This window comes from Mesorhizobium sp. M0028 (assembly GCF_040323855.1).
Classification (GTDB): domain Bacteria; phylum Pseudomonadota; class Alphaproteobacteria; order Rhizobiales; family Rhizobiaceae; genus Mesorhizobium.
Map to the genome: position 1 here is coordinate 335210 of NZ_JAMYVG010000003.1, position 54980 is coordinate 390189.

The window sequence follows — 54980 nt, forward strand, 5'->3', positions numbered from 1 at the left end:
CGCCGGCACCATCGAGTTCATCGTCGATGCCTCGCAAGGTCTGAAGGCCGACCGTTTCTGGTTCATGGAAATGAACACCCGCCTGCAGGTCGAGCACCCGGTCACCGAAATGGTCACCGGCATCGACCTGGTCGAGTGGCAGTTGCGGGTGGCCTCCGGCGAAAAACTGCCGAAGACGCAGAGCGAGGTCGCGCTCTCCGGCCACGCCTTCGAGGCGCGCATCTATGCCGAGGACGCAGCAAGAGGGTTTTTGCCGGCGACCGGCACCTTGCACCATTTAAAATTTCCGCAACCGGCGCCCGAAGGTGCGAGCATGCGCATCGAAACCGGTGTGCGCGCCGGCGATGCGATCTCGCCGTTTTACGATCCGATGATCGCCAAGCTGGTCATCCATGGCAAGGACAGGCGGACGGCGCTCACGGCACTCGGCGCGGCGCTGTCGCAGACCGAAATCGCCGGCTCGACGGTCAACACCGCCTTTCTTGCCGCGCTGGCCGCTGATGCGGATTTTGCGGCGGGCGATGTCGATACCGACCTGATCGCCAGGCATCAGCAGGCGCTGACGGCGGTTCCGCCGCCGAGCGGTGAGACGATTGCCGTTGCGGCACTTGCCGCGTCTGGTGCGGGCGACTTGCCGTCCTCCGACGATCCCTGGTCGTCACTGGCCGGCTATGCGCATTTCCACGCGGTGGCGCGGCGCACGCTGCTGAGATTTGGCGAGCAGGGGATCGTCGCGCGCGTATCGGTGCGGCCGGACGGGCGGTTCGAGGTGGCGCTGGATGCCCCCTATGACAGCGCCAATTCGCATGATCTCCGCGCCGCGCCTCGCCTCGCCCGCTGGCCGGGCCACGTCACGGTCTTCGAAGGCGCCATCGGCTACGGTTTTGCCGTGCCGGATCCGCTGGCGCGGGCCGACGAAGCCGCAGCCGCTTCCGGCAGCCTGCGCGCGCCAATGCCGGGACTGGTCAAATTGGTTCGTGCTGGCAAAGGCGAGGCCGTGATCAAGGGGCAGCCGCTGCTGATCCTGGAGGCGATGAAGATGGAGCACACCATTGCCGCCCCCCATGACGGGGTAATCGCCGAAATCGCTGCCGAAGGCGCGCAGGTCACCGACGGAACCGTGCTGGTTCGCTTTGCCGAGGAACCACAGCTGACTGCTGTTTCCCTATCCACGAAGTGATCTCGAACGCGTCACAAAGGCATCGCCAAGAACAACATGGCCGGGTTTGACCCCGGCCATGTTCGATTACACCAGCGCAGCTTGCGGCGCCGCGGCCATTACGGCTGGATCGGGGCGTATTTGCCGTCGTGCCACTGGTTGATGTCGTAGCTGGCGTTCTTGAGGTCGCCTTTCTCGTCGAAGGTGACCGGACCGACAACCGTGCTGATCGGCTGGCCGTTCTTCAACGCTTCAGCGACCTTGGCCGGGTCGTCGCTGCCGGCGCGCTTGATGCCTTCGGCGAAGGCCTGGATCACCGCATAGGAAAACAGCGTGAAGCCCTCCGGCACGAAGCCGCCGGCCTTGATCTTGGCGATGGCTTCCCTGGCTTCGGGCTTCGCCTGCGGATCCGATGGGAAGACGAACATGGTGCCTTCACCGGCCGGACCGGCAACCTGCCAGAATTCCGGCGAAGCGATCGAGTCCGGCATGATCAGCTGGAACTTGAGGTTCTGCTCCGCCGACTGGCGCAGGATGAGGCCCGCTTCGGGATGATAGCCGCCGAAATAGACGACATCAGTTTTCAGCTCCTTGAGCTTGGTAACAAGCGCGGAGTAGTCCTTCTCGCCGGCGTTGATGCCCTCGTAGAGGATCTCCTTGAGACCGTTCTGGTTCATCGTTGCCTTGACGGCATCGGCCACACCCTGCCCATAGGCGCTCTTGTCGTGCATGATGACGACGTTCTTGCCGGCATATTTCTTGGCGATCCATGGACCGATGAAAGCGCCCTGCGCATCGTCGCGCGTATAGAGGCGCATGATCGTCGGCCAGCCGGCCTTCGCCGCTGCGTCGGTCAGCACCGGGTTCGAGGAAGCCGGACTCATCATCAGCGCACCGGCTTCGGCGTAGACAGCGGAGGCCGGGATGCTGGAGCCCGAGCAGGCATGGCCATCGATGAACTTGACACCATTGGCGATGATGCGGTTCGCGACCGAAACTGCCTGCTTCGGATCGCACTGGTCATCCTCGATGTCGAGCTTGATCTGGCGGCCGTCGACGCCGCCCGCCGCGTTGATCGCGTCGGTGGCGGCTTGCGCGCCCTGCTTGAACTGGTCGCCGATGGTGGCAAGCTGACCGGTCATCGGTCCGACCACCGAAAAGGTGATGTCGTCGGCGAAGGCGACCGGCGCGGTCATCATCAGGCCAAATATGGCGGCGCTCAAAATACTGAATTTCTTCATGGTGACACAACTCCTCCACTCTCGCGCGACCGTCCCGGCCGCGCCTCTTCCAGAGTGGCGGGAGAATTTCATCCTTCACCGGAGCTGTCTAGGCGCATCGTCGGCACTCGATTGGGCCTGCAACACGCGGTCCCAAAGACAAAGCCGCGCCAGCCTTGTTCCGGCCGGTCGCGGCTTTTGCCATCGAGCTTCCCAACGCATCGGCGCCAGGAACCGCTCGCCTTCCCTGTCTATTGCACAGCTCGCTGCCGTGTTCTTGATCTTGTTAGCCCAGCCGTCTTGCGCGGCCTTGATTTTTCGGGCCTAACCGTCTGCGCGGCTTTGACCCGAAGCGTCCCTGTCGTGAACTCAGTACCCCGTGAAGTCGACGTTGACGAATTCAGTGCATCGTCATCCATTCGCGGGCTTCGCGGAGCGCCTTGGCGATCTCGACCTTCGACATGGCGGCCGACAATTCAGAGCGCAGTTCCGCGGCGCGGGCCGAACCCTTGATCGCGGCGATATTGAACCATTTGTGGGCGGCGACGACATCGGTCTCGCAATCGCGGCCGGTCGCATACATCATGCCCAACTCGAAAAGAATATCGGCCTGGGCAGTTGCCCCCATGGCGCCGAAGCCGGCTTCAAGCATTTCAAAACGTGCCATTTCAAATCCCCTGTTCTGGCTCCCGAGAGGTGTCTCCGTCTGTCCCTCGGTGTCCTTGACTACCTTCGGGGCGGCTCTCTTTCGATGCTTTCGAGAATGCCGCGGAGGCTTGAATCCGTCGTTAAATGGCGTGCTTAATTTGAGGAAAACAAAGCTAAAACAAGAGGTAAACGCGAAAATTCGTTAAGGATACAAAGCCAGCAATCGCGCCGGTTTGCACAAAATTTGAAGAAAACTTGCGAGGCGCGGATCAAGACTCCGCTAACCACGGAACACAAAGACGTGTGCGGCCCGTTTCATTTTTCGCCGGCGCGGCCGTTCGGGAGCGGGCAAAAACCCGCAACCCTTCCGTCGCGGCACCGCTTTTGTTTTTCCGAGAGCTGGACTAGCTTACGTTTGCGTAAGGGGCAGACGGCCGGGGCGGAGCCCGATTGACTTGCCTGAGGGAGGAGAGACATGTTTCGACAAGTGAGCCTGGCCCTCGCGGCCGCAATAATGATGACCGGCGCGGCATGGGCCGATCCGATCGAAGGCAATTGGAAAACGCAAGCCGGATCGACTGCCGCCATTTCGGGTGGCGGCGGGGCATTTTCGATTACGCTCAAATCCGGCAAATTTGCCGGCAAGAACATCGGTTCACTGAAGGTGGCCGGCGACAACAAATATGCCGGCACGATAACCGACCCGGAAACCGACAAGACCTATTCGGGCAAGGCGTCGCTTTCCGGCAGTTCGCTCAAGATGAGCGGCTGCGTGCTCGGCGGGCTGATCTGCAAGAGCCAGACCTGGCATAAGCTCTGATCGAGCCATTCCTGCCGGGATGAGCGGGGCCAGTTGGCCCCGTTTTCATGTTATCGGTCTCGCAGCCACGGCGTCGCCATCGGTCGCTGCTTTCAAGGCGGCCCGTCCAGAGATCATCAACCATTTTGAACCCCAGATGAACGCCGGCATCAGAGCTGGTTCAGCCGGGGCAAGGCATTGTCATGCGTGTTGAAGGAGACACCGCGCAATGCTTGCCCGCCGCTTCACCATCGTCTGCCTGCTGATGAGCCTGTTCGGCATGTTGTTCGCTGTCCTTGTCGCCGAAGCCGGCCGTCCGGCCCGCGCCTGGGACGTCGCCATTTCCTGCCGGCTCGGTTGCCCGAACCAGCTTCGCCACTGAACCCGACAGCGAGAATCTAGAAAACCACGCCATGACCCACCTCACCGCCAACGTCCTCAAGACCCTTCGGCTTCTGCCGCGGACGGCGCTCATCCTAATGCTTCTGGCGGCCCCGATTCTGGCCGTACCGACGATGCGCGCCGATGCCGGTTCGACCATCGAGGCGCCTGCGCTGAGGAAGTCCGGTCTCGGCTTTGTGCTGCTGGTCAGCCTGCGGCGCGGTTGAATCGCAGGAAAGAAAACGCCCAACAGCGTTCTGAGACCGCCTTACCCCCTCCCAACCGCGCGCCCAACTCTCTATATTGGGTCATGGAAAAGCGAATCTATCCCCAAGCCATTGAATCGGTCGTCACGCCGGAGCCGTTTGGCCGACAGAGCTTCAACGACGCCAAGAAGGCGGTCGCCGCCCTGCAGGTGCTTTACGACCGCAATACCAAGTTCCTGCGCGATTCATTTGCCGCGCTCGCCGCGGGCGGCGACAACAACAAACGCTACCGGGCCTTCTATCCGGAGATCGGCGTCACCACGAGTTCGTTCACCCAGATCGACTCGCGGCAGGCCTATGGCCACATGCCGACGCCGGGGCATTTCTCGACCACCGTCACCCAGCCTGCCCTTTTCGAAAGCTATCTCACCGAACAGCTTCGGCTGATCATGCGCAACCACGGCGTTCCGGTCACGGTTTCGGAATCGACCACTCCCATCCCGCTGCATTTCGCCTTTCTCGAAGGCACGCATGTCGACGGCACTGCTGCCGAGCGCATTAAACGGCCGATCCGTGACCTGTTCGACGTGCCGGATCTCGACGGCACCGACGACCAGATCGCCAACGGCACGTTCGAAGTGGCATTGGGCGAGGCACGGCCGCTGGCACCGTTCACCGCGCAACGGATCGACTATTCGCTGCATCGGATGTCGCATTACACCGCGACCAGTCCCCAGCATTTCCAGAACTTCGTGCTGTTCACCAATTACCAGTTCTATATCGACGAATTCGTCGCCCGTGCACGCGATTTGATGGCCAATGGCGGTGACGGATACGTCGAGTTCGTCGAGCCGGGCAATATTGTGACCAAAGTCGGGGACAGCGCGCCCGGTGAGGGTGCCGCGCCGCCTCGCCTGCCGCAGATGCCGGCCTATCATCTGAAGAAGCCGAACCATGGCGGCATCACCATGGTCAATATTGGCGTTGGCCCTTCCAACGCCAAGACGATCACCGACCATATCGCGGTGCTCCGGCCGCATGCCTGGGTGATGCTCGGCCATTGCGCCGGTCTGCGCAACACGCAGGCGCTGGGGGATTATGTGCTGGCGCATGCGTATGTACGGGAAGACCATGTCCTCGACGACGACCTTCCGGTCTGGGTGCCGATTCCGCCGTTGGCTGAAATCCAGGTGGCGCTGCAGGAAGCGGTCGCCGAGGTCACCGGGCTTTCCGGCTACGACCTCAAGCGCATCATGCGCACCGGCACCGTCGCCACCATCGACAACCGCAATTGGGAGTTGCGCGACCAGCGCGGGCCGGTGCAGCGGCTGTCGCAGTCGCGGGCGATCGCGCTCGATATGGAATCGGCGACGATCGCCGCCAACGGCTTTCGCTTCCGGGTGCCCTATGGCACGCTGCTTTGCGTCTCCGACAAGCCCCTGCATGGCGAATTGAAGCTGCCTGGCATGGCGACCGAATTCTACAAGCGGCAAGTCGCGCAGCATTTGACCATCGGCATCAGGGCGATGGAGAAGCTGGCCGAAATGCCGATGGAGCGGCTGCATTCGCGCAAGCTCAGGAGCTTTTCGGAAACTGCCTTCCAGTAAGTGCCGATCGCATTTGTCGGTCCAGGTCAGGACATTTCGTCATCTTGATTGAACCGCATTTCTGCCGATAGACAAAGCGATGGCACGTGTTCGAGACATGACGGTTGCGCTGGCGTTCGTCGCAATGCTTGCACTCTCGGTCGCGCTGGTGGCCGGGTTCTTCGGATCGCTGCATCCGGCCTTCGATTCCTTTGCTCATTTCCGCGTTCATTTTGCCGTCTTGATGGCGCTTTGCGCGCTGCCGCTGCTCGCCACCTCGTTTCGCCTGCAGGCCGCCGCCGCATTGCTGTTTGCGGTGGCCGCCTTTGCCACCACGTCGAATGCCTTGCCGCTTTCGCGGCTATGGCAGGTGCAGGCCGCCTACGACGCCAGGCCCGGCGGCGAGGCGGACTACCGCCTGCTGCAGATGAACCTCAGGTTCAACAATCCAACGCCTGAGAAGGTGCTGTCGCTGATCGGTCGGACCCAGCCTGATGTGATCACCCTCGATGAGGTGTCCGAAATGTGGAAGGCAAAGCTTGGGCTGCTGTCCGGCGCTTATCCCTACCGGATCCTCTGCCCGTATCCCAATGGCGTATTCGGCGTTGCGCTGCTGTCCAGACGACCGTTTGCCGTGGGCACAGAGCCGCACTGCGACAGCCGGGGCGCGATGGCGATCGCCACGGTCGATTTCGGCGGAACCGACGTCGATGTCGCCGCCATCCACCTCACCTGGCCATGGCCGCACAACCAATCACGGCAGATTGGAGGGTTGTCTGACGAAATCGCCTCGCTTGGCGAGACGTCGATCCTGGCGGGGGACTGCAACGCAGCGCCATGGAGCGCCGCCGTCCGGCGCGTCGCATCGCTTGGCAAGCTGACTGTAATGCCGTCGGTCGGGCCGACCTGGCTCTACAGAAAGCTGCCGGATTTCCTGCGCTTCGCCGGACTGCCGATCGACCAGGTTTTCAGCAAAGGTGCAATTGTCATCCGTTCGGCGTCGACCCTTGAGGACACCGGCTCAGATCATCTGCCGGTGCTGGTGGAATTTTCGCTACGCTCGGATGAACAAAAGCCGCTCGACGAGCACCAGACGGCGACCGCGCTTGCGGCGCTGCCTGGCGGGGCCCGAAGCTGAAAATCCGCAGTCCAATCTCTACCCGGGCTTATTATTGGCCCACAAAAGCGCGGATGAGGTGCTCGACGGGGCCGCCGTCGCGATGCTCGCGCGCATCGAAGGCCTTCTGCTTTGCTTCATATTCGGCATAGATGGCATTGATCCGGCGCTTTGCCTCGCGACGTGCCTCGAAACAGTGCGGGTCATCACCGACTGTCAACCCTCGAACCGACTTTTCGGTGGCCCGCATCATCTGTCTGGCGATGCGGCCATGGGTCTCTTCATGGGCGCGGACGCCAGCGAAGAACCGCTTCCACCGCTTCTGCAGTGCCGGCGACGTGGCTGAGGCTAGTTTGGGATAGGTATAGAAGAGATTGAGCGTCCCGTTGGCCTGGTGCAGGCGGCAGACGCCGTTTTCCGTATGGGCGTCGAAGGTCCAATCATCGACGCTGTAGCCGGTCTGCGCGATGGCGTGGGTCATGAAGCCGTGCTTCGGCCCACTGCGATCCATGGCCTCGATCAGGGCCGCGCCGGTGGTTCCGGCAATGTTATAAGTTCGTGTCTTGACCAATACTTTAGTGTCGGCCAAGGCTAAAGGGGTGCACAACGCCCCGATCGCCACAGCGCTCGTCAGAACTGCCAGACGCATTTTCCTTCCTCCCTGTCGTCACAGAAAGGAAACACAGGCAGGCGGTCTATTCAACAATCCTATGGTTGCGCTGCTCCTCATCTTGTTTGGTCCGGAGCAAACCTTGTGACTTACATGTTCTGGTAGACCGGGCCCTCGCCGCCCTGTGGCGGCACCCAATTTATGTTCTGGTTCGGGTCCTTGATATCGCAAGTCTTGCAGTGCACACAGTTCTGCGCGTTGATGACGAAGCGCACATCCTTGGCCGCAGGATCGGCGGCGGCATTGCCGTCCTTGTCGACCCATTCGTAGACGCTGGCCGGGCAGTAACGCGTCGAGGGCCCGGCATAGACGTCATGTTCGGAGCGCTTCTGCAGGTCCATGTCGGCGACGAGCAGATGCACCGGCTCGTTTTCCTCGTGGTTGGTGTTGGACAGGAACACCGACGACAGCCGGTCGAAGGTCAGCACCCCGTCCGGCTTCGGATAGGCGATCTTCTGGTGCGCGGCGGCCGGTTCCAGCGTGGCGTAGTCAGCCTTGCCGTGCTTCATCGTGCCGAAGGGCGAGAAGCCGAACAGCGTGTTCAGCCACATGTCGAGCCCGCCAAGGCCGACGCCGACAATGGTGCCGAAGCGCGACCATAGCGGCTTGACGTTGCGCACTTTCTTCAGGTCCTTGCCGATATCGGTGGCGCGCCAGGCGGCCTCATAGGAGGCCAGTTCGTCATTGGCGCGGCCGGCGGCTATCGCATCACAGACATGCTCGGCGGCCAGCATTCCGGAGAGCACGGCATTGTGCGAGCCCTTGATGCGCGGCACGTTGACGAAGCCGGCCGCGCAGCCGATCAGCGCACCGCCGGGGAAGGACAGTTTCGGCACCGACTGCCAGCCACCTTCGGTGATGGCGCGGGCACCATAGCCCAGCCGCTTGGCGCCCTCGAAGGTGCCGCGGATCGCCGGATGGGTCTTGAAGCGTTGGAACTCGTCAAAGGGCGACAGATAGGGGTTCTTGTAGTTCAGGTGAACGACGAAGCCGACTGCCACCTGATTGTCCTCGAGATGGTAGAGAAAGGAGCCGCCGCCGGTCTTCATATCGAGCGGCCAGCCGAAGGAATGCTGGACAAGGCCCGGCCGGTGGTTTTCCGGTTTGACCTGCCAGAGTTCCTTGAGGCCGATGCCGTATTTTCCGGGCTCACGACCGTCGGAAAGGTGATATTTGGCGATCAGTTGCTTGGCCAGCGAGCCGCGCGCGCCCTCGCCGATCAAGACATATTTGCCCATCAGCGCCATGCCCGGCGCAAAGCCCGGGCCGTGCGTGCCGTCCTTCTCGACGCCCATGTCGCCGGTGACGACGCCGGTGACCGCACCGGCCTCGTTGTAGAGCAGGCCGACCGCGGCAAAGCCCGGATAGATCTCGACGCCCAGCGCCTCGGCCTTTGTCGCCAGCCAGCGGCAGACATTGCCGAGCGAGACGACATAGTTGCCGTGATTGTTCATCAGCGGCGGCATCAGGATATTGGGCAGACGGAACGAACCGGCGGGGCCGAGAACCAAGAAATGGTCGTCGGTGACCGGTGTCCTGAAGGGATGACCCTCCTCTTCGCGCCAACCCGGCAACAGCCGGTCGATGCCGATCGGATCGACGACGGCGCCGGACAGGATGTGCGCGCCGACTTCGCCGCCCTTTTCCAGCACGACAACGGAAAGCTCGGGATTGACCTGCTTGAGACGGATCGCGGCGGCGAGGCCGGCCGGGCCGGCGCCGACGATGACCACGTCGAATTCCATGCTTTCGCGTTCGATATCGCTCATCGACCCCTCACTGGCTCGCTATTCCCGGCATCTTGCTGGCTCACGCGCTGCATAGCGCATCAAATAGCGACGGGAAACCGGCGCGGACGTGACAATACCGATTTCGTCAAAAAGTCGCGTCCTGCCGCACAGATTCGCGGTGGCGAGCACCAATCTTCAATCCTATTCCGTTTGTAGAGATATGTCGCACTGATGTTTTTAATTGTTCGACGGCTTGCTTATCGGCCATACTTCCCGCCATGCGCATATTCGGGCCGGCTGGCTTTTCATCGACGCGCTTTTTTTTCACGCCCGGCCGGATTTGCCGTGCGGCGTTCTTGGCGCTTCTGCCGCTGGCGGCCGTTGATGCCCGCGCCGACCCACGACTGGTCTGGGCGACCGGCGCCTACTCCTTTTCCGACGAGCGCGGCGGCTTCCGCATCACCGGGGCTTCGGGCGTCGGCACGAAGGAGGATCCGCTCGTCATCACCGAAGAGCTGAATTCAGCGACGCCGGTAACGCTAGCCATTCGCACGACCAAGCCGATCCAGCCGTTCGGCAAGGCTGGAGACTTCGCCAATGGGCTGATGTACATGCGCATCGACGTGCTCAACAATAGCGGCCAGGCCTGGGTCGAGTTCCAGTTCGAACTCCAGGAGATCCTCGACCAGCCGAGCGTGTTCGGCGACGGCCTGTCGTTCGACCAGCGCAACAAAACGCCCGAAAATATCTGGTCGAGCAGCTACGCCGATTTCGACCGCAATTTCGAACCGTATGACCGCCTGCTGTTCAAGAACGGCAAGATCGACCCGCTGAAGACCGCCAGCTTCTATTTCCTGATCACCGACTATACGCCGCGCTGGACGTTCTATCTGGTGCAGGATCCGCGCATACCGTCGAGCTGAACTTGCAAATTCAAGCTCCGCGGCCGAATGTGAAACCATGACTGCCGCCCCCCACAATAACCGAGCCGATCTCGCCGAGCTGCTGGCCTTCTACGCCAGCGCTGGCGTCGATGAGGCACTTGAAGAACAGCCGGTAAACAGGTTTGCAGAAGCCAGGCCGCCGGAGCGGGTACCCGCGGCGGCCGCTCTGCCGGCCGGTGAAAATGCGGCGCCGCAACGCTCGACGAGCGTGTCGCGCGCCGAAATGGGCGAGAGACCGAACACGGCACCGGTAGTGCGAACGCCTCCGGCCACCGCAACGGTGCCCGACGAGGCGCAGGCGGCGTGGGCGCGGCAACTGGCGAGGTCGGCGGCAAACCTCGACGAGCTTCGCCAGCACATGGCGGCATTCGACGGCTGCAATCTCAAATTCACGGCCAAGAACCTGGTGTTCGCCGACGGCAATCCGACTGCCGAGGTGATGCTGGTCGGCGAAGCGCCGGGCCGCGACGAGGACATAGAGGGCCTGCCGTTCGTCGGCCGCTCTGGCCGGCTGCTCGACCACATCCTGGCCGCGATCGGTCTTGATCGAAATTCAGTCTACATCGCCAATGTCATTCCCTGGCGGCCACCGGGCAATCGCACGCCGACGCCGCACGAGACCGAGATATGCCGGCCGTTCATCGAACGGCAGATCGAGTTGGTTGCTCCGAAAGTGCTGGTCAATCTCGGCGGCCCGTCGGCAAAGACCCTGCTCAACACCTCCGAAGGCATATTGCGGCTGCGCGGCAACTGGCGCGTCCACACGACCCCATCCGGCGTCGCAATTCCCGCCATGCCGACCCTGCATCCGGCCTATCTCCTGAGGACGCCGGCGCACAAGAAGCTGGCGTGGCGGGATTTCCTCGAAGTGAAGGCGAAGTTGCGGGCGCTGAGTTGAGGTTCGCGCGCCTCTTCCTTCTCTCTGTGGTGGAGAAGGGAAAGACAGTGCCGATGACTTCCCAGGTAATTGAAATCCCTCTCCCACCGGCCTAGTCATCTCGTCATGACAGCAGTCCAGATTTCCGCCGGCAGTCTCATTCGCGAATGGCGTACACGCCGGCGCATGAGCCAGCTCGACCTCGCCATGGAGGCCGAGATCTCGCAGCGGCATCTGAGCTTCGTCGAAAGCGGCCGCGCCGCACCCTCGCGCGATATGGTGCTGCATCTGGCCGAGCAGCTTTCGATCCCGCTCAGGCAGCGCAACCAGCTGCTGCTGGCCGCCGGCTTTGCCCCGAGCTTCAGTGAGCGGCCGCTTGACGATGCCTCGATGGCGCCGGCGATGGCGGCGGTCGAGACCGTGCTCAAGGCGCACGAGCCGTTCCCGGCGCTTGCCGTCGACCGGCACTGGAACCTGGTGTCGGCGAACGCCGCCATAGGCCCGTTCCTCGCCAATGTCGCCGATGCCTCATTGCTGACGCCGCCGGTCAACGTGCTGCGCCTCAGCCTGCATCCGGGCGGCATCGCGCCGCGCATCGTCAACCTTGCGGAATGGCGGACGCATCTTCTGGAGCGGCTGAAGCAGCAGAACGATGCTACCGCCGATCCGGTGCTGGTCGAGCTCGAGCGCGAGCTTCGGGCCTATCCGTCCGGCCTCAAAGGCAGCCGGCCGGCGCCGGTCGAACCGAATGCGATTGTCCATCCGCTCAAGCTTGCCCATGGCGACGCGATGCTGTCGTTCATCAGCACCATCACCGTATTCGGCACGCCGCTCGACGTGACGTTGTCGGAGCTGGCGATCGAATCCTTTTTCCCGGCCGACGAGCAGACGCGGGCGGTGCTGGTGCGGCTGGCGAAAGGGCGGGCCGACGCGGCGAAAGGCTGATCACCCCTGTGGCGCGATCGCCTTGCGCGTGCGGGTGCGTTCGAGGCCGAGCTGGCGCTCACGCCAGATGATGAAAATGCCCGCTGCGACGACGATAATGCCGCCGACCAGCATGTTGATCGTGGCGACGTCGCCAAAGACCAGATAGCCGACCACGACGCCGAGGATCATCGAGGTGTATTCGAACGGTGCCACGACCGAAGCTTCGGCATGGCGATAGGCCGAGGTCATCAGGATCTGGCCGAGCCCGCCGCAAAAACCCGCGGCAATCAGAAGCCCCGCCTGCACTGGCGTCAGCGCCTGCCAGCCGAATGGCAGCGAAAGCAGCGCCATGACGCTCGCCGTCACAGAGAACCACAGCACGATGGTCGCCGTCCGCTCGCTCTGGACGAGGTTGCGCACCAGGAGCATGGCGATGGCCGAGATCGCCGCGGCCATGAGGGCGGCGATGACGCCGAGCACCTCCTGGTCGCCAAGGGCAGCGCCCGAGCCCAGCAGCGTCAGTTCCGGCCACGAGATGATCAGCACCCCGACCAGGCCGACGGCAACCGCGCTCCAGCGATAGATGCGGATGGCTTCGCCGAGGAAGATCGAACTGAACACCACGACCAGCAGCGGCTGCGCGTAGTTCAGCGTAATCGCCTCGGGCAGCGGCAGCCGCGTTAGCGCGAAGAAGCCGAGCCCCATGGCGCAAACCCCGACAACACCGCGCGCAATGTGGTTGAGCGGGCGCTTTGTCGAAAAGGCGGTGCCGAGTTTCCCCTGGAAGGCGAGGAAGGCGATGATCGGAAAGATGGCAAAGAAGGAGCGGAAAAAGACGATCTGGCCCGCCGGCACCGTGCCTGCCGCCTTGATGCAGGACGACATGCCGACGAAGACCGCCACCGATACGATCTTGAGCACGATCCCGGTTAGCGTGCTGTGTTCGCCGGCGTGGTCGCCGGCAGCAAGCACTGGCAAGTCCCGTTCGGCTGTCACGCCCCTTTTGCTTCCTGGATCGCCGCCAAGATGCGCGCCGGCGTTGCGGGCATGTCGATATGTCTGATGCCGTAGGCGCTATAGAGAGCGTCGGTCACCTCATTGAGCGCGGCACGCGTCGACCCGATCGTACTCGCCTCCCCGGCGCCCTTGAAGGCCTCGCGACGCAGCACCGAGGCGCCCATCCCGAATTTCGGCGTGACGACGGTCATGGAAGCCTCGCGATGATGCTTGGGAAATGATCGCCTGAAATAGACGTCGCTGCAGTTTTGTCGAGGGAGTGTTTCGTGTAAAGAGCGCAGACTTCAATTTATTTGGACCAGCGGACCCGCCCGCCACTCCCGGATCGACAGGAAAAATCAAGGAATGCGCACCGATACCGGCCAGGTCTTCAAGCTCGAAGACTATCGCCCCAGCGATTATCTCATTCCGGAAACCAGCCTGACTTTCCGCCTTTCACCTGAAGCAACGCATGTCACCGCCGTGCTGGCGGTCGAACGCCGCGACGGGATTGCGGCATCAGTGCCGCTGGTGCTCGATGGCGACGGGCTGACGCTCAGCAGCATCGCCATCGACGGCCAGCAAACGAGCCCTGCGGATTTTCTCGCCACGCCCGATCAACTGACAATCGTCAGCCCCCCTGCGGCAAGGCGCTTCCAACTGAGAATCGAAACCGTGCTGGCGCCGGCGCGGAACGAAGCGCTTATGGGCCTCTATCGCTCCAGCGACGTCTATTGCACGCAGTGCGAGGCCGAAGGCTTTCGCCGCATCACTTATTTCCTCGACCGCCCCGACATCCTGTCGGTCTATACGGTGCGCATCGAAGCTCAGCGCCGTGAGGCGCCGCTGCTTTTGTCCAACGGCAACCCGGCCGGCAGCGGCGAACTTGCCGGCGGCAGGCACTATGCGGTCTGGCACGACCCGTTCCCCAAGCCGTCCTATTTGTTTGCGCTGGTGGCGGGCGACCTCGGCAAGATCTCGGACAGTTTCGTTACCCTGTCTGGCCGCAACGTCGAGCTCGGAATCTATGTCGAACCGGGCAAGGAGAGGCTCGCCGGCTACGCCATGGATGCCTTGAAACGCTCGATGAAATGGGACGAGGAGGCGTTCGGCCGCGAATACGACCTCGATGTCTTCAACATCGTCGCCGTATCCGACTTCAATATGGGCGCGATGGAGAACAAGGGTCTCAACATCTTCAACGACAAGTATGTGCTGGCCGACCAGGAAACCGCGACGGACGCCGATTTCGCCAACATCGAAGCCATCATTGCCCATGAGTATTTCCACAATTGGACAGGTAACAGAATCACTTGCCGCGACTGGTTCCAGCTTTGCCTGAAGGAAGGCCTGACCGTTTTCCGCGACCACGAATTCTCCGCCGATCAGCGCTCGCGCGCCGTCAAGCGCATCGCCGAGGTGCGTACGCTGCGCGCCCATCAGTTTCCCGAGGACCAGGGGCCGCTGGCGCATCCCGTGCGGCCGCGCCGCTACCGCGAGATCAACAATTTCTACACGGCGACGGTCTACGAAAAGGGCTCGGAAGTCGTGCGCATGATCCATACCATCCTCGGCGCCGAGACGTTCCGCGCCGGCATGGACCTGTACTTCGAACGTCACGACGGCCAGGCGGCGACGATCGAAGACTTCATCAAGGTGTTCGAAGACGTCTCCGGTCGCGACCTGTCGCAGTTTTCGCTGTGGTACCATCAGGCCGGTACGCCGAACCTGACCGTCAGTTCGGCATATAATCCGGCGGGGCGAGAATTCACGCTCGAAATCGAGCAGTCGGTGCCGCCAACACCGGCGGAAAGCCGCAAGCGGCTGATGCACATTCCGCTTGCCTTCGGCCTGGTTGGCGCCGGTGGCGAGGCGATAGCGCATAGCGGCGTCGAAGGGGCGAACGTCGAGGACAGTGTCATCCATATCCGCAAACGTCGCCATGTCGTCAGGTTTTCCGGGATTGCCGAGCGTCCGGCCATGTCGCTCAACCGTGGCTTTTCGGCGCCGGTGACGCTTTCGGTCGAGCAACGGCCCGACGACCAGTTTTTTCTGGCTGGCCATGACAGCGACGCCTTCTCGCGCTGGCAGGCGTTCAACACGCTTTTGACCGATGCCCTGATTGCAGCCTTCCGTCAGATCCTGGACCACAGGCAACCCGAGTTCAGCGCCCGGCTGACCGAGCTTGCCGGCAAGATAGCCGGCGACGAAGCACTCGAACCCGCCTATCGGGCATTGGCGCTGGCGCTGCCCGGCGAGGCCGATATCGCCCGCGACATCGGCAAGAACATCGACCCCGACGCCATTTTCGCGGCGCGCGAGGCGCTAGTGGTTGCGATCGCCGAGACCAACAGCGAGATATTCTCCAAACTTTACGATCGGCTCGCCGACAATGGTCCGTTCAGCCCGGATGCGACCAGTGCCGGGCGGCGTGCACTGCGCAATGTCCTGCTGGATTATCTCTGCTTGCTGCCGGGAGGCGCGGAACTCGCTGCCCGGCACTTCCAGTCGGCGACCAACATGACCGACCGGGCCGCGGCGTTGACCGTGCTTGCGCACCGTCACCACGGCTCACCGGAGGCGACCAAGGCGCTGGCCGATTTCGAGGCGAGATATGCAACCGATGCGCTGGTCATGGACAAATGGTTCCAGATCCAGGCCAGTGTGCCCGGCCCGCAAACCGTCGATGCGGTGCGCGCTTTGACCGGCCACCCGACGTTCTCGATGGCCAACCCGAACCGGGTGCGCTCACTCATCGGTACGTTTTCCAGCGCCAACCAGACCGGCTTCCATAGCGCCGACGGCGAGGGCTACCGGCTTTTCGTCGAAACGGTGCTGCAGGTGGAAAAGCGCAACCCGCAGGTGGCCGCCAGGCTGGCGACGGCGCTCAGGTCTTGGCGGTCGCTCGAACCGGTGCGGCAGGCCAAGGCAAGGGAGGCGCTGCTTTCGATCGCCAATGCAGAGAAGCTGTCGGCCGATTTGCGAGACATCGTCGAGCGCACGCTGGCCTGACAACGCGCCGGCTCACCACCACAATGGCGTCTCGCCCGAAAACCGCATTATTTTAGTCGATTTTTAATCTTTTTTCGCCGCGCCTCTGGACAAGGCGAATCACCTTTGATTCTTTACAGACGATTCGGAAGTGCGGCGTTGCCGGATCGTCAAGCAGATTGAAAATCGGGGAGTGCCATTTATGGCGAAGGCGGACGCGTGGGGCGCGCCCGGTGGGACGGCTTTTGAGCGACACGAGGCGCGAAGCGACGGTCTCGCCGGCAATACGCGGCTCATCGCCGAACCTGCCTACCGACGGCTGCTGGCAGCCGAGCCGCTGTTGCGGCGATCGATACCGGCCCTCATCATCATCTTTCTGTTGATCATTGCAGTATTGCGCTTTCTGTCGCTGATGAACGAGCGCGACGAGATCGAGCGCGACGCCAAGGCGATCCTTGCGCTGGCCGCGGGCCAACTGGCCAGTTCGATCGCTGCCGACGCGACCATGGTTTCGACGCCCGGCGCGATCCAGGACCTGCTGGAGGGAACCGGCCGTCAGGGCGCGATGGGCCGAAGCCACGTACTGGCGATCACCGACAGCGCCTTCAAGATCATTGCCGTATCGCCGCAGTCGACGCACTGGGAGGGGCGATCGCTCGATGGCGTCGTGCAGGGCGGGCAGCCGCTGTTCATGTTCGGCGACCGCGCCGGGGTGATGGAGGTCAGCATCGGCGGACAGGACTGGTACGCGGCGGTGAGCCTGGCGAATGGCCGAAGGGGTGCCGCGGCAGCCTTTGTGCCGCAGGAGGCAGTTTTTGACACCTGGCGCAAGACGGTCTCGCTCAACGTCACGCTGTTTGTGCTGACGGCCGGCGTGCTGATCATCATCCTCTACGCCTATTTCGGCCAGGCGGCGCGCGCCCAGGCCGCCGACCGCATCTATCTCGAAGCCCACCAGCGCATCGACATGGCGCTGGTGCGCGGCCGCTGCGGCCTGTGGGACTGGGACATGGTGCGCGGCAAGATGTACTGGTCGCGCTCGATGTACGACATGCTGGGCTACGAGCCTTGCGACACGATGCTGTCGTTCGGCGAAGTCGACGAAATCATCCATCCCGAGGACGGCGATTTGTTTGAACTCGCCAACAGGATCGTCGGGCGCGAGATCGACCACATCGACCAGGTGTTCCGGATGCGTCATGCCGACGGGCAATGGGTCTGGATGCGGGCAAGAGCACAGGTTATCGACCCGGAAGCCCCGGAGATCCAGCTGATCGGCATCGCCGTCGACGTCACCGAGCAGCGGCACCTGGCGCTGCGCTCCGAAGCCGCGGACCTGCGCCTGAGGACAGCCATCGAAAACATCAACGAATCCTTCGTGCTGTGGGATTCGTCCGAGCGCCTGATCATGTGCAATTCCAAATACCAGCAGGATAACGGCCTGTCGGATCGCGACGTGATGCCGGGCGCCCCGCGCGCCGTGCTGGATGAACGCATGTTGGCGTTCGCCTCGGAGCGGCGGCTTGCCAATACCAACGGACCGCAGGGGGGCGTGACCTTCGAGCGCCAGCTTGCCGACGGCCGCTGGCTTCAGGTGAACGAATTGCGGACAAGGGACGGCGGCACCGTCTCGGTCGGCTCCGACATCACCCAGATCAAGCTGCACCAGGAGAAGCTGGTCGACAGCGAGCGCCGTTTGATGGCAACGATCCACGACCTCAGCCTTGCCCGTCGGGCGGAAGAAGAACGGGCCCGCGAACTCGTCGAGCTCAATCGCAAATACATGAAGGAAACCGAGCGGGCGGAAGCGGCGAACCGGGCCAAATCTGAATTCCTGGCCAATATGTCGCACGAGTTGCGCACGCCGCTCAACGCGATCATCGGCTTTTCGGAACTGATGGAACGGGGCCTGTTCGGGCCGCTGGGTTCGCCGCGCTACGAAGAGTATGCCACCGACATCAACGGCAGCGGCAAATATCTTCTCGGCGTCATCAACGATATCCTCGACATGTCGAAGATCGAGGCCGGCCAGTTCGCGCTGGATCAGGAACAAATCGATCTCTGCCCGCTGATCAGGGAAACGGTTCGCGTCGTTTCGCTGCAGGCGGCGGAAAAATCGATCACCGTCGAAACCCGCATCGCCGATTCGCTGACGCTGTTCGCCGACCGCAGGGCGATCAAGCAGATCCTCATCAATTTGTTATCGAATGCCGTGAAGTTCACCGGGCAAGGCGGCCACATCTCGGTCAGGGCCCGCAGCATTTCCAGCGCGCTGATCCTGACGATCGAGGACAATGGCTGCGGCATCCCGAAGGCGGCGCTGAGCAAGCTCGGGCGGCCGTTCGAACAGGTGCAAAACCAGTTCTCCAAGAGCCATGCCGGCTCCGGCCTCGGCCTCGCCATCTCGCGCTCGCTGGCCGAGCTTCAGGGTGGCGCGTTGAAGATCCGCTCGACCGAAAGCGTCGGCACGATCGTCTCGGTACGCATCCCGATCAAGAAAGCCACGCAGGCGGTCAAGGCCGCTGCCTGAAACGACAAAATAAGTCTCCGGCGGCTCGCGCCGCCGGAGAGGTTATTAATTCTCACTGCATGCCGTCATTGCCGTCGCCGCCCCATTGGTGGTGACGGCCGGGACCCTTCGGCAGTTCGTTCTTCTCGATCTTGCCGTCATTGTCGCGGTCGAGCATGGCGAACACCTTCTTCTGGCGGCTGGTGATGTCGTCGGCGGTCAGCGTGCCGTCGCCCTTGGTGTCGTAGCGGGCGATGATGCGCCTGGCCATCTGCTCGAAGCGTGCCTTCTCCAGCGCGTCGGCGAGCTGTGCCACGGTCAGCTTACCGCCATTGTCGGCGACCATCTTCTTCAGCCGCGCGTTCATGGCGTCGGAGAACTGGTCGAAGGTGATGGTGCCGTCATTGTCCTTCATGACCTTACCGAGGCGCATCATCATGCCCTCGCGCGGCCCGGCGCCGGAGTGCTCGTCTGCATAGGCAGCGGTGCCGACGGCGCCGGCCAGGGCTGCGAAAACGAGTGCAAGTCTGGTCGTCTTTCTCATGGTCTTCTCCTGTTGCATCGTCACCCCCGATGCTAGAGCGGCAGATCTTCAATCCCCGCTCTATCTCCTTGTTTGAGCATCGGAAGCTCCCAAAGCAGGTCGCCACTTTTGGCTCCGATGCTCTCGCCCGTTCGGCCGATTGCCGTCACGGTTGTTTCGCACGAAGCAAAAGGTCAAAATCCTTTCTGACCTTCTGCGACGTCTCCTTGAGGTGCGCTTCAAGCACACCGAAATCCGGCAGGTCGGTGACCGCCAGAAGCAGATCCGAAAGCCCTGGCGGAACGTCGTCGCGTTCGAACGCGCCGGTAAGGCAAAGCCGTATTATCTGGGTCAGCGCCAGATAGAGCGAATAGGCATCCACCAGTTCCTGCCTGACCTGGGCGCTGGCGAAATCCGGCGCCAGGCACGACAGGATGTCAGCCGTGCCGGTGGCCCTGCAGCCTGCCTCGATCTTTCCGGTGATCACCGCAACCTGGGCGATGAATTCGAGATCGATGAGGCCGCCCGGGATCAGCTTGATGTCCCAGGTATCGCGCGGCGGCTTCTCCTTGTCGACCATGGCGCGCATCTCGGATGCCTCGGCCATCACCTTGGCTGGATCGCGCGGCAGAGCGAGCACTGCGGCAACTTCCCCTTCGACCTCGCGGCAGAGCTCGGCATCGCCGCCGATCGTGCGGGCGCGCGCCAGCGCCATGTGCTCCCATGTCCAGGCGTCCTGGCGCTGATACTTCTTGAAAGCATCGACATGGGTGGCCACCGGCCCCTTGTTGCCGGACGGCCGCAGGCGAAGGTCGAGCTCATAGAGCACGCCCTCGGCCGTCGGCGCGGAAACGGCGGCGATCAGCCGCTGCGTCAGTCGGCTGTAGTAATGCGACGGGGCAAGCGGCTTGTCGCCGTCGGACTCCTCGGCATCGGCGTCGTGATCGTAGAGCAGGATGAGGTCGACGTCGGAACCTGCCGTCAGTTCGCGGCTGCCGAGCTTCCCCATGCCGAGCAGTGCGACCCTGCCGCCGGCAGTACGGCCATGACGCAGCACAAATTCCGCCGTCACCGTCTGCAATGCCGCCTCGATGGTCAGATCGGCGAGGTCGGAAAAAGCGCGGCCGGCGCGCGGCGGATCGATTGACCCGGCAAGCAGCCTTACGCCGATCAGGAACTTTTGCTCCGAAGCAAATATGCGCAGTCGGTCGAGCACGTCCTCATAGGCCCTGTCGCCTTCGAGGAAGGCGGCAAGACGCGCCGACAGATAGGCGCGGTTGGGCAGTTCACTCAGCAGCGCCGGATCGAGCAGGCCGTCGAAGACATGTGGCCGGCGCGTGATGATGGCGGCCAGCCGCGGTGCCGCGCCCATGATCGTCGCCATCAGCTTCAGCAAAGCCGGGTTCGAATGCAGCAGCGAAAACAGCTGGATGCCGGCAGGCAGGCCGGCAAGGAATTCGTCGAAGCGGATCACTGCCTCGTCCGCCCGCCGCGTCTGGCCGAAGGCTTGCAGCAGCGCCGGCGTCAGTTCGGTCAGCCGCTCGCGCGCTTCCGCCGACCGGGTGACGCGATACCGGCCGAAGTGCCAGCCGCGGATAACCCGGCAGATGTCGCTCGGCCGCTGGAAGCCGAGCCGCTTCAGGGTCTGCAAGGTGTCGGGATCGTCGACGTCGCCGGTAAAGACCAGATTGCCGATGCCTGCCGAAAGCTCCGGCGCGGTTTCAAACAGCGCTGCATAGTGGCGCTCGACCTGGTGCAGCGCCGCGCGAAACGCTTCGGCAAAGCCTGCCGCATCGGCAAAGCCCAGCATGCGGGCGACGCGCTCCAGCCCCTCTTCGTCCTCCGGCAGGATGTGCGTCTGCTGGTCGGCAACCATCTGGATGGCGTGCTCGACGCCGCGCAGGAACCAGTATTGCCTGGTGAGGGCATCGCGCGCATCGGCAGTGATCCAGCCACGCGCGGAGAGTTCGCCAAGCATCGGCACGGTCTCGCGGCCGCGCAGTTCGGGAAAGCGACCGCCGGCGATGAGTTGCTGGGTCTGGACGAAGAACTCGATCTCGCGGATGCCGCCGCGGCCGAGCTTGACGTTGTGACCTTTGACCGCGACCTCGCCATGGCCCTTGTGGGCGTGGATCTGGCGCTTTATCGAATGGACGTCGGCGATCGCCGCATAGTCCATGTATTTGCGCCAGATATAGGGCTGCAGTTCCTTCAGGAACGCGGCGCCGGCGGCAAGATCGCCAGCCACCGGGCGCGCCTTGATCATGGCGGCGCGCTCCCAGTTCTGGCCGCGCGCCTCATAGTAGCGCAGCGCCGCCTCGACCGGGATCGCCAGCGGCGTCGAGCCGGGGTCGGGACGAAGCCTGAGATCGGTGCGGAAGACGTAACCGTGCTCGGTGCGGTCCTGGAGAATGCGGACCAGCCGGCGGGTCAGGCGCGAAAACAGCTCGGTGGCATCGAGCGAATCGACGACGGCAGGCGCATCGGGGTCGAAGAAGACGACGAGGTCGATGTCGGAGGAGAAGTTCAGCTCATGCGCACCGAGCTTGCCCATGCCAAGCAAGATCCAGCCCGAGCGTTGCGCCGGATTTTTCGGATCCGGCAAACTGAGCTTGCCTTGCTCATGCGCGTCGCGGAGCAGGAAATCGACGGCTGCACGCGTGCAGGCGTCGGCAAGATCGCTCAGTCGCCGCACCGTCAGCGAGGTCTCGGCCTCGCCGGCGAGATCGGCCAAGGCGATCAGGAAATGCGCCTCCGCCTTGCATCGGCGCAGCTCCATCATCAGGCTGCCTTCGGAGACGGCCTCTGCGCGCGCTGCCTTGTCGACCGCGGCGCAGATCGATGACAGCCGCGCCTCGATGGTCTCGTCGAAAAGCGCATCGACTATCCGCGGCCGGCGGCGCGCGGTATCGCGCAGGAACGGCGACAGGTCGAAAACGGCGGCGAGGAAATCCTGGACGACCCCCTTGCCGGCGAGAAATTTCGCCAGTCGCGGCAGTTCTTCCTGCCGCGCGGCGTCGGCGATCTCCGCCAATTCCTGCCTGGCGCGGCTTGCATCCAGCGGAACGAGCTTTACCGCCGGCTTCAAAAGCCAGTCCGTCTCGCGGCGTCGCGCTGCCATCCTCGCCACCATCAGCGATCCTCCCGCCCGGGAAAACTCATGACGACGGACAATCCGGGATTGCCGGGCAGAAGCTCAAGCCGTCCATTGTGGAACGTCATGATCGCCTTGGCGAGGCTCAAGCCAAGGCCGGAACCCGGCTGCGAGCGGCTCTTTTCCAGCCGCACGAAACGCTCGGTCACCCTGGCGCGGTCGACATCGTCGGGAATGCCCTGGCCGTTGTCGGAAACAGCAAGCCTGATCTCGCCATCGATACGCTCCAGCGTCACGCGAACCGTAGGCCTGGAGGTCGAGTCGGTCGAATATTTGATCGCGTTGTCGACGATATTGGACAGCGCCTGGCCGATCAGCTCGCGATTGCCGTTGACGGCGAAGGCACCCTGTACCGAGGTTTCGAGCGTCACACCCGCCTCTTCCGCCACAGGCTCGTAGAGTTCGACGACGTCGTGCACGGCAGCGGCCAGGTCGACCCTGGTGGTGCTTTCGGAGGAATAGCCGGCCTCCAGCCGTGAGATCATCAGGATGGCGTTGAAGGTCTTTATCAGCTGATCGGATTCGGCGATCGTTCCTTCCAGCGCCTGTCGGTAGTCGCTGGTGTTGTGCTTGCCGGAAAGCGTCGCTTCGGCGCGATTGCGCAGCCTGGTCAGCGGCGTTTTCAGGTCGTGGGCGATGTTGTCGGAGACCTGCTTCAGCCCCTCGTTCAACGTGGCGATCCTGGCCAGCATGGAATTGAGGTTTTCCGACAGCCGGTCGAACTCGTCGCCGGCGCCGGTGACCGGCAGCCGGCCGGAAAGATCGCCGCCCATGATGCGGCGGCTCGCCTCCGACACGCTGTCGATGCGCTTCAGCGCCGCGCGCCCGACGAAGAACCAGATCAGCAGCCCGCCGACGCCCATCATGCCGAGCGCCAGCATCAAGGCGCGGCGAATGACGGCGCGGAAGCGCTCCGGCTCGCCGAGGTCGCGGCCAACCAGCATGATCATCTGGTTGGGCAGGCGCAGCACCAGGGCGATGGCATTATGGCCCTTCTCGCCTTCGGCCTGTACTTCGCTCTGGGCGGGCTCGTTCGGGTCGGAGACCGGGTTGCGCTGCCGCTCGAGCTCGCCCTCGCCGAAGCGGCGGTAGGAGAACGGTTCGGTGGTCCAGCCCTCGGCCTCGATCACGCCCGGCTCCAGGCTCTGCACGTTGCCGGTCAGGATCTGGCCGTTGGCATCGGCGATCAGATAGAGATTGGCGCCGGGCTGGCGGGAGCGCTGCTCGACGACGCGGACCAGCACCGGCAGGCCGCCGCGCTGATAGGCGCGGGCAAGGCCGAGTACCTCGTCGTTGATCGTCTCCTGCGTCTGGGCAGTCAGCATGCGCGCCGAGAGCGAGGTCATGTACAAGACCAGCAGCACAGCGCACAGCGCAAAAAGCAGAAGATAAAGCGCTGAAAGCCGCGCTGCCGTCGTCCTCATGATGGCCGGCACGGAAAGGGCCATGGGGTTCTAGCCGCTTTTCAGCATATAGCCGGCGCCGCGAACCGTGTGCAGGATCGGCTTGTCGAAGCCCTTCTCAATCTTGCCGCGCAGCCGCGAGATATGAACGTCGATGACGTTGGTCTGCGGATCGAAATGGTAGTCCCAGACGTTCTCGAGCAGCATGGTGCGCGTCACTACCTGGCCGGCATGGCGCATCAAATATTCGAGCAGGCGGAACTCGCGCAGCTGTAGCGTTATCTCGCGCCCAGCGCGCCGCACCGAATGCGACAGCCGGTCGAGTTCGAGATCACCGACCCGGTAGACGGTTTCTGCCTCCCTGGCGCTGGCGCGGCGGTTCAGCACCTCGACGCGGGCGAGCAGTTCGGAAAAGGCGTAGGGCTTGGTCAGATAGTCGTCGCCGCCGGCACGCAGACCGGTGACCCGGTCGTCGACTTCGCCGAGCGCCGACAGGATCAGCACGGGCGTCGTATTGCCTCTGGACCTGAGCCCGGCAATGACGGACAGGCCGTCGCGGCGCGGCATCATGCGGTCGACGACCATGACGTCATAGTCGCCGGAATCAGCGAGTGCGAAGCCGGTTTCGCCGTCTCCGGCGACATGGGCGGTATGGCCGGCCTCGGCGAACGCCTTCTGCAGGTAGTCGGCCGCCTCGCGATCGTCTTCTATGACGAGAATCTTCATAGAACCGTTATACGCGATTTCGCTGGAAGATTGAGTGGCCGGCATATGCATCGTGGCCGTCTCCATGGCGTATCGCGAACAAGGTGATTCAGGGATACGCGGTAAGTCTTTGTTTTAGCATGCCGTAGCCTAAACCGCTTCACGCTTTGAGCGGCATGTTCGAGCGGCAGCGGGCGATCGGAAGCCCGCTGCCGCTGGGGCGGAACACGATGACTGACTAACGTATTCAGGCCCCGTGCTTTCCCGTGCGGCGGCTCGGGGGTGTGAAAACCGCCGCACCGGAAAAGTCGAGCCGGTCGTCAGCCCTTGGCGACAGGCAGCGCGACGAAGCGGTTGCTGTCGTCGCGGGTGATCTGCATCAGCACCGCCTTGCGTCCGGACTTCACCGCGTCGGCCATCGCCTTGTCGATGTCGCCGGTGCCGGTCACTTCCGTCGAATTGACGGAGGTGATGACGTCACCGGGCTGGATGCCGCGATCGGCGGCATCGCTGTCGGGGTCGACATCGGTCACCACAAGACCCTTGCCATTGTCGGACTTGGTGACGGTCAGGCCGAGATCGGCCAGCGTGTCGGTCTTCGGCGCGGGTGCAGGCTGCTGGTCGGCCGAGGCCTGCTTGTCGCTCGACGGCAGCTTGCCGAGATCGACCTTGACCGCCTCGCTCTTACCGTTGCGCCACACCGTGACATCGACCGATTTGCCGGGCGGGTAAGCGCCGATCAGACGGGCGAGTTCCTTCGGCGAAGCAACGTCCTTGCCGTCCACCTGAGTGATCACGTCACCGGCAGTGATGCCGGCCTTCTTGCCGGGACTGTTGTCCTGCGCGCTGGCAACGAGCGCGCCCTTGCCGGACCCAAGGCCAAGCGACTCGGCGATTTCGGGCGTGACCGGCTGGATTTCGACGCCGAGCCAGCCGCGCTGGACTGTGCCGTTCTTCATCAGATCCTGCACGACCTGCTTGGCGGTCGAAGCGGGAATATCGAAGGCAATGCCGACGCTGCCGCCTGACGGCGAGAAAATCGCGGTGTTGATGCCGACGACCTGGCCGTTGAGATTGAAGGTCGGGCCGCCCGAATTGCCGCGGTTCACCGAGGCGTCGATCTGGATGAAGTCGTCATAGGGACCGGCGCCGATATCGCGGCCGCGGGCCGAAACTATGCCTGCGGTAACCGTGCCGCCGAGGCCGAACGGATTGCCTACCGCCACCACCCAGTCGCCGACGCGAACCTTGGAATCATCGGCGAAGTCGACATAGGTGAACTTGCTGCCATCATTGACCTTGAGCACGGCAAGGTCGGTGCGCGGATCGGTGCCGATCAGCTTGGCGTCGAGTTCCTTGCCGTCATTGGTCACCACGGTGAAGGCGGTGCCTTCCTCGACGACATGGTTGTTGGTGACGAGATAGCCGTCATCGGAGATGAAGAAGCCCGACCCTTGCGCCACCGGCCGCGGCTGGTCGTTGTTGCGGTCACGGTGCCCAAAACGGCGCATTCCGTTCGGACCCTGGTCGCCGCCTTGGTCGCCAAAGCCGCGGAATTCGCGGAAGAACCGGCGCAGCTGCGGATTGTCGGGAAGATTGCCTAGGCCGTCCTCGTCGTCCATCTGGCCGGAACCGTCATCGGCCGTCGACTGGATCTTGGCCTTGACGCGCACGCTGACGACCGCCGGCGAAACGCGCTCGACCACATCGGCGAAGCTCGGGACCTGCGGTGCCTCGACACGCACGGCGTCGGCCAGAACCGGGGCTGTCCCGGTAGCAACAGCACCAAAGCCGATCGCGCCGGCAATGGCCAGGGATGCGGCTGCGGCCAGCAGGCGTTTGCGGGTGCGAAGATATGAATTGGGGGCAACATTCATGGTTCTCGTATCCTCTTTTCAAGGGACGCCCCTTGATTGGCATCCTCGACAAAGGAAATAGAGAACCGCACATTACGGCGCCATTTCCGGTACATGAAACTTTCGTAATGTTAGGATCAATCGCGGCGGAGTATCGCGTCCAGCGCCGCCTTCTCGTCCGCGGTCAGGGCATTGGTCGCCGTCGAGCGGCGCGAGCGGGCGGCCAGCAGGATGAACGTCCCGCCAACGAGCAGCAGAAGAACTGGCGTCCCCCAGAGCAAGGCGTTGCGCAGATTGAAGCGTGGCTTCAGCAGCACGAATTCGCCGTAGCGCGAAACGACATAGTCCATCACCTGCCGGTCGGTATCGCCGGCGACCAGGCGCTGGCGCACAAGGATGCGCAGGTCACGGGCAAGGTCGGCATCGGACTCGTCGATCGACTGATTCTGGCAGACCATGCAGCGCAAGCCTTCCGACAAAGCGCGCGCCCTCGCCTCGAGCGCCGGGTCGGCGAGCACCTCGTCGGGCTTGACCGCCTGCGCGGCGCCGGCGAACAACAGCGCCAGCAAGAGGACCAGCGAGGCCAGCGTGACCCTTTGGCTCATGGCGGGCTCGCCGATGGCACGGCGCCCGCCGGCTTGCGGGACGACGGCGCGCCGACACGCAGGCGGCGGTCGAGCAGCGACATCGCCGCACCCGCCATCATCACCAGGCCGCCACCCCAGATCAGCGTCACCAGCGGCTTCCACCACAGACGAACGACTACAGAGCCGTCGCTGGCCTCGTCGCCAAGCGAGAGATAGAGCTGGCTGAAGCCGATCGTGCTGATGCCGGATTCGGTCGTTGTCATCTGGCGCACCGGGTATGAGCGCTTGGCTGAGGTGATCTCGCCAGCGATGCTGCCGTCAGCGCCAAGCAGGGCGAAGCGGCCGCGATCCTCGCTGTAGTTAGGCCCCTGGGCCGGGTAGAGCCCCTCGAAGCGCAGGGTGTGGCCGGACAGTTCGACTGTATCGCCGGCATGCATCGACAGGATTTTTTCGGTGCCGAAGCAAAGCGTGCCGACAATGCCGAGCGTCGTCAGGCCGAGGCCGAGATGCGCAAGCGCGGTGCCGAAGACCGAGCGCGGCAGGCCGGCGAAGCGCCTGAGCACGGTGGCGGGCGCGACGGTGCCGAAGCCGGATTTGACGGCGAGATCGGTGAACGCGCCGCAGATCAGCCAGAAGGCAAGGCCGACACCGAGTGCCGCCAACACCGAAGCGCCATCGATGAACAGGGCGGTCACCAGCACGGCGAGCAGCGCCGCCGCGAAAGCCGCCATCAGGCGTTGGGCGACCGCGAAAATGTCGCCGCGCTTCCAGGCGAGCAGTGGCCCGAACGGCACGACGACCAGCAGCGGCACCATCAGCGGGCCGAATGTCAGGTTGAAGAACGGCGCGCCGACAGAAATCTTGTCGGCCGAAAGCGCTTCGACTACGAGCGGGTAGAGCGTGCCGACCAGCACGGTGGCGGTGGCGGTGGTCAGGAACAGATTGTTGAGGACCAGCGCGCCTTCGCGCGAGATCGGGTGAAACAGGCCGCCGGCCGTCAGCCGGGAGGCGCGCAAGGCAAACAGCGCCAGCGAGCCGCCAATGAACAGCGTCAGGATGCAGAGGATGAAAACGCCGCGCGTCGGATCGGTGGCGAAGGCGTGGACTGAGGTCAGCACGCCGGAGCGCACCAGGAAGGTGCCGAGCAGCGACAGCGAGAAGGTCAGGATCGCCAGCAGCAGCGTCCAGATCTTCAGCGCCGAGCGCTTTTCCATGACAATCGCCGAATGCAGCAGCGCCGTGCCCGCCAGCCACGGCATGAAGGACGCGTTCTCGACCGGATCCCAGAACCAGAAGCCGCCCCAGCCGAGCTCGTAGTAGGCCCAGTAGGAGCCCATGGCGATGCCGCCGGTGAGGAACATCCAGGCGACCAGCGTCCACGGCCGCACCCAGCGCGCCCACGATGCGTCGATGCGGCCCTCGATGAGGGCGGCGACCGAGAAGGAAAAGCATATCGAAAAGCCGACATAGCCGAGATAGAGCAGCGGCGGATGGATGGCGAGGCCGAGATCCTGCAGGATCGGATTGAGATCGCGGCCCTCGATGGGCGCCGGATTGAGCCTGACGAACGGGTTCGACGTCGTCAGGATGAACAGCAAGAAAGTAGCACCGATCGCTCCCTGCACCGCAAGCACATTGGCCCGGAGCGTCGCCGGAAGATTGCCGCCGAAGACGGCGACAAGCGCGCCGAAGAAGGTCAGGATCAGCACCCAGAGCAGCATCGAACCTTCGTGATTGCCCCAAGTGCCGGTGATCTTGTAGATCAGCGGCTGCAGCGAATGCGAGTTCTCCCAGACGCTCTCCACCGAAAAGTCGGAGCCTGCATACGCGGTCGCCAGCGCCACGAAGGACAGCGCTGTCAAGGCAAAGCCGGTCAGCGCGGCGGGTGCGCCGACGGCCATCATCTTGTGGTTGCCGGTGCGCGCACCGAACAGCGGCACCACCGTCTGCACCAGGGCCAGCGCAAACGCCAGGACCAGGGCGAAATGTCCGGTTTCAACCATTGTCGCCGCGCTCGCCAGGTTTTGCCGCAGGTTCTTGCCGCAAAACCGTGGAACACTTTTGCGGAACCTCTCTAGTCACTCTTGCTCTCCTGCCAGACGCCCTTGGCCTTGAGGCCGTCGGCCACTTCCTTGGGCATATAGGTCTCATCATGCTTGGCGAGCACGCTGTCGGCGACAAAGATTCCGTCAGGGCCGAACGAGCCTTCGGTGATCACGCCCTGCCCTTCCCGGAAAAGGTCGGGAAGAATGCCGGTATAGGTAACCTTGACGTCCTTCTGGTTGTCGGTCACCGAAAAGGCGACGGTGGCGCCCTGGCTACGCTCTACTGTGCCTTTTTCGACGAGGCCGCCGAGCCTGATACGCTGGCCCGGCTGAAGGCTGGCGGTGGCCAGATCGGCCGGCATGTAGAAGTAGGAGGCCTTCTGGCCGAGCGCATAGAAGGTCAGCCCGGTGGCAACCCCGAGGAAGGCCAGCCCCGCAGCGATCACCGACAGTCGTTTCTGCTTGCGCGTCATCGTCTACTCCGTCGCCGTCACGCCGAGCGAGGCGGCAAAGGCGGTGAATTTCCTGGCCTGGTCGCTGTCCGCGCCAAAGACGGCGATACCGCGATTGAGTGCGTCACGCGCCTGATCTGTCTTGCCCAGCACGGCATAGGAACGAACGAGCTGCATCCACCCTTCCTCGTCGCGCGGATTTTGCCGAAGCTTTTCGTCGAGGCCGGCAACCATGGTGCTGATCATGGCTTGCCGGTCCTGCGGCGACATCGAGGAGGCAGCATCGATATCTTCGGCGCTCGGCCCTTTCGCGGGCGCCTCCGAAGCGACGTTGCGGGCGGCGGATTCAGCGAGCGCCTGCTCGACGGCGCCGCGCCACGGCGAGCCTTGCGGTAAGGCGGCGAGCATCTTTTGCCAGGCCGCCGTGGCTTCAGCTATGCGGCCTTCCTGTGCCATGGCCATGGCGAGATAGAACGTGGCCTTCGGGTTGGCCGGATCGAGCTTCAACGCCGCCTCGAACGCTGCCTGCGCATCGGCTGAGACAATGCCGCCGGCCGCATTGGCGATCGCCTCGCCAAGACCGGCCTGACGGGCGGCGCTGTCGCCGTCAAGGCGAATGGCATTGCGGTAGGCGGTTACCGCATCGGCGTATCGCTGCATGCGCAGATAGACCGGCGCCAGCACGTCCCAGCCGCGGCCATCGGACGGGTTGGCCGCAAGGTGCGCTTCGGCGCGTGCCACCAGCTCGTCCACCGAGCTGTCGGCGGGGTTCTTGGCCAGGCGTTCGCTGAGCGGCTGCGACGGCAGGTCGGGTGAGCCGAGCTGGCCGTAAAGGCCCCAGCTAACCAGCGGAACCACCAGCACGGCAGCGGTCGCCACCAGCCTTGTCGACCGCTGTGTCGCCGTCGTGCCGGCCGGGCCGGCATTGCTCAGGCGAAGGATGCGGCGGGCGATCTCGGCGCGCGCCTCTTCGGCCTCCATTGGCCGGATCAGGCCACGCGCCACGTCGCGGTCAAGCTCGGCCAATTGGTCGCGATAGACTTCAAGGTCGTGATCGCCGGCAGCGGACGTGTTCTTTGTTTCGCCCGCCAACGGCAGCAGCACCGCCAGGCTTGCGCCCAGCGTCAGGATTGCGGCTATGACCCAGAACAGCATGGCTCTTCCAATAGAACGAGACCCTTGCCCTGCCAACACAAGCGTGCTGCGACGCTTTGACGGGACCGCTCCGATCGATAGTGCCGGACCGGGATCGGTGTATCAACGGCCGGCGAGCTACGTCAGCGGGGTCCAGCTGCCGTCGGCATTGCGACAGGCGGTTCCGCGCGCGGTGGCGCCGGCAGCGCCGGTAAACACCGTATGGGTGTATTGCCGGCAGTCCTGCGAGCCGACGCGATAGGGCTGGGCGGCGACAACTTCGCCGCGATGGGCCGAACTGTCGCTCTTCCACGCCACCTTCTGGCCGCTCGCCGTATATTCAAGCGCCTTGTATTCCGCCTCGAGCGCGCTGCGCTTCTCGGTCTCGCTCAAGCCGGTGCCGATCGAGCCACCGACGAGGCCGCCGCCCATGGCGGCGATGATCGTCGTCGCGACCTTGGCGCCACTGGGAGGCGTGGCGGCCGGTGTCACCGTAACGGCTGGGCCCTTGCCGAGCGTCGTACAGCCGGAGACGGCGAGCAGGGCGGAAACGAGCGCGACGCGAATCTTCATGCCAATACCGGCTTTCTTGAGCTGGACCGCCGCGCTGTCAGCAGGCTGGCGCGGCCATAATGTCGATGTTTATCGGAAATTTGGCCGCAGCCAGCCGCCCGGAAAAGCATTACTGAAGGCTCCGCAATCGAACCACCGCCTTCAATCCACCCATGACGGATCGTTCCAGCGCCAGAACGCCTCCATACTCGTTGATAAGGTCGGCGACAATGGCAAGTCCGAGCCCGCTGCCGGGTTTTGTCTCGTCGAGACGCCGTCCGCGCTGCAATGCCTCGCGCGCCTTGTCTTCGGGAATGCCGGGGCCGTCATCCTCGATGGCTATCTCGAACAGATTGGCCGCCCCTTCCCTGCCGGCGATGGGCTTGACGGAAACGGCGACCGCGCTCCTTGCCCATTTCATCGCATTGTCGAGCAGATTGCCGAGCAGCTCCTCAAGGTCCTCACGTTCGCCGGCAAAGACGATGTCGGTGGCCGGCAGCGAGAGCGAGAGCGCGGTCCGCGGGTTGAGCTTCTGCAGCACGCGCACCATGCGCTGGACCAGCGGCGCCACCGGCGTGCGGTAAACGACGCTGTCGCGCTGCGCGGCAACGCGGGCACGTTGCAGATAGTGGTCGACCTGCTTCTGCATGGAAGCGGCCTGCTCGGCGATGAGCTGGCCCTTGGCGCCACCCAGCGCCCGCCCCTCGTTGAGCAGCACGGCCAGCGGCGTCTTCAGCGAGTGCGCGAGGTTGCCGACCTGCGTGCGCGACCGCTCGACGATACGCCTGTTGTTCTCGATCAGCGCATTCGTCTCGTTGGCGAGCGGCTCGATCTCAGCCGGGAAGCGGCCGTCGAGCCGTTGCGCAGTTCCTTCGCGCACCATGGCAAGGGCATTCCTGACCCGGCGCAGCGGCTGCAGGCCGAGCAGGATGGCGATTGCATTGATGGCGATCATGCCGACGCCGAACAGCGACAGATAGGTCAAAAGGCGCCGCTGGAAGGTGGCGATTTCCTGCTCGAGCTCGGTCTGGTTGCCCATGACACGGAAGCGCGCGGCGCGGTTTTTCGCATCGAGGACGAACTCGCTCTCGAACACCTCCAGTTGCTCGCCTTCGATGCCGTCCGCCGAATAACTGCGCTGGAAGCTGGCATTGAATGGCACCTCGGCAACGCTTGGCGACGGGATCGCCTTGCTCATCGACGACGAATGGAGATCGCCGTGCACGCCTTCCGAGGCGGGCTCGACCGACCAGTACCAGCCGGAATTCGGCTCCGAGAACCTCAAATCGCCAAGGTCGGGAGCGCCGGTCAATTGGCCGCTTTCGGAAACGCCGACCGAGCCGATCAGGTTGAACAGATGCGCCGAGAGCAGGCTGTCGAAACCGCGCTCGCTGGCCTGGCGATAGAGCGTGGTGATCAAGGTGAAGATGACGACCAGAGTGAGGATCGCCCAGACCGTGGAAAAGGCGATGACGCGAAACGCCAGCGAACGCGGCCATGACCGCAGCGACGGCGTGTTCGAGACGGCGGGTTTTGTAGGCAGCGGTTCCGCGTTACGCCTCCGGCTTACGCATGCGGTAGCCCATGCCGCGAACGGTTTCGATCATGTCGATGCCCATCTTCTTGCGAAGCCGTCCGACGAAGACCTCGATCGTATTGGAATCGCGGTCGAAATCCTGGTCGTAGAGATGCTCGACCAGCTCGGTCCGGGACACCACGTCGCCCATATGGTGCATCAAATAGGCAAGCAGGCGGAATTCATGCGAGGTCAGCTTCAGCGGAACACCATCGACGTCGGCCTTGGAGGCCTTGGTGTCGAGGCGCAGCGGTCCGCAGGTCAGCTCCGACGAGGCATGCCCGGCGGCACGCCGGATCAAGGCCCGCACCCTGGCCAGGATTTCCTCGATGTGGAAGGGTTTGGTGACGTAGTCGTCGGCGCCGGCGTCGATACCGGCAACCTTGTCGCTCCAGCGGTCGCGTGCCGTCAGGATCAGCACCGGCATCTTGCGGCCGCCACGGCGCCAGCGCTCGACCACGCTGATGCCGTCCATCTGCGGCAGGCCGATGTCGAGCACGACGGCATCGTAGGGCTCGGTGTCGCCGAGAAAGTGCCCTTCCTCGCCGTCGAAAGCACGATCGACGACATAGCCGGCATCGACCAGCGCGTCGCCGATCTGCCGGTTGAGATCCTTGTCATCTTCGACGACGAGTACGCGCATGCGGGAGGCCTGTTGAAGCTGTTCAGATATAGGCCGATTCCGGCAGACTGGGAAACGGCACGGTTCAGTTCAGCGGAACGACGATCTCCGAGCGACGCGGACGCTGCCCTTCTTTGCCCGGAACCAGCACGACGATGACGCAGACCGGCTGGCCGCCGCGTGTCGACTGCGAGGCCTTGGCCAGGGTGCCGCCATTCTGCTCGGCCACCTGCTGGCCGATCGCATAGCAGTCGGAGGCGGCGAGGACGACCGGCTGGGGCTGCTCGGGCACGACAACGGGGATCGCCATCGCCTGCGACGCAAGCAGACCGGCGGCTGAGAGCGCCAGTGCCGCGGTCCGGAAGTGGGAGCGAAGGATGTTCATGGTCAGCGTTCTAACGCGCCGGTGCTGAACGTGATATGAACGGTGAACGCTCGAATGCATGCCCGCCACACCCCTGAAGCGCGAGATTACCGGATTGCCATTTCGCCGCCCGTCTCGCGAAATCGCCAAAGTTTAACCTAGCCCTCCGATCCTTCGCCGACAACCGGCATCATTTGGCGGAGAAGGCAATTGCTTCAGGTGTGCGCCGACTTCGACAATCGATCCGGGACAATCGATCCGGCAACCGAAGGCAGGTTCAGGCGAACCGACCTGAAACAAAAAAACCCGCTCGGCGGCGGGTTGTTGGCGCCAATCAACACCATAGTGAAATTAGTAGCATAGCTGCCGGCACAAAGCAAGAACAAAATTGCCCGATTCTTACGGAAAGTGCCCGGCGGTCAGCCCTCATCCTCGATCATGGCGCGGAAACGCAGCAGCCCGTGATGGGCCGAAAGGTCCTCGTCGTAGCGGGCTTCGGCGAATTCGAGCTTGAGATAGGCGCGGCGATGTTCGCCAAGCGAGAGTGCCGCATCTCGCAAGCGGGCGCTGACCAGGTCCATGATGTCGAGCGTTTCCTTGCTGGCCTCGGACTTCGACCAGACATGCAGCGTCAGCAACTGCTCGGCGTTGTTCTCCGTGCCCGTAGCCCAGTCGTAAACGCTGGTGCGGCCGAAGGTCATGTGGGGAAACGCAACATTTTCCGGTGCACGGTCGAACAATCTTGCGTCGCCCAGTGCCGCCGATAAATCGGGATCGCCATTCACTGCCTCGAATATGGCCTTCTGCAATTCGACGGGTGGCGCGGTCATTGTCTTTCCCCTCGCCCGTCGCGTCGACCTCCCTGCTGCGTAGCTGCGTTGCATGGCGGCATCCCGGCAAAGCGCGAATCAGCGCGTCTCATACGGATTATGAACCTTCATGATCTCGGGAATAAGCCCTGCTACTGGAACCCGCGACGCCGCGGCCTTTCGCGTCACGGACGCCCTTGAGGGTGACGCGAATTCATTTGGCGTGCAGGGCGTTCGAAGAACGATGCTATGAAGATTCTGGTTTCCAAACATTCGAGGTCGTTTTCGTGCGCGAGCCATCGCTGCTGCCTGTTTTCGGAAAGCTTGGGGTCAGGGCGCGGCCGGTCGCGATTGCGGCGCCGACCATGTCGATGACCATCAAGAATTTGGTCAACCGCACTCGGGAGCTGCTCTCGGCGCACGGTAGCCTGGCCCTGAAGCTGTTCGTCGTTTTGTGGACGGTGCTTATCCTGGCGGCAATATTCTTCGTCGCCCAAGCCTGACCGAGCGACATTCATCGATCGGGCGGAAACTAAAGGATGCCAAGATGGCAAACCGCTACGCGCTGCGTATGGAACGTCCTCACAGCTGGACCGTCTTCTACGTCTTCACCGGCCAGCCTGTCGAGCTCAAGCAGCAATCCATGGTCGGCATGAACACGTGCGATGCGCACGCGATGGTCGATCGGCTGAACAGTCGTGACATCGCGGCGGATGCAGGCGGACCGGAAGCCCCGAGAAAGCGTCTTGTGGACGGATCGCGACGGATCTAGCGAAAATCGGCCGCAGTCAGCACATATATGCTCCTGCGGGTGCGGGCATAGGCATTCCTGGCGACATCGTGGATCGAGCTGGAAGCCGTGTCGAAGGCCGCCAGATAGGTAGCTTCCGAGGCCGCCGTTCCCGGCTGCACTTTGGAGATGGCATCGGTTGCGACAGAGAAGGAAATCTGGAACATGCCGTCATGGCCGACGAAGCGGATGCGTTTGCTTGCCTCGTCGTAGCTGCGGCTGGGATTGGGAAATGTCAGGCTCATGATTTGGCCTCCGTCGATGCGGATACGGCCTGCTTGACTGTCCGCGCCGCCCGCTTCTTCTTTGGGGCGACCGGATTCAGAGCTGCCGCCGCGCGATCCGCCTCTTCCTTGGCCAGTCGCAATTCCCTCAGTCTTGCCGTTTTGATCGCCCTGGCCTTGGCCTCCGAGAGATATTCGGCAGTTGCCTTGTTCCGCTCCGCCGTTTTCTTTTGATTTTCCATGAAGCGAGCCTGAGCTTTTTCCATGATGTTCTGATTGCCTTCGGCCATCGGTAAAATCTCCCTTGCAGCGAAAGTCGTGAATGTGAACTTCACCATAAAATAGGTGTTCAAAGACAGAAATTCAATTTCATTAATATTCGGCAATGCCCGAACACCAAGGGATAGCCGGGCAAAATAATTCATTCAATATTTGACATACCCCATGAATATTTTTTGGCACTCCTATCAATCGAGTGCCAAGGCGCCTATAGAGAGGGGCGGCCGCCTAAGCCGGCCCCAGAAAGAGTCCCCATGAAATTCCGGCCACTCCACGATCGCGTCGTCATTCGGCGCGCCGAAAGCGACACCAAATCCAAGGGCGGCATCATCATCCCCGACAATGCCAAGGAAAAACCGCAGGAAGGCGAAGTGATCGCCGTCGGGCCGGGCGCGCGGGACGAAAGCGGCGCGCTGATGGCGCTCGACGTCAAGGCCGGCGACCTCATCCTGTTCGGCAAATGGTCCGGCACCGAGGTCAAGATAGACGGCGAGGACCTTCTGATCATGAAGGAGGCCGACATCATGGGCATCATCGAGAAGAGCGAGATGGGCATCATCGACAAAACCGTGGCTGCCAAGAAGGCCGCCTGACTGGAATGCCGCGCGCCCTGCCGGGCGCGCAAAGGATGCTCCAAGCTTTGATTCAGGCGCGCTGCAAGCGTCTTGCCACAACCAACCGAACTGGAAAAAATCATGTCTGCCAAAGAAATCAAATTTTCCACCGACGCGCGTGACCGCATGCTGCGCGGTGTCGAAATCCTCAACAACGCCGTCAAGGTGACGCTCGGCCCTAAGGGCCGCAACGTCATCATCGACAAGGCCTATGGCGCGCCGCGCATCACCAAGGACGGGGTGACTGTGGCCAAGGAAATCGAACTTTCCGACAAGTTCGAGAACATGGGCGCACAGATGGTGCGCGAAGTGGCCTCGAAGACCAACGACCTCGCCGGCGACGGCACCACCACCGCCACGGTGCTTGCCGCTTCCATCCTGCGCGAGGGCGCCAAATTCGTTGCCGCCGGCATGAACCCGATGGACCTCAAGCGCGGCATCGACCTTGCCGTCACCGCCGTCGTCAAGGAAATCCAGGCTCGAGCCAAGAAGGTCAAGTCCTCAGGCGAGATCGCGCAGGTCGGCACCATTGCCGCCAATGGCGACACCAGCGTCGGTGCCATGATCGCCAAGGCGATGGACAAGGTCGGCAATGACGGCGTCATCACCGTTGAGGAGGCCAAGACCGCCGAAACCGAACTCGACGTCGTCGAAGGCATGCAGTTCGACCGCGGCTATCTCTCGCCCTATTTCGTCACCAATGCCGAGAAGATGCGCGCCGAGCTGGAAGACCCTTACGTGCTCATCCACGAAAAGAAGCTCGGCAATCTGCAGGCGCTGCTGCCCATCCTCGAAGCCGTGGTGCAAAGCGGCAGGCCGCTGTTGATCATCTCCGAGGACGTCGAGGGCGAAGCGCTGGCGACGCTGGTCGTCAACAAGCTGCGCGGCGGCCTCAAGGTCGCGGCCGTCAAGGCGCCTGGCTTCGGTGACCGCCGCAAGGCGATGCTGGAAGACATCGCCGTGCTCACCGCCGGACAGATGATTTCCGAGGATCTCGGCATCAAGCTGGAGAACATCACCATAGACATGCTCGGCCGCGCCAAGCGCGTGCTGATCGAGAACGACACCACCACGATCATCGACGGCGCCGGCGAGAAGGCCACCATCCAGGCGCGCGTCCAGCAGATCAAGGGGCAGATCGAGGAAACCACTTCCGACTACGACAAGGAGAAGCTGCAGGAACGTCTCGCCAAGCTGGCGGGCGGCGTTGCCGTCATCCGCGTCGGCGGCGCCACCGAATCCGAGGTCAAGGAAAAGAAGGACCGCATCGACGATGCGCTGAACGCCACCCGCGCGGCCGTCGAGGAAGGCATCGTTCCCGGCGGCGGCGTCGCGTTGCTGCGCGCCAAGGCTGTGCTGAACGGGCTGACCGGAGCCAATGCCGATGTAACGGCGGGCATTTCGATCGTGTCGAGAGCGCTCGAAGCGCCGATCCGGCAGATCGCCGAGAATTCCGGCGTCGAAGGTTCGATTGTCGTCGGCAAACTCGCCGACAGCAAGGACCACAATCAGGGCTTCGATGCCCAGAACGAGGTCTATGTCGACATGATCAAGGCCGGCATCGTCGACCCCGCGAAGGTGGTGCGGACGGCGCTGCAGGACGCGGGCTCGATTGCGGCGCTACTGATCACTGCTGAGGCCATGATCACAGACGTTTCAGCCAAGGAAGCCGCTGCTTCGCCCGGCGGCATGGGCTATTGACCAGCCGCTGCCGGAAACAAGCCTGAAAGACAGCCGCCGGGGGATATTCCCCCGGCGCGCGCCATCGGCAAGGAGATCGATCCATGATCGCATTCGTCCCGAAGCCAAATGCAGCCACGAAGACCAAAGTGGCAGAGGAAAGCCGCTTCGATCGCATTCGCAGGCTTGCCGACAAGCACAGGAAAGCCGACGCCGGCACGATAGGCCGCGACCCGAAAAAGATCGCGGACAAGCGTCCCATGTGACGATTGCCAATCCTCGGCACCCCGCGCAAGCGCGGCACCAGACCCTTATCGCGTCTCGTCGCTGATCAGCGCCAGCTGAATGCGATTCTTGCCCGAACGCACAAGCGCCGTCAGTGCCTGCATGGTGCGGTCAAGCTTATCTCCGAGCGGCGGCAACTGGGCCGCTACTTGGCGGCGTCATCGTACCGTTGGTTCTGCGCCATGAGGTGGCGGACCACGAGGTGAAGGAAAGCCTGATCGTTCAATCCAGGCTCGACTGGACCATCGTGGAGCCGCCCAGGTTGAGCCGCCCAAGTTGAGCAATGGAGCGGCAACGGGTGAATTCCGCACGGCAAACGGCATCCGGTCGGCGTCGCTGCTGCCGACGCTGGCGCGTGCCGACCTTCATGCTAGCCCAACTCGACGGCACCACCTACTCGCGCAGGGCAGCCAACATCCTGCGCTGACGCCTCGCGGGAGTCGTCTTCCCCTCGACGAACCGCCCGCTATATCTTCATCGCCCTTACCTTCATCGCCCTTGTCGGCAGCACCAAAATGGACGAATAGTCTTGCAAGGCGCGCCGCCCTGAAATTGCCGGCATGCGGTTTCTCAGTTGGCGGCATCGCCGCAGCCGGATCCTGGAATGGCCAGTCCTTTGGAACCACGCAAGAGAAGAGGTCCGATCGCGGCAAGGCTGCTGGCGGTGGATGCGTGGATCGATTCCTCGGTCTACGAAATCGGCTTCAGGGCGCGTCAGTTCTGGGAAGCGGCGACCATTTTCTCGCGGCGTTTCCGCGTCGGCGGCTGGCGCCGCGGCATGATCGAACTGTTGAGTGAAGGGTTTACGCTCGGTGCCGGCGGCATCGTCGTGCTTTTGGCGCTGGCCTTGCCGGCCTTTCAGATAACCGCCGGCGACTGGCGCACGCAGGGCGATTTCGCCGTCACCTTCCTCGACCGCTACGGCAACGAGATCGGCCAGCGCGGCATCATCCAGCGCGATTCGGTGCCGGTCGACGAGATGCCCGACCATGTCATCAAGGCGGTGCTGGCCACCGAGGACCGGCGCTTCTTCGACCATTACGGCATCGACGTGCTTGGCCTGTCGCGGGCCATATTCGAGAACGTGCGGGCGAATTCCGTCGTCCAGGGCGGCTCGAGCATCACCCAGCAGCTGGCCAAGAACCTGTTCTTGACCAATGAGCGGACATTCGAGCGCAAGATCAAGGAAGCCTTCCTGTCGCTATGGCTCGAAGCCAATCTGTCGAAGAAGGAAATCCTGCAGCTTTACCTCGACCGCGCCTATATGGGCGGCGGCACCTTCGGCATCGAGGCGGCGGCAGATTTCTATTTCGGCAAGAGCGTCAAGGACCTGAACCTTGCCGAGGCGGCGATGCTGGCCGGCCTGTTCAAGGCACCGACCAAATATGCGCCGCACATAAACCTGCCCGCCGCCCGGGCGCGCGCCAATGTCGTGCTGTCCAACCTGGTCGATTCCGGCTTCATGACCGAAGGCCAGGTGCTGCAGGCAAGATTACACCCGGCCGAAATCGTTGATCGCGGCGAGCAGAAAAGCCCCGACTACTATCTCGATTGGGCCTTCGAAGAGGTCAAGAAGATCGCCGCCAAAGGCGGCCCGCACTCGCTTGTCGCCCACACCACCTTCGACGCCAACATCCAGAAGGCGGCCGAAGAATCGATGGAGTTCCACCTCCGCCAGTTCGGCAAGGAATACAACGTCACCGAGGGCGCCATCGTCGTCATCGAGACCAACGGCGCGGTCCGGGCGATCGTCGGCGGCCGCGACTACGGCGCCAGCCAGTTCAACCGCGCCACCAAGGCACTTCGCCAGACCGGCTCCTCGTTCAAGCCCTATGTCTATGCGACGGCGATGGAGCATGGCTTCACGCCGGATTCGGTGGTTTCCGGCGGACCCATCTCCTGGGGCAGTTGGTCGCCCCACAATTACAATGGCGGGTCGGCCGGCAAGGTGACGCTGATCACGGCGATGGCCAAATCGATCAACACCGTGCCGGTGCGGCTGGCCAAGGATTATCTCGGCATCAAGCCGATCAAGGCGATGGCCGAGGCGATGGGCGTCGAGTCGCCGCTGGAATCACACAAGACCATGGTGCTCGGCACGTCGGGCATGACCGTGATGGACCAGGCGACGGGCTACAGCGTGTTCGCCCAGAACGGCTTTGCCGGAACCCGGCACGGCGTCAGCCAACTCTTCACCCGCACCGGCGAGGTGGTCTACGACTTCGCCAAGGATGCGCCGCCGCCGCACCGGGTGCTGTCGGAGCAGGCGCTCAAATACATGAACACCATGCTGGCCGCCGTTCCGGTGATCGGTACGGCCCGGCGCGCGGCCCTTCCAAACATCGTCGTCGCCGGCAAGACCGGCACGACCCAGTCCTACCGCGATGCCTGGTTTGTCGGCTTTACCGGCAACTACACGGCCGCCGTCTGGCTTGGCAATGACGACTTCACCGCGACCAACAAGATGACCGGCGGCACCCTGCCGGCCATGGTGTGGCAGCGCCTGATGCTCTATGCGCACCAGAATATCGACCTCAGACCGATCCCTGGCCTCGATCACCCCTTCGTCGATGCCGAAATCGCTGCCAAGGCCGAGGAAGCGGAAAAGAAGAGCGCCGAACAGGCAGCAGCCGATGCCGCCGCCGAGCGTCCGCCGGTGCTGTCCAGCCGGACCACCCAGACCCTGAAGGAACTCACCAAGCTGTTCCAGGCGGCACCCGTGCTCGACGCGCCCGCTGCACCGGAGACCCTCTCCGCGCTCTGAGCGGTCAATTCCACAGGGCCGCTTGCCACAAGCCCCCGCACCGCGATATCCCGAGCGACAGTCTTTCAGTCCCCGGCCTTCGGTTCCCCGGCTCCTCATGCTCAAGAATGCCTTCCTGACACTGCTTTCGCTTGCCATCGCCGTCGTCGGCGGTGGCGGCAGCGTCTGGTATGCACTGAAGCTGCAGGACGGCGTCGGCGCCATCAGGATCGGCCAATGGACCGCCTTCCCCGATATCGGCACGCCGACGGCGGATCCTTATTCGAAGGCCCGCGTGGCGCGCGAAGGCGTGCTGGCGCTCGGACAGGCGGAAGGACTGTCCTTCATCGCCGAGCGCGATTCCGGCGGCGAGCAACTCAAGCGGCAATGTGCCTACAAGATTGCGGGCGGCTTTCCCACCGCCCGGTTCTGGACCCTCTATGCCGCAGATCGGTCGCTTGGCGTGATCGAGACCGGCAAGCCGAGGCTGGCTGCGCTGCAGTCCTATCAAGTGCTGCGCGAGGCCGACAATTCGGTGATCATTTCCGTCGGCAGCCGCCCGGCGCCCGACAACTGGCTGCTGACCAGCGGCGCCGGCGGGATGTACTTCGTGCTCACGTTCTATGACACGCCGATCGCCAGCAGCACCGGCCTCTCGGACGTCACGCTGCCGCAGATCCAGAAGGTCGGCTGCAATGCGTAGCCTGCTGCATGCCGTGCTGCTCGGCCTGCTTGGCGGCGGCATCGTGCACATCATCGTGCTGCTGCTCGTCCCCGAGTTTTCCGAACGCGACGCCTGGTCGCGATTGGCCATGGCTTCGGATCTCTACAAGATGACCAGGCTCGACGCGGAAGCCGGCGGCGCGCCGGTGGTGAAATCGGTCGATCCGCTGTTTTATGCGGCGGCTTGCCGCTTCGACCTTGCCGAGGGGATGGTGCGGGTCAAGGCGCCGGGAAAGGTGCCGTTCTGGTCGATATCGGTCTATGACCGCGGCGGCCACAACATCTACTCGTTCAACGACCGCAGCGCGACCGCAGGCGTGCTCGACACCGTGGTGCTGACGCCGGCGCAGATGATCGAGGTCCGCAAGAATCTTCCCGCGGAACTGCAAGGGGCGATCTTCGTCGAAGCGCCGATAGCGGAAGGCATGTTCGTCATCCGCTCGTTCGTGCCCGACGACAGCTGGAAGCCGATCGTCTCGCGGTTTCTCGAACAGAGTTCCTGCGAACTGCAGGATTTTTAACCCAGTTCCGATGCTCAGTGATGCGGTACCGGCAATGTCCCCGAAGGTCCCGGCTTATCGGGGCCGACCGGCCGCGTCTCGCCGGTCAGCGGCCGCTGCTCGTAGCGGACCCCGGGAAAGATGATCACCGCCGCCGGCGTTCCCGCGGTTTGTTGTGCTCGATTGGTTGCCGCCGTTCGCGGCACGAAAGACAGTACCATGCCCATGGTTCGCGTATTCCTCTCGGTTGCCCCGGAGCACAACGCAACGCCTCCATAGTCGATTAAGGAGGCAGTAGGTTAACGGAGCGCTAACGGATCGCCGCTAAATTGATCTTTGTTCTTGGGAAACGCGAAACCGGTACAGCCCGGCAGAGCGCAGTCCAGATCGTGTCGAGTGTCGGGCGTATCCTTCGTGTCAGCTTCGGATTTCAGGCAAATCGCAGCAGGAGCTGAATCGGGAAAGGCCGAGAGGCTGTTCCGCGCCGCGGTGTCGGCGTTCTGTTCGCTCACCCGACCTTCACGCCGCGAGATCGCGCAGCTCGAAGACCTGACGCTGCCGCTTTTCGACAATGTCTCGGTCGAATCGCGCCGCTACGTCGCGGCAGCCCTTTCCGAATGCGAATATGCACCCGCCGCGCTGGTGCGGCGGCTTTGCCAGGAGCGGGTCGATATCGCCGCTCCGCTGCTCATCCGCTCGCGTGCCCTCAGCGACGTCGACCTCATCGCGCTGATCGGGCGCCACGGGCTGCCGCATGCCCGTGCCATTGCCCGCCGCAAGGATCTCAATCAAACGATCGCGGATCTCATCAAAGTGCTCGAAAGGCCGACGCTGGTGCGGTCGCAACAGCAGCCGGAAACAACCGCCAAAGCCGCGTCCGAAAACGCCGAAGTGGTTGCGAGCGATGCCAACAGGCAAGAGGCTTCCGATGCCGCCGAAACAGTACGCCGCCGGTTGCGATCCATGATGCGCGCCGAGAGCGGCACCGCTATCGGTCCGTTCGTCGAGCCGCAAACCTATGTCAAGCTGCGCGAGACCGCGCTGACCGGCAATGCGGCATTCTTCCAGACAGCGCTCGCCGATGCGCTCGAAGTCGATTTTTCAACGGCGCGGACGCTCACCACGAGCCAAAATTACACACCGCTGCTGGCCGCCTTGCGCGCGCTCGACCTCAGCGAAGACAAGGCGTTCCTGATCACGGCCACCATCTATCCGACCGAGTTTCCGCACCCGCAGGCGATCCGCATCTTCCTCGACCGCTACCGCCTGCTGCACCGCGACGCGGCGTTGGACAGGCTCCGCGGCTGGAAGGCCGACACCGTGTCGAAAATCGTTCGCAAGCCCGGGCGCGTCGCCGCAAACGCCGACCTGCGCAAGCCGAACAGCGCCGATGTTGCCGCTGTCCCAAAGGCGCGTCGCGTCTGAAAAGTTACGGCAACTTGACCGAGATAAGCTCCTCAACGGGAATGGCGCCCGCCTCGACCTCGACCACCCAGATATCGGGATCGAATTTCTTCTCGCGCTCCAGCCGCGCGTCGAAGATGGCGGCATCGTCGCCCTCGCCGAGAAGGCTGAAGAAACGGTCGTCCGGCCTGGCCGAATCGTAGCTCGTCTGCGGCGCCGGCCCGAACAGCGCCATCTCCCCCAGCCTGCCCCGCGCCAGCACGAAAACCGCGCCGGCTTCCGTCGCGCCGCGCTTGACCACGGCGGCAAAGCCGCCGGCGCTGAAAACCCGACGCAACAGCGCCGATACCCACAGGTCGGTGGTTACCCGCATGGAGAATTCCTGGCCATGCGGCGGTCCTTACAGCATTGGCCGGAAGACTGTAACCGGTCTTTGCCGAGCGACCGGCGTGCGGCCGTCACGACCCTCAGTTGGTCAGGCCGATCTCGCGCATCTTGACGTAGACGATCTCGTCGGGCTCGCCGGTCTCGGGCAGGCCGAAAAGCGCCTGGAATTCCTTGATCGCGGCCTTGGTGCGTGCGCCGACGACGCCGTCCAATTGCATGTCGTCATTGCCGAAAGCTTTCAGTCCGGCCTGGATCTTGACGATGCGGGGATCAGGTGCCGCCGCATTTGCCGGTGCGGACGCTGGAATGGCGGCTGGAACAGCGGCCGTTTCGACCGGCCGCGGCACGGGATGCGGCACCACGGCCGCGGTCGTCGGCGTGGCACCCAGTTGATCCAGCAGAATGCTGTCGATCTCGCCGGAGGCATTCAATCCGACCTTCTGCTGATAGGCCTGGATGGCCTTGCGCGTATTCGGTCCGGGAATGCCGTCGACGGTGCCGGAATAGAAATCGAGATCCTTCAATATGCCCTGGACCTGCTCGACGACCGGGTCGCTCTTGATCGGCGCAGCCGCCGGACGCACGATGTTGATGGTGGTTTCGGGCTCGTCGCTGTCCGCCCGGGGAAAGCGCTCGATGCTCCTGGTGACGAAAAACGCGCCGGCGTGCGGAAAGGGCTGGTACCAAAGAGCGTTCGCCGAGACGTAGAACAGCGTCACCAGGAATGCGGTGGAGCCGCCGACCACAACTGGATTGCGCGAGATCAGGCTGCCCAGAGCCATCGCTCCGTGCTCGAAGGCATTGCCGCGGCGTTTGACCGCCTTAGGCTGTTTTGCGGAGCGACCCATTGCTCTCCCCTTTGCCACCGTCCGCTCTGGCTTTGGCCGCGGACATCGGCACCACGCCGGTCTTCTCCGCCGAGTGGCCCGTCGGGCCGTTCACGGGAAGGCTGATCGTTACCGTGGTGCCCTCGCCCGGCATGCTTTCGATCGACATGGTGCCGTCGTGCAGCGCCACCAGCCCCTTCACCAGCGAAAGCCCGAGCCCGGTGCCTTCGAACCGGCGGGTATAGTCGTTCTGTATCTGCATGAACGGCTTGCCGAGATTGGCAAAATCTTCCTCGGCGATGCCAATGCCGGTGTCCCGGACCCAGAAATGCAGCCGCGAGCCGATCCGCTTGGCGCCGATGACGACGTTGCCGCCTTCGGGCGTGAACTTGATCGCGTTGGAGACGAGATTGATCAGGATCTGCTGCACGGCGCGACGGTCGGCATTTATTTCACCTGCGTCCGGCGCGATCTGGGCCTGCAGATCAATGGCTTTTGCCTCGGCTTGCAGGCGCATCATCGACTGGCACATCTCGACCGCTTCGCGGAAGCGGAACGGTTCCGGTTCGGTCGCATAGGCGCCCGATTCGATCCGCGATACGTCGAGTATCGAGGTGACGACGGCAAGCAGGTGCTGGCCCGAATCCCGTACCAAGCCGACATATTCCTTCTGGCGCGGATCCTTGAAGGTGCCGAACATCTCGTGCAGCAGCATGTCCGAAAAACCGATGATGGCATTGAGCGGGGTGCGCAGCTCGTGGCTGACGACGGCAAGGAAGCGTCCTTTCGCCACCTCGGCCGAGGCAGCCGCTTCATTGGCGGCGGCAAGCTCCTGGCGCAGTCCGGCCAGTTCATCATTCTCGCGCAGAACGAGCGTGAAGACAGTCTCCTGCCCCGGCGCGCGCATCATCTCGAGCGAGAACGGCCGGTAATTGTCGGCCGTCACGCCGCTGTTCTGCGGCAGCCGGACGCGAAGGTCGAGCCGGCGCGACAGAGCGCCATCGCGCATATCGGCCAGCGCGCTGAGATACGGGACGCGGTCGGACAGATGGATGCGATCGAAAAGCCCGGCGCCGAAAAGCAACTCCGGCGGCAGCCTCAGCATGGTGCGCGCCTTGGTCGAGGCGTCCAGAACCTCGCCATGCGCCGCTATTCGCAGCACGACAGCGTCGATCAGGTCTTCGAGCCGGTCGCTGCCGGCAGGATCGAGCTGTGCGTTGGCGGCGCCACGAAGTGGAGCGACACGCGGAAAGAGCGTGAGCGCCCAGGCCAGTGGTACCAGCCAGTGCCATGCGGCGATTTCGGTCTGGCCGAGCGGCAAGACGGAACCGGCGAAAGGCTGCAGCAAGACTGCGACAAGGGCCGATATGGCGCCCCAGATCACGGCACGGCGCGACTGGCCGATCCACCAGGCTTCAAACGGCAGCGCCACCGCAAGCACGGCAACCGGCGAGGCCACACCGCCGGCGGCAGCGACAAGGGAACCCAGGGCAACACTGCTCACGACCAAGGCTAGTTGGCCGGCCAGAGTGATCTTACCCGATGCAGCCACCAGCAGGGCGGCGAACCAGCAAAGGCCGAACGCGGCAAAGATCGCAGCCACAGTCACGGCCGCGCCCATGCCCGACGTGACCAGCGTCACCGCCGCACCTGCGCTGAAGAAAGGAGCCGCCAGCATGACGCCAATGAACCGGCTGTGGCGGCGTCGGTCGTCCTGGCCGAGGACGGACGGATGAACCATCCGTTCGCAACCGGCGGCTATCGCGCCCGGCAACTCGGCGTATCTGGCCTTGATCGCACTCAACTCAACGCACCCGGTCGTGAACGGCCCTGCTTTGCAGGTGGCTTTTGTCGATCCGAAACTCGCATCCAGCATTTAAGGAATGGATAAGGCTGGGCCGATCGTCCCCCGGCCGGCTGCAAATATCGGGATACCGGCGGCGAAAAACCGGGGCAATTGCCGCCATAGTAAACGGAGCGTTATCCGGACCGCCCGCGCCTGGACTTGGGCCGAGGGCATCAAACTGTCGCCGGGTCAAAAAACGAGCAGGAAAAACAACAGGTTGGATGGTTACCCTTTGCTGAATAAAATCTGTGCCTTTCGAGGCAAATGAATTTCAAAACACTTCGTTTCGAATCTGCCTAAAATTTGAGGAAAACTGTTGCTTTCGGGACAAGCCGTCCTTTGCGCGTCTGTGCCAATATCGCGGTACAAGGGTTGTGCGGTTCGGATGCATGACCGTCATAAAGGACAGACAGATGGGCTTTCTGATAAGAGCTGCTTTCTGGTTTTCGCTGGTGCTTCTGGCGCTGCCGCTGGGTGTCGGCTCCGATGATGCGGGCCGCGGAAGCGTCGGGCCGCTCCAGGCGCTGTTTGCCGCGCGCGAAGCCGTCGGCGACATCGCCGGCATCTGCGAGCGCAAGCCGGACGTCTGCGAGACCGGCAAATCGGCAATGCACACCATCACCGCCCGGGCAAAGGAGACCGCCAAGATCGCGGCCGCCATGCTGGACGACAAGGCCGCTGAACCCGATACGGTGACGACCACCGGCAGCGTGCCCGAGGAAATCGTCTTGCCGGCGAAAGTCGATTTGCCGGCGAAAGTGCACTTGCCGGCAAAGAACTGAGACTGTTTCGGCCGAATCCATCGCTAAACCGCAGGGCGCCCCGCTCTCGGCGCCTGCGGCGTTTCTCCTCTTTTTCCGTGACGCGGCCGCGCCGGATGACTATATCCGGGGAAATGACCACGACGATCCAGACCATCCGCGACGACTTTTCCCTGCTCGACGAGTGGGAAGACCGCTATCGGTATGTGATTGAACTGGGTGAAGCGCTGCCGCCATTTCCCGACGAGCAACGCATACAAGCCAACAAGGTGCCCGGCTGCGTCAGCCAGGTCTGGCTGACCACCGAGCAAGGCGAGGGTGCCAATCCCGTTATTACCTTCAAGGGCGATTCCGACGCCCATATCGTGCGCGGCCTGGTTGCCATCATGCTGGCGCTGTTTTCGGGACGGCCCGCCAGCGAAATCCAGAGGACCGACGCAGAGGCAACGCTAAAGGCACTCGGACTTGACGAGCACCTGTCGCCGCAGCGCGCCAATGGTCTTCGCTCGATGGTCAAGCGTATCAAGCGTGACGCCGAGGCAGCGCTGAAGCAGACCGCCTGACCGGACGGCAATTACCAGCAGTATGAAGAACTGGCGGCCCGAGCTTGGTCTCCCCCCAATACAAAACGGCGCCCGAAGGCGCCGCTTGAGTGTCAAACCGGAAGAGCCGCTTGTCAGCGTCCCTTGCGCTTGCGACCGAGACCCATCTTCTTGGCGAGCTGCGAACGGGCGGCCGCATAATTGGGCGCAACCATCGGATAGCTCGGGTCCAGGTTCCACTTTTCGCGATACTGGTCGGGCGTCAGATCATAGTGGGTCATCAAGTGACGCTTGAGCGACTTGAACTTCTTGCCGTCTTCGAGACAGATGATGTAGTCGTCATGCACCGAACGCTTCGGATTTACCGCCGGCTTCTGCTTGTCGGCAGGCGGCTGCTCGGCGGCCCCGCCGACGCGCCCGAGAGCGGCATGGACATCGGCGATGAGGTTCGGCAATTCGCCGACCGGCACGGGATTGTTGCTGACATAGGCGGCCACCACATCGGCGGTGAGCTCGATCAGCGCGTCACTGTTTCTGGAAGGTGTTTCGGTAATATCCATGGCGTTCAGGCCCCAACGAGAATTGTTTCTGTTTGCGCCCGTTTCGATAGTTGGGCATCGCGCGAACTTGTGCAGGAAAAAGCCTCCGCGATTCGCGTCGCGCCATCTTAATGGGCCTGAGCGTCAAGTAAGTCAATTCGCTTCTTGCGCTCTATTCAGCGATACAAGTCAAATCTTTCATATTCAGCTTCACTCTTTCGTGCAGAGTGTAACTTTGCCGTTTTTTCTGGTCAGACCAGCATCGACTGACGCCGCGGCAAGCAGCCATTACACAGACGGCAGCAGGTAAATAGAGCTCAATGCTTGATCCTGCCCGCAGCATTACAGCCTGGCCGATCGGCGGATTCAGTAAAATCATAGGTTGCGAAGCGTTACTGTTGCTCGTGAGCCGTCGGCCGGAGCGGCGTGCTGCGTCACTGAAACGGGGTGATGTATTTTCCGTAGACCCAGCCGGTGACGAACTGGCCGCTCTGTGCCGGATCGTGCCAGACTTCGCACCAGCGATGGCGGATCTTCTGTTTCTGCTGCCAGTAGGTTTGGCTGGTCATGTCGAGCAGGTTTATCCCACCGGTGCATTTGCCGGTCATCTGCAGAACCGTCCCGTTGGGATAGGCGGCCTGCTTCTGCGAAGTTCCTGAAGGATATTTGCGCACATTGAGCGTGTCGCCGAACGGCACATTGGCCACTTGCCAAGCCGCAAAGGCAGTTGCATGAGATTGACCGGCATTGGCCAGGGTCATCGCAGCGACGGCGAGGGCCGCGGCAGTCCGAGAAAAAATATTCATTGTCCTCTCCTCCAGCCCGTCCTCTTGAGCCACCACGACAATAGATCGTAGCCCTTGAACCCGCGCTGATCGGCGTGTTCATTCGCCATTCAAGTAACTTCCACAGCGAGACGCAATGACCAGAACTCCAGTGTTTCCGACCGCCACCCCGCCGCAGCCGGAGAAGCGGCCGATCTTCGACACGCATCACGGCATGACGCGGACGGACGACTATGCCTGGCTGAGGGCCGTGAATTGGCAAGAGATGTTCAGGGACCCGTCGCTGCTCGACGGCCAGATCCGCGCCCACCTCGAAGCCGAGAATGCTTACCAGGCGGCGCTGATGGCCGATACGGTCCAACTGCAGAAACAGCTTTTCGCGGAAATGAAGGGACGCATCAAGGAAGACGATTCTTCCGTGCCGATGAAGGACGGGCCTTACGCCTACGGCTCCTCCTTCAAGCTTGGCGGCCAGCAGCCGCGTTATTTCCGCACGGCGCGCGACGGCGGCGACAAGCAGATCTTGCTCGACGGCGATGCCGAGGCCGAGGGCAAGCCCTATTTCCGCCTGGGCGGCGTCGATCATTCGGACGACCACCGCAAGCTGCTCTGGGCCTTCGACGACAAGGGTTCCGAATTCTACACGCTGCGCGTCCGCGATTTCGCCGGCGGCAACGATCTGACGGACAGGGTCCCCGACACCGGCGGCGGCGGTGTGTGGGATGCCGGCAATGACGGTTTTTTCTACACCCGCCTCGACCCCAACCACCGTCCTTCCAAAGTGCTGTTCCATGCGCTTGGCGATAGTCCTGAAAACGACCGGCTGATCTACGAGGAAACCGATCCGGGCTTCTTCATGGATGTCGGCGGCACACGCTCCAACGAGTGGATCATGATCGGCATCAACGACCATGAGACCTCGGAATATCGCATCATGAACGCCAACGAACCGTCCGCAGAGCCGAAGCTGGTTGCGGCACGCCAGACCGGCTTGCAGTACGACCTTGAGGAAGGCGGCGACATCTTCTTCATCCTCACAAATGCCGACGGCGCCAAGGACTTCAAGATCATGACGGCGCCGGCCCATGATCCGGTGCGCGCCAACTGGCAGGAACTGGTGCCGCACGAAGCGGGCCGGCTGATCCTTTCGGTAATCGGCTTCAAGGACCACATGGTCCGGCTGGAGCGCAAGGAAGGCCTGCCACGCATCGTCGTGCGCGATCGCAAGAGCGGCGAAGAGCACCTGATCTCCTTCGACGAGGAAGCCTTCTCGCTCGGCCTGTCCGGCTCCTACGAATACGACACCGAAATCATGCGCTTTTCCTATTCGTCGATGACGACGCCGGCGCAGGTCTTCGATTACAACATGCGCACCCGCGAGCGCGTGCTGCTCAAGACCCAGGAAGTGCCGTCCGGCCATGACCCGGAGCACTATGTCACGCGCCGGCTGATGGCGCCTGCCGCCGACGGCGAACTGGTGCCGATCTCGCTCCTCCACCACCGCGACACGCCGCTCGACGGATCGGCGCCTTGCCTGCTTTACGGCTACGGATCTTACGGCATAGCCGTACCCGCCGCGTTCAACACCAATTTGTTTTCGCTGGTCGACCGCGGCTTTGTCTACGCGATTGCCCATGTCCGCGGCGGCAAGGACAAGGGCTATGGCTGGTACGACGACGGCAAGCGGGCGAACAAGATGAATACGTTCACCGATTTTGTCGCTGCCGCCCACCACCTCGTCGCCGAACGCTATACGCAGCATGACCGCATCGTCGCGCAAGGCGGCTCGGCCGGCGGCATGCTGATGGGCGCGGTCGCCAACATGGCGCCGCAATGCTTCGGCGGCATCGTCGCCGAGGTTCCCTTCGTCGACGTGCTCACCACCATGCTCGACGCAAGCTTGCCGCTGACGCCGCCGGAATGGCCGGAATGGGGCAACCCGATCGCTTCGGCGGAGGATTACCGGACCATCGCCGCCTACTCGCCCTACGACAATGTCGCCGCACTCGACTATCCACCGATCCTGGGGCTGGCCGGCCTGACCGACCCGCGCGTCACCTATTGGGAGCCGGCCAAATGGGTGGCGCGGTTGCGCGACCGCAAGACAGGGGGGAATCCGGTTCTGTTCAAGATCAACATGGATTCAGGCCACGCCGGCGCCTCCGGCCGGTTTTCCAGGCTGGAGGAAATCGCGTTCACCTATGCCTTCGCGCTCAAGGTAACAGGCAAGGCCGAACCAGCCGCGTGAAGTCGGGGGAGAGCGGTCATTGCCTTCCGTTCCGAGACGTGGCTTTCATTCGCGGTAAGAGTTGCGGAGACGCCCACCAATGATCGATCTCGCCACATTGATTGCGTATGTCGCGGTTGTGCTTGGCTTTGTCTTCATCCCCGGTCCGGCCACCCTTCTGACCGTGGCGCGGGCCACCAGTTCCGGAACCAGGGTTGGCATCGCGACCGGCGCGGGGATCGCGGCCGGCGACGTGGTTCACACCTTCATGGCGATCGTCGGCATTTCGGCGATCATTGCCACGTCGGCGGCGCTTTTCAGCATCGTGAAGTACATCGGCGCAGCCTACCTCATTTATCTCGGCATTCGCGCGATCATCGAGAAAACGCCTGCCTATCCGGCCGCCGGCGCACTTGCGATCCCCGCTACCAAAGCATTTCGGCAGGCTGTTTTGACCGAGGTTCTCAACCCCAAGACCGCGCTTTTCTTCCTTGCATTTCTTCCGCAGTTCGTGCGGCCTGAAAACGGATCGGTGATGCTTCAACTGGCGACATTGGGCGTGATCTTTGTTCTGTTGGGCCTCATCAGCACGCTGGTTTTCGCCGTGGGTGCGGGCGGCCTCGGTGCATTCCTGCGCCGAAACCCGACGGTGCTGAGATGGCAAGGCAAGGCTGTCGGCGGCATCTATTGCGCCTTGGGCATCCGGCCGGCGCTGCAACAGCGCTAGGACCTCGACAGGCGACGCCGTATGAGGCTTCGGATAATGGGCAGGCACAGCTGATTTTCCGCTCGCAATTGCAAAGGCCGCGCGCTACCCAGTGCGCGGCTTTTCACAGCCGCGCCAACACACAATCACCCAGGGATCTGCCATGTTGCTCGTCGATGTCTATCTCGACAAATCGCCCATCCAGGGCATCGGCGTCTTTGCCAAAAACCACATTGCCCGCGGCACGCTGGTCTGGAAGCTCGACCCGAAATACGACCGGCGCATCGAGGTGGAGACCTACGAGCGGGAAACCGGGCCGGTCAAAACCTATCTCGACCGCTACGCCTATCCGGACCGGCGCGACCCGAATTACATCGTCTTCGAAGCCGACGATGCGCGCTACATGAACCATGCCGACAGCCCGAATTGCGACGTCTCGCAGCCGGAGGAGACCTATGCCTTGCGCGACATTGCGCCCGGCGAGGAAATGACCTGCGACTACAATCACTTCTTCGAAACCGGCTTCGACTTCCTCGGCGACCGCTGACCCAACGGCCCGTCAGCTCGCCGGCTTCTTGCGCGCCGGATAGCCGTTGGGATGCGGCGGCACGGCTTTCAGATAGGCGGCGATCGCCGCGCGGTCCTCCCGGGTCAGCACGGCCATGTTCCGTTGCACGTCGACCATCGCGCCGCCGACCGTATCGAAGTCCGGCGTGAAGCCGGTTTCGAGATAGTTGGCGATGTCGGCTTCCGACCAGTCGGCGATGCCGCCCTCGCCCGACGTGATGTTGGGCACGATGCCGCTGCCTTCCGCGGCCGCGGCGCCTGCCAGCCACTGGCTCTTCCTGGTACCGCCGGTAAGGTCCCGCGGCGTGTGGCATTCGCCGCAATGGCCGGGGCCTTCGACCAAATAGCGGCCGGCCTGCACCGGCTGTGGCGTGCCTTCGGGAAAGGAAACGACCGGCTTGTCGCTCAGATAGAGCAATTTCCACAGACCAAGGCCGCGTCGGACGTTGAAGGGAAACCCCAGCGAATTGGCGGGTGCCTTGCCGGGGACCGCGGGCAAGGTCTTCAGGAACGCATAGAGATCGGCAATGTCGGCCGGCTTCATGCGCGCGTATGAAATATAGGGAAATGCTGGATAAAGATGCTCGCCCGACGGCGACACGCCCTTCAGCATGGCGTTGGCAAAGTCTTCGACCGACCAGGCGCCGATGCCGTCCTTGGTATCCTGCGAGATATTCGGCGGCACGAAGGTGCCGAATGGCGTCTTGAGCTCGAGGCCGCCGACCAGCTGAAGGCGAGCGTCGCCTTGCGAGCCAGGCTTGGCATGACAGGATGTGCAGCCGCCAGCGTAGAAGATGCGCTTGCCCCTGTCAGCGTCACCGGGGCCAAGCTGCGCCAGCGTGGCGGCACCGAGCCTGACCGGAGCCGACAGGAACCAGCCGGCAATCGCGGCGACGCCGCCCAGAACGAGGGCGGCGCCGACGAGTTTCTTCAGCAAGGGCATTGCCCGCTATCAGCCTTTTTTCACCCTGTAGCTTTGATGACAGTTGCCGCAGCCGCCGCCGATGGTGTTGAACTGTGCCTTCAACGCGTCGGCATCCGCAGGTGCCGCGGCGACCGCCGCCTTGACGTCGGCGAGGTACTTGCCTTCAGCCGTCTTGAAGCCGGCCATGTCCTGCCAGATCTTGGGAGACGCCGTGGTGTCGCCGATGTCGCTGCCCGCCGGGAACAGCGCGTCGACGCCGGCATGGAATTTCTCGGCATTGGCCTGCAGTGCCTGCAACGCCGTCAGCACCGAAGCTGCGTCGTAGGGCGTCTCGCCCTTGACCACTTTCGACAAGCCGGCGGCGATCTTGCCACGTTCCTTCATCAGGGCCTGCCGGTCAGCGACCGGGTCGGCAAATGCCGCCGAACCGGCGAAGGCGAGCATCGAGATGGCGAGGATAAGCTTTCTCATTCACTTGGCTCCATGTTGAAGGCAATTCAGGGTGCGGTCCCACCCCGATGACAAACGGCAAGGATGGCTTAAAAATTCCGACGCTTCGCCTCACGCTTGCGTGAAATTTTTGCAACTGTCGTTCTGATGCTGAAAAAGAAAAGCCCCGGTTCTGCCGGGGCTTTCTGGAACGGATCAGGCCTTTTCGTAGAGTTCGAGCACATAGTCCCAGTTGATGAGACTATCGACGAAGGCTTCGAGATATTTCGGCCGGGCGTTGCGATAATCGATGTAGTAGGAATGTTCCCAGACATCGACGCCAAGGATCGGCGTCGCGCCATGGACGAGCGGGTTCTCGCCATTCGGCGTCTTCGAGATCGCCAGCTTGCCGTCCTTGACCGAGACCCAGGCCCAGCCCGAACCGAACTGGGTGGTGCCGGCGGCGATGAAGTCGGCCTTGAACTTGTCGTAGCCGCCAAGATCGCTGTCGACCGCTTTTTGCAAGGCGCCCGGCAGCTTGTTGCCGCCGCCGCCCTTCTTCATCCATTTCCAGAAATGGATATGATTGTAGTGCTGGGCGGCATTGTTGAAGAGCCCCGCATTCTTGCCGAAGGACTGTTTGACGGCCTCTTCG

Annotated in this window: 57 protein-coding genes (2 of these 57 running past the window's edge); 25 read left to right on the top strand and 32 right to left on the bottom strand. The window is 63.1% G+C overall.

The window, feature by feature from the left end:
- On the top strand, positions 1-1180 hold the 3' portion of the coding sequence (locus NKJ93_RS09475; protein ID WP_352588711.1) for an acetyl/propionyl/methylcrotonyl-CoA carboxylase subunit alpha. Its footprint begins 809 nt before the window's first position; only the last 1180 of its 1989 coding nucleotides appear in the window; the start codon falls outside the window, past its left edge; the stop codon is at positions 1178-1180.
- A 98-nt stretch (positions 1181-1278) separates the two neighbouring features.
- On the opposite strand, the gene NKJ93_RS09480 is transcribed toward NKJ93_RS09475, so the two are convergent.
- Positions 1279-2400, bottom strand: a complete 1122-nt coding sequence (locus tag NKJ93_RS09480) for a branched-chain amino acid ABC transporter substrate-binding protein (RefSeq protein WP_352588713.1) — start codon at positions 2398-2400, stop codon at positions 1279-1281.
- Between the two features lie 379 nt (positions 2401-2779).
- Positions 2780-3046 (bottom strand): SEL1-like repeat protein, encoded by a 267-nt coding sequence (locus tag NKJ93_RS09485; RefSeq protein ID WP_010915070.1) that lies wholly within the window; start codon positions 3044-3046, stop codon positions 2780-2782.
- A 456-nt stretch (positions 3047-3502) separates the two neighbouring features.
- Here NKJ93_RS09485 and NKJ93_RS09490 point away from each other — a divergent pair, with 456 nt between their 5' ends.
- From NKJ93_RS09490 to NKJ93_RS09510, 5 genes are all read left to right on the top strand, one after another.
- Positions 3503-3847 carry a DUF2147 domain-containing protein gene (locus NKJ93_RS09490; RefSeq protein ID WP_023677801.1) on the top strand — a complete coding sequence of 115 codons (345 nt, stop codon included), beginning with the start codon at positions 3503-3505 and terminating at the stop codon, positions 3845-3847.
- A 208-nt stretch (positions 3848-4055) separates the two neighbouring features.
- On the top strand, positions 4056-4208 hold the full coding sequence (locus tag NKJ93_RS09495) for a hypothetical protein (RefSeq protein WP_023718367.1): 153 nt from the start codon (positions 4056-4058) through the stop codon (positions 4206-4208).
- A gap of 31 nt (positions 4209-4239) precedes the next feature.
- Positions 4240-4434, top strand: a complete 195-nt coding sequence (locus NKJ93_RS09500) for a hypothetical protein (protein ID WP_352481878.1) — start codon at positions 4240-4242, stop codon at positions 4432-4434.
- 83 nt (positions 4435-4517) lie between these two features.
- Positions 4518-6020 (top strand): AMP nucleosidase, encoded by a 1503-nt coding sequence (locus NKJ93_RS09505; protein WP_352494832.1) that lies wholly within the window; start codon positions 4518-4520, stop codon positions 6018-6020.
- A 79-nt stretch (positions 6021-6099) separates the two neighbouring features.
- Entirely contained in the window at positions 6100-7137 is a 1038-nt protein-coding gene (locus tag NKJ93_RS09510) for an endonuclease/exonuclease/phosphatase family protein (RefSeq protein WP_352588716.1), read from the top strand.
- Positions 7138-7168: 31 nt separating this feature from the next.
- Here the strand turns inward: NKJ93_RS09510 and NKJ93_RS09515 are convergent, their stop codons facing one another.
- The 3 genes from NKJ93_RS09515 to NKJ93_RS09525 form a co-directional block, all read right to left on the bottom strand.
- On the bottom strand, positions 7169-7765 hold the full coding sequence (locus NKJ93_RS09515) for a DUF922 domain-containing protein (protein WP_352588719.1): 597 nt from the start codon (positions 7763-7765) through the stop codon (positions 7169-7171).
- A 110-nt stretch (positions 7766-7875) separates the two neighbouring features.
- On the bottom strand, positions 7876-9555 hold the full coding sequence (locus NKJ93_RS09520; protein WP_352588722.1) for an electron transfer flavoprotein-ubiquinone oxidoreductase: 1680 nt from the start codon (positions 9553-9555) through the stop codon (positions 7876-7878).
- 106 nt (positions 9556-9661) lie between these two features.
- Positions 9662-9844 carry a hypothetical protein gene (locus NKJ93_RS09525; protein ID WP_198030476.1) on the bottom strand — a complete coding sequence of 61 codons (183 nt, stop codon included), beginning with the start codon at positions 9842-9844 and terminating at the stop codon, positions 9662-9664.
- On the opposite strand from NKJ93_RS09525, the gene NKJ93_RS09530 reads away from it, so the two are divergent.
- From NKJ93_RS09530 to NKJ93_RS09540, 3 genes are all read left to right on the top strand, one after another.
- A complete protein-coding gene (locus tag NKJ93_RS09530) occupies positions 9795-10439 on the top strand; it encodes a hypothetical protein (RefSeq protein WP_023718372.1) in 645 nt (214 codons plus the stop codon). The genes NKJ93_RS09525 and NKJ93_RS09530 overlap by 50 nt on opposite strands.
- Positions 10440-10476: 37 nt before the next feature.
- Entirely contained in the window at positions 10477-11358 is an 882-nt protein-coding gene (locus NKJ93_RS09535; protein ID WP_352588725.1) for a uracil-DNA glycosylase, read from the top strand.
- Between the two features lie 105 nt (positions 11359-11463).
- On the top strand, positions 11464-12282 hold the full coding sequence (locus NKJ93_RS09540) for a helix-turn-helix domain-containing protein (RefSeq protein WP_352481886.1): 819 nt from the start codon (positions 11464-11466) through the stop codon (positions 12280-12282).
- Here NKJ93_RS09540 and NKJ93_RS09545 read toward each other — a convergent pair whose 3' ends face one another.
- The gene (locus NKJ93_RS09545; RefSeq protein ID WP_502899437.1) at positions 12283-13260 is read right to left on the bottom strand and encodes a DMT family transporter; all 978 of its coding nucleotides are present in this window, start codon (positions 13258-13260) and stop codon (positions 12283-12285) included.
- Entirely contained in the window at positions 13257-13472 is a 216-nt protein-coding gene (locus NKJ93_RS09550; protein ID WP_023718376.1) for a hypothetical protein, read from the bottom strand. The genes NKJ93_RS09545 and NKJ93_RS09550 overlap by 4 nt, the downstream gene beginning before the upstream one ends.
- Positions 13473-13626: 154 nt before the next feature.
- Between NKJ93_RS09550 and pepN the strand changes: the two genes are divergently transcribed.
- Both pepN and NKJ93_RS09560 read left to right on the top strand, forming a co-directional pair.
- On the top strand, positions 13627-16272 hold the full coding sequence (gene pepN / locus NKJ93_RS09555; protein ID WP_352588728.1) for an aminopeptidase N: 2646 nt from the start codon (positions 13627-13629) through the stop codon (positions 16270-16272).
- 181 nt (positions 16273-16453) lie between these two features.
- Complete coding sequence (locus NKJ93_RS09560; RefSeq protein WP_352588731.1) at positions 16454-18781, top strand: PAS domain-containing sensor histidine kinase; 2328 nt, start codon at positions 16454-16456, stop codon at positions 18779-18781.
- A 52-nt stretch (positions 18782-18833) separates the two neighbouring features.
- On the opposite strand, the gene NKJ93_RS09565 is transcribed toward NKJ93_RS09560, so the two are convergent.
- From NKJ93_RS09565 to NKJ93_RS09630, 14 genes are all read right to left on the bottom strand, one after another.
- The gene (locus NKJ93_RS09565; RefSeq protein ID WP_352481890.1) at positions 18834-19304 is read right to left on the bottom strand and encodes an EF-hand domain-containing protein; all 471 of its coding nucleotides are present in this window, start codon (positions 19302-19304) and stop codon (positions 18834-18836) included.
- A gap of 145 nt (positions 19305-19449) precedes the next feature.
- Complete coding sequence (locus NKJ93_RS09570) at positions 19450-22416, bottom strand: bifunctional [glutamine synthetase] adenylyltransferase/[glutamine synthetase]-adenylyl-L-tyrosine phosphorylase (protein WP_352588734.1); 2967 nt, start codon at positions 22414-22416, stop codon at positions 19450-19452.
- The gene (locus NKJ93_RS09575) at positions 22416-23885 is read right to left on the bottom strand and encodes a sensor histidine kinase (protein WP_352481892.1); all 1470 of its coding nucleotides are present in this window, start codon (positions 23883-23885) and stop codon (positions 22416-22418) included. The genes NKJ93_RS09570 and NKJ93_RS09575 overlap by 1 nt, the downstream gene beginning before the upstream one ends.
- A 6-nt stretch (positions 23886-23891) precedes the next feature.
- A complete protein-coding gene (locus tag NKJ93_RS09580; RefSeq protein WP_352588737.1) occupies positions 23892-24566 on the bottom strand; it encodes a response regulator transcription factor in 675 nt (224 codons plus the stop codon).
- 299 nt (positions 24567-24865) lie between these two features.
- On the bottom strand, positions 24866-26422 hold the full coding sequence (locus NKJ93_RS09585; protein WP_352481893.1) for a Do family serine endopeptidase: 1557 nt from the start codon (positions 26420-26422) through the stop codon (positions 24866-24868).
- A 116-nt stretch (positions 26423-26538) separates the two neighbouring features.
- Positions 26539-27006, bottom strand: a complete 468-nt coding sequence (locus tag NKJ93_RS09590) for a cytochrome c-type biogenesis protein (protein WP_352588740.1) — start codon at positions 27004-27006, stop codon at positions 26539-26541.
- Complete coding sequence (locus NKJ93_RS09595) at positions 27003-28991, bottom strand: heme lyase CcmF/NrfE family subunit (protein ID WP_023718385.1); 1989 nt, start codon at positions 28989-28991, stop codon at positions 27003-27005. Before NKJ93_RS09595 ends, NKJ93_RS09590 begins: the two co-directional genes overlap by 4 nt.
- Positions 28992-29062: 71 nt before the next feature.
- On the bottom strand, positions 29063-29506 hold the full coding sequence (gene ccmE / locus NKJ93_RS09600) for a cytochrome c maturation protein CcmE (RefSeq protein WP_023718386.1): 444 nt from the start codon (positions 29504-29506) through the stop codon (positions 29063-29065).
- 3 nt (positions 29507-29509) lie between these two features.
- Positions 29510-30640, bottom strand: coding sequence for a c-type cytochrome biogenesis protein CcmI (gene ccmI, locus NKJ93_RS09605; protein ID WP_352588743.1), 1131 nt, complete (start codon positions 30638-30640; stop codon positions 29510-29512).
- A gap of 117 nt (positions 30641-30757) precedes the next feature.
- Entirely contained in the window at positions 30758-31192 is a 435-nt protein-coding gene (locus tag NKJ93_RS09610; protein ID WP_023718388.1) for an RT0821/Lpp0805 family surface protein, read from the bottom strand.
- A 109-nt stretch (positions 31193-31301) separates the two neighbouring features.
- A complete protein-coding gene (locus NKJ93_RS09615; protein ID WP_352494883.1) occupies positions 31302-32714 on the bottom strand; it encodes an ATP-binding protein in 1413 nt (470 codons plus the stop codon).
- A 10-nt stretch (positions 32715-32724) separates the two neighbouring features.
- The gene (locus NKJ93_RS09620; RefSeq protein WP_352588745.1) at positions 32725-33390 is read right to left on the bottom strand and encodes a response regulator transcription factor; all 666 of its coding nucleotides are present in this window, start codon (positions 33388-33390) and stop codon (positions 32725-32727) included.
- A gap of 64 nt (positions 33391-33454) precedes the next feature.
- Complete coding sequence (locus NKJ93_RS09625; protein ID WP_352588748.1) at positions 33455-33754, bottom strand: hypothetical protein; 300 nt, start codon at positions 33752-33754, stop codon at positions 33455-33457.
- Positions 33755-34152: 398 nt separating this feature from the next.
- Complete coding sequence (locus tag NKJ93_RS09630; protein WP_023718393.1) at positions 34153-34563, bottom strand: DUF3168 domain-containing protein; 411 nt, start codon at positions 34561-34563, stop codon at positions 34153-34155.
- 266 nt (positions 34564-34829) lie between these two features.
- On the opposite strand from NKJ93_RS09630, the gene NKJ93_RS09635 reads away from it, so the two are divergent.
- Both NKJ93_RS09635 and NKJ93_RS09640 read left to right on the top strand, forming a co-directional pair.
- On the top strand, positions 34830-35045 hold the full coding sequence (locus NKJ93_RS09635) for a hypothetical protein (protein ID WP_352588751.1): 216 nt from the start codon (positions 34830-34832) through the stop codon (positions 35043-35045).
- Positions 35046-35089: 44 nt separating this feature from the next.
- Positions 35090-35314 (top strand): hypothetical protein, encoded by a 225-nt coding sequence (locus NKJ93_RS09640; RefSeq protein ID WP_031193831.1) that lies wholly within the window; start codon positions 35090-35092, stop codon positions 35312-35314.
- Here NKJ93_RS09640 and NKJ93_RS09645 read toward each other — a convergent pair.
- Together NKJ93_RS09645 and NKJ93_RS09650 are read right to left on the bottom strand one after the other, a co-directional pair.
- Complete coding sequence (locus NKJ93_RS09645) at positions 35311-35577, bottom strand: DUF1488 family protein (protein WP_023718394.1); 267 nt, start codon at positions 35575-35577, stop codon at positions 35311-35313. The two genes, NKJ93_RS09640 and NKJ93_RS09645, sit on opposite strands and share 4 nt — an antisense overlap.
- Positions 35574-35846, bottom strand: coding sequence for a hypothetical protein (locus NKJ93_RS09650; RefSeq protein ID WP_023718395.1), 273 nt, complete (start codon positions 35844-35846; stop codon positions 35574-35576). The genes NKJ93_RS09645 and NKJ93_RS09650 overlap by 4 nt, the downstream gene beginning before the upstream one ends.
- A gap of 243 nt (positions 35847-36089) precedes the next feature.
- On the opposite strand from NKJ93_RS09650, the gene NKJ93_RS09655 reads away from it, so the two are divergent.
- The 6 genes from NKJ93_RS09655 to NKJ93_RS09680 all read left to right on the top strand — a co-directional run bounded on the left by NKJ93_RS09655 (position 36090) and on the right by NKJ93_RS09680 (position 42401).
- Positions 36090-36428 (top strand): co-chaperone GroES, encoded by a 339-nt coding sequence (locus NKJ93_RS09655; RefSeq protein WP_352588754.1) that lies wholly within the window; start codon positions 36090-36092, stop codon positions 36426-36428.
- A gap of 102 nt (positions 36429-36530) precedes the next feature.
- On the top strand, positions 36531-38150 hold the full coding sequence (gene groL / locus NKJ93_RS09660; protein WP_352588757.1) for a chaperonin GroEL: 1620 nt from the start codon (positions 36531-36533) through the stop codon (positions 38148-38150).
- Positions 38151-38233: 83 nt separating this feature from the next.
- Positions 38234-38395 (top strand): hypothetical protein, encoded by a 162-nt coding sequence (locus NKJ93_RS09665; protein WP_023718397.1) that lies wholly within the window; start codon positions 38234-38236, stop codon positions 38393-38395.
- A 623-nt stretch (positions 38396-39018) separates the two neighbouring features.
- On the top strand, positions 39019-41178 hold the full coding sequence (locus NKJ93_RS09670; RefSeq protein WP_023718399.1) for a transglycosylase domain-containing protein: 2160 nt from the start codon (positions 39019-39021) through the stop codon (positions 41176-41178).
- A gap of 97 nt (positions 41179-41275) precedes the next feature.
- Complete coding sequence (locus NKJ93_RS09675; RefSeq protein WP_023718400.1) at positions 41276-41860, top strand: DUF1214 domain-containing protein; 585 nt, start codon at positions 41276-41278, stop codon at positions 41858-41860.
- Complete coding sequence (locus NKJ93_RS09680; protein ID WP_023718401.1) at positions 41853-42401, top strand: DUF1254 domain-containing protein; 549 nt, start codon at positions 41853-41855, stop codon at positions 42399-42401. Before NKJ93_RS09675 ends, NKJ93_RS09680 begins: the two co-directional genes overlap by 8 nt.
- A gap of 14 nt (positions 42402-42415) precedes the next feature.
- On the opposite strand, the gene NKJ93_RS09685 is transcribed toward NKJ93_RS09680, so the two are convergent.
- Positions 42416-42607, bottom strand: a complete 192-nt coding sequence (locus NKJ93_RS09685) for a hypothetical protein (RefSeq protein WP_031193791.1) — start codon at positions 42605-42607, stop codon at positions 42416-42418.
- Positions 42608-42794: 187 nt separating this feature from the next.
- Between NKJ93_RS09685 and NKJ93_RS09690 the strand changes: the two genes are divergently transcribed.
- Positions 42795-43805 carry a DUF2336 domain-containing protein gene (locus NKJ93_RS09690; RefSeq protein ID WP_023718402.1) on the top strand — a complete coding sequence of 337 codons (1011 nt, stop codon included), beginning with the start codon at positions 42795-42797 and terminating at the stop codon, positions 43803-43805.
- 4 nt (positions 43806-43809) lie between these two features.
- Here the strand turns inward: NKJ93_RS09690 and NKJ93_RS09695 are convergent, their stop codons facing one another.
- The 3 genes from NKJ93_RS09695 to NKJ93_RS09705 form a co-directional block, all read right to left on the bottom strand.
- Complete coding sequence (locus tag NKJ93_RS09695; RefSeq protein ID WP_023718403.1) at positions 43810-44157, bottom strand: DUF1491 family protein; 348 nt, start codon at positions 44155-44157, stop codon at positions 43810-43812.
- Between the two features lie 94 nt (positions 44158-44251).
- Entirely contained in the window at positions 44252-45019 is a 768-nt protein-coding gene (locus NKJ93_RS09700) for a peptidoglycan-binding domain-containing protein (RefSeq protein ID WP_023718404.1), read from the bottom strand.
- Positions 44994-46739: an ATP-binding protein gene (locus NKJ93_RS09705; RefSeq protein ID WP_352588876.1), complete on the bottom strand. Its 1746-nt coding sequence runs from the start codon at positions 46737-46739 to the stop codon at positions 44994-44996. Before NKJ93_RS09705 ends, NKJ93_RS09700 begins: the two co-directional genes overlap by 26 nt.
- A 518-nt stretch (positions 46740-47257) precedes the next feature.
- Between NKJ93_RS09705 and NKJ93_RS09710 the strand changes: the two genes are divergently transcribed.
- The gene (locus NKJ93_RS09710; protein ID WP_352494881.1) at positions 47258-47626 is read left to right on the top strand and encodes a DUF5330 domain-containing protein; all 369 of its coding nucleotides are present in this window, start codon (positions 47258-47260) and stop codon (positions 47624-47626) included.
- 113 nt (positions 47627-47739) lie between these two features.
- Positions 47740-48168: a SufE family protein gene (locus NKJ93_RS09715; RefSeq protein WP_023718407.1), complete on the top strand. Its 429-nt coding sequence runs from the start codon at positions 47740-47742 to the stop codon at positions 48166-48168.
- Positions 48169-48281: 113 nt separating this feature from the next.
- Here the strand turns inward: NKJ93_RS09715 and NKJ93_RS09720 are convergent, their stop codons facing one another.
- Together NKJ93_RS09720 and NKJ93_RS09725 are read right to left on the bottom strand one after the other, a co-directional pair.
- Positions 48282-48707, bottom strand: coding sequence for a Ros/MucR family transcriptional regulator (locus NKJ93_RS09720; RefSeq protein ID WP_023677844.1), 426 nt, complete (start codon positions 48705-48707; stop codon positions 48282-48284).
- Between the two features lie 413 nt (positions 48708-49120).
- On the bottom strand, positions 49121-49492 hold the full coding sequence (locus NKJ93_RS09725) for an SH3 domain-containing protein (RefSeq protein ID WP_023718408.1): 372 nt from the start codon (positions 49490-49492) through the stop codon (positions 49121-49123).
- A gap of 115 nt (positions 49493-49607) precedes the next feature.
- Between NKJ93_RS09725 and NKJ93_RS09730 the strand changes: the two genes are divergently transcribed.
- The 3 genes from NKJ93_RS09730 (at position 49608) to NKJ93_RS09740 (ending at position 52951) form a co-directional block, all read left to right on the top strand.
- Entirely contained in the window at positions 49608-51719 is a 2112-nt protein-coding gene (locus NKJ93_RS09730; RefSeq protein ID WP_352588760.1) for a S9 family peptidase, read from the top strand.
- 79 nt (positions 51720-51798) lie between these two features.
- Positions 51799-52425: a LysE family translocator gene (locus NKJ93_RS09735; RefSeq protein ID WP_352483644.1), complete on the top strand. Its 627-nt coding sequence runs from the start codon at positions 51799-51801 to the stop codon at positions 52423-52425.
- Between the two features lie 142 nt (positions 52426-52567).
- Positions 52568-52951 (top strand): SET domain-containing protein, encoded by a 384-nt coding sequence (locus NKJ93_RS09740; protein ID WP_023718410.1) that lies wholly within the window; start codon positions 52568-52570, stop codon positions 52949-52951.
- A gap of 12 nt (positions 52952-52963) precedes the next feature.
- Here the strand turns inward: NKJ93_RS09740 and NKJ93_RS09745 are convergent, their stop codons facing one another.
- The 3 genes from NKJ93_RS09745 to NKJ93_RS09755 all read right to left on the bottom strand — a co-directional run.
- A complete protein-coding gene (locus tag NKJ93_RS09745) occupies positions 52964-53914 on the bottom strand; it encodes a cytochrome c (RefSeq protein WP_352588763.1) in 951 nt (316 codons plus the stop codon).
- A 9-nt stretch (positions 53915-53923) separates the two neighbouring features.
- Complete coding sequence (locus NKJ93_RS09750; RefSeq protein WP_023718412.1) at positions 53924-54367, bottom strand: c-type cytochrome; 444 nt, start codon at positions 54365-54367, stop codon at positions 53924-53926.
- A gap of 174 nt (positions 54368-54541) precedes the next feature.
- Positions 54542-54980, bottom strand: partial view of a superoxide dismutase gene (locus NKJ93_RS09755; protein WP_023718413.1) — the 3' portion only. Its footprint extends 158 nt past the window's final position; 439 of the gene's 597 nt are visible here — the last part of the coding sequence; its start codon lies beyond the right edge, outside the window; the stop codon is at positions 54542-54544.

Excerpts from the sequence above, each read along its gene's own strand:
- NKJ93_RS09645 (WP_023718394.1), bottom strand. The coding sequence starts at position 35,577 with ATGAGCCTGACATTTCCCAATCCCAGCCGCAGCTACGACGAGGCAAGC.
- NKJ93_RS09620 (WP_352588745.1), bottom strand. The coding sequence starts at position 33,390 with ATGCGCGTACTCGTCGTCGAAGATGACAAGGATCTCAACCGGCAGATC.
- NKJ93_RS09725 (WP_023718408.1), bottom strand. The coding sequence starts at position 49,492 with ATGAATATTTTTTCTCGGACTGCCGCGGCCCTCGCCGTCGCTGCGATG.
- NKJ93_RS09750 (WP_023718412.1), bottom strand. The coding sequence starts at position 54,367 with ATGAGAAAGCTTATCCTCGCCATCTCGATGCTCGCCTTCGCCGGTTCG.
- NKJ93_RS09575 (WP_352481892.1), bottom strand. The coding sequence starts at position 23,885 with ATGGCCCTTTCCGTGCCGGCCATCATGAGGACGACGGCAGCGCGGCTT.
- NKJ93_RS09540 (WP_352481886.1), top strand. The coding sequence starts at position 11,464 with ATGACAGCAGTCCAGATTTCCGCCGGCAGTCTCATTCGCGAATGGCGT.
- NKJ93_RS09700 (WP_023718404.1), bottom strand. The coding sequence starts at position 45,019 with ATGGGTCGCTCCGCAAAACAGCCTAAGGCGGTCAAACGCCGCGGCAAT.
- NKJ93_RS09585 (WP_352481893.1), bottom strand. The coding sequence starts at position 26,422 with ATGAATGTTGCCCCCAATTCATATCTTCGCACCCGCAAACGCCTGCTG.
- NKJ93_RS09745 (WP_352588763.1), bottom strand. The coding sequence starts at position 53,914 with ATGCCCTTGCTGAAGAAACTCGTCGGCGCCGCCCTCGTTCTGGGCGGC.
- NKJ93_RS09490 (WP_023677801.1), top strand. The coding sequence starts at position 3,503 with ATGTTTCGACAAGTGAGCCTGGCCCTCGCGGCCGCAATAATGATGACC.
- NKJ93_RS09530 (WP_023718372.1), top strand. The coding sequence starts at position 9,795 with ATGCGCATATTCGGGCCGGCTGGCTTTTCATCGACGCGCTTTTTTTTC.
- NKJ93_RS09500 (WP_352481878.1), top strand. The coding sequence starts at position 4,240 with ATGACCCACCTCACCGCCAACGTCCTCAAGACCCTTCGGCTTCTGCCG.
- NKJ93_RS09715 (WP_023718407.1), top strand. The coding sequence starts at position 47,740 with ATGACCACGACGATCCAGACCATCCGCGACGACTTTTCCCTGCTCGAC.
- NKJ93_RS09630 (WP_023718393.1), bottom strand. The coding sequence starts at position 34,563 with ATGACCGCGCCACCCGTCGAATTGCAGAAGGCCATATTCGAGGCAGTG.
- NKJ93_RS09580 (WP_352588737.1), bottom strand. The coding sequence starts at position 24,566 with ATGAAGATTCTCGTCATAGAAGACGATCGCGAGGCGGCCGACTACCTG.
- NKJ93_RS09675 (WP_023718400.1), top strand. The coding sequence starts at position 41,276 with ATGCTCAAGAATGCCTTCCTGACACTGCTTTCGCTTGCCATCGCCGTC.
- NKJ93_RS09515 (WP_352588719.1), bottom strand. The coding sequence starts at position 7,765 with ATGCGTCTGGCAGTTCTGACGAGCGCTGTGGCGATCGGGGCGTTGTGC.
- NKJ93_RS09550 (WP_023718376.1), bottom strand. The coding sequence starts at position 13,472 with ATGACCGTCGTCACGCCGAAATTCGGGATGGGCGCCTCGGTGCTGCGT.
- ccmI (WP_352588743.1), bottom strand. The coding sequence starts at position 30,640 with ATGCTGTTCTGGGTCATAGCCGCAATCCTGACGCTGGGCGCAAGCCTG.
- NKJ93_RS09495 (WP_023718367.1), top strand. The coding sequence starts at position 4,056 with ATGCTTGCCCGCCGCTTCACCATCGTCTGCCTGCTGATGAGCCTGTTC.
- NKJ93_RS09595 (WP_023718385.1), bottom strand. The coding sequence starts at position 28,991 with ATGGTTGAAACCGGACATTTCGCCCTGGTCCTGGCGTTTGCGCTGGCC.
- NKJ93_RS09560 (WP_352588731.1), top strand. The coding sequence starts at position 16,454 with ATGGCGAAGGCGGACGCGTGGGGCGCGCCCGGTGGGACGGCTTTTGAG.
- NKJ93_RS09570 (WP_352588734.1), bottom strand. The coding sequence starts at position 22,416 with ATGGTGGCGAGGATGGCAGCGCGACGCCGCGAGACGGACTGGCTTTTG.
- NKJ93_RS09625 (WP_352588748.1), bottom strand. The coding sequence starts at position 33,754 with ATGAACATCCTTCGCTCCCACTTCCGGACCGCGGCACTGGCGCTCTCA.
- NKJ93_RS09705 (WP_352588876.1), bottom strand. The coding sequence starts at position 46,739 with ATGGTTCATCCGTCCGTCCTCGGCCAGGACGACCGACGCCGCCACAGC.
- NKJ93_RS09740 (WP_023718410.1), top strand. The coding sequence starts at position 52,568 with ATGTTGCTCGTCGATGTCTATCTCGACAAATCGCCCATCCAGGGCATC.
- NKJ93_RS09590 (WP_352588740.1), bottom strand. The coding sequence starts at position 27,006 with ATGAGCCAAAGGGTCACGCTGGCCTCGCTGGTCCTCTTGCTGGCGCTG.
- NKJ93_RS09735 (WP_352483644.1), top strand. The coding sequence starts at position 51,799 with ATGATCGATCTCGCCACATTGATTGCGTATGTCGCGGTTGTGCTTGGC.
- NKJ93_RS09520 (WP_352588722.1), bottom strand. The coding sequence starts at position 9,555 with ATGAGCGATATCGAACGCGAAAGCATGGAATTCGACGTGGTCATCGTC.
- NKJ93_RS09670 (WP_023718399.1), top strand. The coding sequence starts at position 39,019 with ATGGCCAGTCCTTTGGAACCACGCAAGAGAAGAGGTCCGATCGCGGCA.
- NKJ93_RS09695 (WP_023718403.1), bottom strand. The coding sequence starts at position 44,157 with ATGCGGGTAACCACCGACCTGTGGGTATCGGCGCTGTTGCGTCGGGTT.
- NKJ93_RS09665 (WP_023718397.1), top strand. The coding sequence starts at position 38,234 with ATGATCGCATTCGTCCCGAAGCCAAATGCAGCCACGAAGACCAAAGTG.
- NKJ93_RS09680 (WP_023718401.1), top strand. The coding sequence starts at position 41,853 with ATGCGTAGCCTGCTGCATGCCGTGCTGCTCGGCCTGCTTGGCGGCGGC.
- groL (WP_352588757.1), top strand. The coding sequence starts at position 36,531 with ATGTCTGCCAAAGAAATCAAATTTTCCACCGACGCGCGTGACCGCATG.
- NKJ93_RS09510 (WP_352588716.1), top strand. The coding sequence starts at position 6,100 with ATGGCACGTGTTCGAGACATGACGGTTGCGCTGGCGTTCGTCGCAATG.
- NKJ93_RS09480 (WP_352588713.1), bottom strand. The coding sequence starts at position 2,400 with ATGAAGAAATTCAGTATTTTGAGCGCCGCCATATTTGGCCTGATGATG.
- NKJ93_RS09650 (WP_023718395.1), bottom strand. The coding sequence starts at position 35,846 with ATGGCCGAAGGCAATCAGAACATCATGGAAAAAGCTCAGGCTCGCTTC.
- pepN (WP_352588728.1), top strand. The coding sequence starts at position 13,627 with ATGCGCACCGATACCGGCCAGGTCTTCAAGCTCGAAGACTATCGCCCC.
- NKJ93_RS09565 (WP_352481890.1), bottom strand. The coding sequence starts at position 19,304 with ATGAGAAAGACGACCAGACTTGCACTCGTTTTCGCAGCCCTGGCCGGC.
- NKJ93_RS09610 (WP_023718388.1), bottom strand. The coding sequence starts at position 31,192 with ATGAAGATTCGCGTCGCGCTCGTTTCCGCCCTGCTCGCCGTCTCCGGC.
- NKJ93_RS09685 (WP_031193791.1), bottom strand. The coding sequence starts at position 42,607 with ATGGGCATGGTACTGTCTTTCGTGCCGCGAACGGCGGCAACCAATCGA.
- NKJ93_RS09485 (WP_010915070.1), bottom strand. The coding sequence starts at position 3,046 with ATGGCACGTTTTGAAATGCTTGAAGCCGGCTTCGGCGCCATGGGGGCA.
- NKJ93_RS09720 (WP_023677844.1), bottom strand. The coding sequence starts at position 48,707 with ATGGATATTACCGAAACACCTTCCAGAAACAGTGACGCGCTGATCGAG.
- ccmE (WP_023718386.1), bottom strand. The coding sequence starts at position 29,506 with ATGACGCGCAAGCAGAAACGACTGTCGGTGATCGCTGCGGGGCTGGCC.
- NKJ93_RS09710 (WP_352494881.1), top strand. The coding sequence starts at position 47,258 with ATGGGCTTTCTGATAAGAGCTGCTTTCTGGTTTTCGCTGGTGCTTCTG.
- NKJ93_RS09655 (WP_352588754.1), top strand. The coding sequence starts at position 36,090 with ATGAAATTCCGGCCACTCCACGATCGCGTCGTCATTCGGCGCGCCGAA.
- NKJ93_RS09535 (WP_352588725.1), top strand. The coding sequence starts at position 10,477 with ATGACTGCCGCCCCCCACAATAACCGAGCCGATCTCGCCGAGCTGCTG.
- NKJ93_RS09505 (WP_352494832.1), top strand. The coding sequence starts at position 4,518 with ATGGAAAAGCGAATCTATCCCCAAGCCATTGAATCGGTCGTCACGCCG.
- NKJ93_RS09640 (WP_031193831.1), top strand. The coding sequence starts at position 35,090 with ATGGCAAACCGCTACGCGCTGCGTATGGAACGTCCTCACAGCTGGACC.
- NKJ93_RS09730 (WP_352588760.1), top strand. The coding sequence starts at position 49,608 with ATGACCAGAACTCCAGTGTTTCCGACCGCCACCCCGCCGCAGCCGGAG.